Source organism: Adlercreutzia muris, from assembly GCF_041223505.1.
GTDB classification, from domain to species: Bacteria; Actinomycetota; Coriobacteriia; order Coriobacteriales; family Eggerthellaceae; genus Adlercreutzia; species Adlercreutzia muris.
This window is the reverse complement of sequence record NZ_JBCLQK010000001.1, coordinates 230687-288357: the sequence shown is the minus strand read 5'-3', so window position 1 is coordinate 288357 and position 57671 is coordinate 230687. Positions and strand designations below refer to the sequence as shown.

Sequence of the window (57671 nt, the reverse complement as noted above, 5' to 3'; positions counted from 1 at the left end):
GCCCCGCCTTCAGCGAGAAGTCGATGTCGAGCGGGGTGAACACGCGCAGGGGTATCTCGTAGCCGTCGTCGGCGGTGGCAGTGATCTCATCGATGCGGCAGCGCGGATCGGCGATGGTGAGCTTGCCGGCGGCGTCTTCCACCTTGCGCTGGGCATCCCACGAGGAGGCCACGTCGGGCTGCACGAGCGTGATGGCCTTTATCACGGCCTGGACCACGGGGTTCATGGGCATGGCTGCTCCTTTACTCGTTGACGGTGCGTAAATGATGAGGCCCATGCTAAGCGATAAGGTCTTCCGACGGCTACCGCCGGAAGGCCTTGGCATCAAACGGTTAACGGAGCGACACACGGCCAGTCTTTCGAGTTCACGATGCGTGAATGCGCAGGGCCCGGTATGCGCTGGTGGGGGCCGGCAGAAGACCCTGCGGCCCTCTGCCGGCAAGCCGATGGGCGCAGGTGGGAAAACGGGAGTCTGTGAACATCTTGTGGAGGTCGGTGTGCTGCAGCGATGCGGAGCACGAAAGTGCCGCTAGCATAGCCTCCCCACCTTGACGTCGGTGTTTCTCACGCCTCCGACCTCTCAGGTTTCCCGAACGGGGCCGCCGCGGCCGAGCCGTTCGCATGAGACGAAACCTTGGAAGAGGAAGGAGCGGGATGTGACAGCGCCCACTACGCCCCTGCGGGCCAACGACCATCACCAGGCAAACGATATCGAAGAGGCGGAGCGTGCTCATCTTACGGCGGTGCTCGGACAGGTGCGCGTCGCCGTGGCGCGGTCCGGGGCCTTGGCCGCGCGCACCGAGGAGAGCCATCGGGAGGCTGGCGCGCAGCTGGCCGCCTCGCGCGGGGAACTTGCTCCGGAGGAGGCGCACCTGTCGGCCTTCGAGCTGAACCGCCTGGACGCCCAGGCCGCCGTGGCCGCCCGTTCGCACCGGCGCTTGGAGAAGCTGCTGGCCTCCCCCTACTTCGCGCGGGTGGATTTCCTCGATGGGGATGACGCGGCCGCGCGGGGAGCCGGCGCGGACCCCGATGCATCGGCCGGCCCCGACGCGGACCCCGATGCATCGCCTGGCCCCGACGCGGGCGGCACGGTGCCCGGTGGCGGCGCCCCCGAGGTGACCTATATCGGGCGATTCGCCTTCACCTGGGAGAACAAGGCCGTCGTATCCGATTGGCGCAGCCCGGTGGCGGCGCTGTTCTACGATTTCGAGCCGGGCCCCGCGGCCTTCCAGGCGCCGGCGGGCGAGCGACGCGGAACCCTGGTGCGCAAGCGGCAGGTCGCCGTGGAGGAGGGGCGGCTCGTCTACGCCGTCGATTCCTCGTCGAGCGTGCGCGACGAGGTGCTGGCCCAGGCGCTTTCCCGCTCGTCGGATGCGAAGATGCACGACATCGTGGCCTCCATCCAGCGCGAGCAGAACGCCGTCATCCGCGACGAGGCGCCGGGCACGCTCGTCATCCAGGGGGTGGCGGGCTCCGGCAAGACCTCCATCGCCCTGCACCGAGTGGCCTATCTGCTCTACCGCCAGAAGGAGCGGCTCTCCTCGCAGTCGGTGGCCATCCTGTCGCCGAGCCGGGTGTTCTCCGACTACATCTCGGGCGTGCTCCCGGAGCTCGGCGAGGAGCCGGTGCGTTCGTGGAGCCTGCACGAGCTGGCGAGCCTGCTTCTGGAGGGCATCGCGAAGGTGGCGCCCGCCCGCTCGTTCGCCGACGAGGCCGACGCCGTTCGCGCCGAGCGTGCCCAGGTGAAGGGCACCGAAAAGTTCGCGCAATCGCTCGCTGCGTGGCTCGACGGACAGCTGGCTGCGGGCGGGGTGCTGTTCGAGCCGCACGACCTGCCCCTCGGCGGGGATGTGGCCGAGGCCGCCTGGCTTGCCGAGCGCTTCTCGGCCTACGCGCCCGTGCCCTTCGAGGAGCGGCTCGACCTCATCGCGGGCGACGCCCTGGAGCTTGCCCACGGCAAGACCTTCGGCCGCTACGCCCACGCGATGCCGACTCGCCGCGAGCTGAGGTCGCGCCTGCTGCGCATGATGCGCGCGAAGAACCCGCTTGCCCTGTACCGGCGCTTTCTGGCTGACACGGGCCGAAGCGCGCTTCTCAAGATGGCGGCGAAGGGCACGGTGGAATGGGAGGACTCCTTCCCGCTCGTGCTGTGCGCCTGGGCCTTCCGGGGCGCCGACGGCTTTGCCGCCGCCGCGCCAGTGCGCCACCTGGTGATCGACGAGATGCAGGATCTGTCGCCGGCGGCCCACGAGGCTGTCTCGCGGCTCTTCCGCTGCGACAAGACGCTGCTGGGCGACGCGAACCAGCTCGTGGACGGTCGTATTGCCGCCCCTCCCGAGACGGTGGCGGCCCATTACCCCGGAGCCCGCGTGGTGCGCCTCATGACGAGCTACCGCTCCACCTTCGAGATTACCGAGCTGGCGCGGCGCGTGCTGCCCGTGGGCGGTCTGGTGGCGGTCGAGCGCCACGGCGAGGATCCCCGCTTCGTGCGCTGCGGGGACACCGCGGGCGTGCTGGCGGCGGTAGGTGCGGCGGTGGGGCGGTGGCGCGCGGCCCGGCGGCGCACGCTGGGTATCATCGCGAAGTCCGACTTTCTCGCCGCCCGCTACGCCGAGCTCATCGGCCGCGTCCACGAGGTTGCCCTGATCACCGACGAGACCGACACGTACCCGGGCGGCATCGTGGTCACCTCGGTGCGCCTGGCCAAGGGCCTGGAGTTCGACGAGGCGGTGCTGCTGGACGCCGACGGCCGCCAGTACGCCACCGAGGCCGACCGCCATCTGCTGTACGTGGCCCTCACCCGCGCCATGCACGGGCTGACCATCCTCTACCGCGACGAGCCGAGCCCGTTTCTCGGGGATGTCCCGAGGGGGTAGCGCCGGCCTGCGCCTTGGGCGAGCGCAGCGGCCCTATTCCCCGCGCTTCTCGCGGTAGCGGGCCAGGGCGGCGTCGAAGCTGCCGACGGTGCGGCGGTAGTGCAGGGTGTAGCCGGCGGTGATGGCGCCCAGGGTGACCAGGTAGATGGCGGCGAAGGTGATCCAGGCTCCCAGATTGTCAACGGGAAACCAGCCGCCCGCGGCCGCGCAGAGGGCGAGCACGGGCAGGGCCGTGATGCCGAAGCCCGCGATGCGCGCCGGGTAGCTCGGGCGGGTGAGCAGGGCCTCGGTGAACCAGAGCACCTGGAGCAGAGTGAGGGCGGCGCAGGCGGCGAGCAACGACAGCGTGATGACGATGCCTTCGACCGGGCCGGCGAAGGCAAGGCCGGCGACGCACCACAGGGCCATGGCGACGGTGAAGATCACGCAGGTGCGCGTGAAGGCGCTCTTTGCAAGGGAGTTCATGGGGTTTCCTTTCTCGAGGTCGCGCCGAGGACGCGGCGGGGAGGGGTAACGTGAAGTGGGCCGACGGGTTCGGGTCGCGCCGCCCGTCACAGTCCGATCTTCTTCTTGATGGCCGGAGCGTATTGGCGCGAGGCGATGACCGATTCGCCGTTGGACAGCACCAGCTCCAGTCGGGCGTTCAGATAGGGGCGCAGGGCCCGCACGTGATCGAAGTTCACGAGCAGCGATTTCGATGCCCGCACGAACTCGGTGCCGGCGAGCTGGTCTTCCAGCCCGTAGAGTCGCAGGGGGCTCTCCAGCACCCGGTTGCGCCCGTAGAGGAAGGTGCGCCCGTCCACGGTTTCGGCGTAGAGCACCTCGGCGGCCTCTACGATGAAAGTGCTGCCATCGGCGGTGCCGACCAACCGACGATCGTCGGCGTTGGCGGCGGCCACAATGGCCCGCACGCGCCTGTCGATGACCGGGCAGCGGATATCCACCTCCACTTCAGCCAGGTCGCGCCTCTCTTCCAAAGTGAGTTTCACTGATCCTCCTTTCCGTTCGCTCAGCGGTGCCAGTGTGCTCCCGCGAGGCGTTTCGCGCAAGGATGCCGGAAGCCACTTGCACGAGCGGGGTCGTGTCTTGCAACGAAGGGCAGATGAGGGTGCTGCGAGCGCAAGGGGGCGCGCTGGCCGCAAGAAGGGGGAGTGACGAAAAAGGCGGCCGGCCCAGGTTCCGCGTGGGAGCGGGAACCTGGGCCGGCCTTGGGGGGTGCGTGCGGGTCGCGCGGTGGCGGGCCGGGGCGGCCTTGAAGTGCCCCGGCGCCTTGACTCAGTGGTCGTTCATGTTGAAGGCGTTCTTCATGGCCACGGTGCGCTGGTCGAGCACGGTGCCCAGCAGGGAGCGGGTCTGGGCCTGCACCGAGTCTGCGAGGGCTTGGTTGGCGGCGGCCAGTTCCGCCTGCACCGCTGCGTCGTCCATGGCGTCCAGGCTCACCGTGCCCTCTTTGGCCAGCGCCATAAGCTTCGCGTCGGTCTCATGCAGCATCTGGTAGCCCTGGGCCATGGTGTTCAGACGGTAGCCCTGGATGGGCTCGTAGCTCTCGAAGAACTGCGGGTCGGCGAGGCCGGCCACGAGGCGGTTGTTCCAATAGAGGCTGTCGGTCGTGACCGCGGTGGGCGTGTCCAGGTACGCCGGCATGGCCGTCACGTTCGCGTACATCGCCACGGCGGTGTTGAAGGGGCCGGATGCCGGTGCGAACCAGTGCACGCCGCGCAGGGCCACGGGCACGTTCGGGCGGATGCAGAGCACCGAGCACTCAGAGGTGCGGTCGATGCCTACGTAGCGGTACTGGTGGCGCGTCTCGGGCGTGCCCTTGGTGCCATAGGGGTCGTACTCGGTGCCATCGTAGGTGGTGGCGAGCAGGTCCTTCACGTCGGAGGCGGACAGCTTCTTATCGGGGCGCAGGGCCCAGGGAATGTCCAGGCTCTCGGGGCCGAACTCAGGCGCCGGGCCCTGGAAGCGGGGGTCGGAGGGGGTCAGGCGACGGCAGATATACCACTTGCGCGGGGCGTTGTAGAGCTGGTCGAGCCAGGTATACGTGGAAAACGCGATGCGGGCGTTGAAGTAGCGCGGCAGCCCCTGTACGGTCTCGCCTGTGTCTCCCTCGTGGGCCGGCATGTCCATCAGCAGGTCGTGATCGCGGATCCACTGGGCCAAGTCGGCGCTGCACATGTAGTCGTGCTGCTCGCCCAGGGCATCGGCCAGGTCGAAGTGATCGATGCCCTGGCGGTTCGGCTGCACCACGTAGCAGTCGTCGGGCACGCGGCGGGCGATCCAATGGTGGCCGCCGAGGTTCTCCCAGTACCACACGTCGTTGGCATCGCCGAAGGCCACGCCGTTGGTCTCGTAGGTACCGTACTTTTCCACCAGCATGCCCAGTCGCTGCACGCCCTCCCGGGCGCTCGTGATGTAGGGCAGGGTGATGGTGGGCAGGTTCTCCTCGCCGATGCCGCCGGGCACTTCGGGCTTGTAGTCGGCGTCACCCGGCTTGCCTTGGGCCGGCTGGTACACCACGAGCGGATCGGCACCGAGCACCCGGGCGTTGGCGGAGATGGTCTCGGTGGCCGACATGGACACATTCGCCGCATTGATGCCGGTCTCGGCCCACACGCCGTTCGAGGGATCGGCGTGGGGCGTGCAGGTGTAGCGCAGGGGGTTGTCGGGCAGCTCGATGGTGAGGTGGTTGGCCACGCCGGTGTAGGTGCGCGGCTGGTCCTCGGGGTTCACGACGACGAGCTTCTTCGGGTCGAACGAGAAATCCTCGCCGTCCTCGTTGCGGGCGACGATGGTGGAGCCGTCATTGGTGGCGAGGCGGCCGACGAGCAGGGTGGTGCATGCCATGGTATCTCCTCGGTTGTGGGCTTTTGTTGCTGTCCCCCATGGTGTGCCCGCCGCGACCGGGCCCGGCGGCTCGCGGCAAACTTGTTCGGAGACCGTTGCCAGATGGCTGCGCCGCCGATAGGGAAGGGAAAGAGGGCCGGGGCCGCTGGAGCGCGGCCCCGGGATGCGAGGGGAACTTGAAAGCGCCGCGTTCTAGGCGCGCTCGGCCTCGGGGGCGAAGGGAATCGGATCGGGATGGGCCTTCTCCTCATCGAGGTGCTTCAGGCTGTGGGTGTTGAGGGCCCACAAGGTGATGAGCATCCAGCAGCCGGCCAGACCAAGGGCGGCTGCTGACACGCCCAGGCTCTCTACCACGAGCGAGGTGGCGAACACGGCCACGGGAGCAGCGGCCAGGGTAAGGGAGTTCTGGGTTCCCAGGGTGCTTCCGCGGTTCTCGGCCGGAATGCGGTCGAAGATGAAGAAGCCGAGCAGGGCCGAGATGGGGCCGGCGGACAGACCCAAGACGAGGGCGCTGGCGATGAGCAGCGGGAACGAGGGCAGAAGGCCCAGGCCCAGGATTCCCGAGGCCATGCCGGCGAGCGATAGGACGTACCAGGTGCGACGGCGCAGCTTGTGGGCCATGGCCGCGTAGCCCAGCGAGCTGGCGAGCATACCGGCGGACATGGCCGACAGCACGTAGCCGAGCAGTTCCGGTGTCTGGGCGGCGGTGAAGTGCACAGGCAGTACGAGGCCCTGGAGCGATCCCATCACCATGACCACGCCGAAGCTGATGAACATCGAGGAGCGCAGCAAGGTGTCGCTGGCGAACAGCACGCACACTCCGTCGCGCAGGGCGTGCCACGCGCCGGATACCAGGCCGCGCGGCGGCTGGCTGCTGGCGGAGGCGGTCGCGGGGGCATCGGCGACCGCCCCGTGCACGGCGCCGAGGGAGCGGGGTAGGGTGAGGGTAACGAGGGCTGCGGCCAGCGACATGGCGGCGGTGAACCACAGGGCGTTCACGCTGCCCACGAACCCCATGAGGAAGGCGGCCAGGGCCGGCCCCACGATGACCACGAGGGAATCGAGGGATTGGGTCAGTCCCATGAACTTTTGCAGGCTGCGATTATCGCGCTCGCACACGGCCGGCACGAGGGAGTCGCGGGCGGTCATGCCGGGGATGTCGCCGATGGCGCCCAGAAGGCCGAGGGCGACGAACCAGCCGAAGGATAATCCCCAAATCATATCGACGATGGGCAGGAGGGCCACACTGGCCGCCGATAGGATGTCGGAGACGATGGACACATTGCGGCGGTTGAAGCGGTCGGTGAGCGCCCCGCCGATGAGGCCGATGAGGAACTGGGGCACGGCGCAGATGAGCGCCAGCGTGCCGGCGGCCAGGGCATCGCCGGTGGTGGCGAGCAGCACGAGCGGCAGGATGACGCCGGCCACGGAGTTGCCGAGCAGCGAGTACGCGCAGGACAGCAGGTAGCGCGGAGCGACCTTGGGGGGACGATGAGGCGGTCGGGCCGTGCGGGCCACGGGAGCGGCGAGGGACATGAGGGGGCCTTTCTCGAAGGGGCAGGTGCGTTCGAGAAAGAAGTAAAAACTATGACGCAACGTCGGGGTCAACAGCCCCCACGGCTCCCATGAAGGAGTTGTGAAGAGAGCGGGGCGGGGAGGGGTATGCCCCGCTCTCTTTCCCGTTCCTACGCAGTGATGCCCAGCGCCTCCTGCACGGCCAGGCGGCCGAAGACGAGGCACTCGGACAGGTTGCAGGATCCCTGGTAGTAGTGGGCCCACAGGCTTCCGAACTCGCCGGCCGAGTACAGTCCACCGATGGGCTCGCCCCGCGTGTCGAGGATCTGGGCCCGGGCATTGCGCCGCGGACCACCGTCGGTGTTCAGCAGCTCGCAGCAGCATTTCATAGCATAGAACGGCGCCGTTGCGATGGGGTTCAGCGTGGAGGGCGGTCGGTGGAAGGCGGTGTCCTTCCCGTTGGCGCAGAACTCGTTCCAGATCGCCACGGTCTCCTCTAACTCGTCCGCGGGCACTCCCATGAGCGCGGCGAGTTCGCCGATGGTACTGGCCGTGACGGCGAAGCCGTCGGTCACGGCGTCTTTCGAGCCGTCGGTGTAGGCGTCCTCCGCGTGATCCTGGTCGTAGACGAACCACATGGTGGCCGGCAGGGGGAGCAGGGGCCATTCGCCGCCGAATTGCTGGTGTCCATGACGGCAGCCCACGTTGGCCTCCAGCGGGCCCAGCTCATCGGAACCCGGCCAGCCCGATACGGCCATGTCGTAGTCCATATAGAAGCGCCGGCCGTTGATGCCGACCGTGATGCCGTTGTACTTGTTGATCTTGCGGTAGGCGCAGAAGGTCTCCCCGTCCAGGGAAACGGCGTTGGTCCAGAAGCCGGCGGCCGAGTGCATGTGCCACATATCGGCCCCGTGGCGCGCGCAGATGCGGTGGCCGTCGCCGGTGTTGTGGATGCCCGCGACGGGATGCGCGTGGGGCGCCGACAGGTAGTCTTGGCGCATGACGGGATCGTTCTCGAAGCCGCCGCAGCACATGACGACGCCCTTGCGCGCCCGCGCCCGCAGCTCCTTCCCGCCGCATTCGTAGACGACGCCGGTCACGGCTCCCGCGCTGTCGCGCACCAGGTCGGTCACCGGTGCCTCGGTTTTCTCGGTGATGACGTCGCTGTGGGCCTCGACGACCGAGAGGGCGAACTGGGAGATGTGCTTGAAGCTCTGGGAGTTCTTCTTGTCGAAGCTCATGTAGCGATAGGTGTTGGAATCATCGAGCTCGCCGAACTCGCCCTTCTTGGCCCCGTCTGTGTTGGTGAACTTCATGTCGGCTTCGGCGGCACCCAGACCGAGAACCCAGTCGCGCAGGCCGGCGCTGCGCTCGGCGAAGACTTCCAGAATGTCATCGGGTGTCCCGTCGTAATCGCCCCGAAGTGACTTCAGGTAGCGCGCGAAGGCCGCGGCATCGTCGGTGTAGGTGACGCTGCCCGAGGAGAACTGACTGTTGCCGCCGCCAGCGGCTTGGCTGCTCTTCTCCAAAAGCAGACAGGTGGCCCCGTTGCCCTCGGTTCCCACGGTGATGGCGGCTGCCAGCCCGGCCAGGCCGGCTCCCACCACGACGATATCGTATTCCTCATCCCAGGATTGCTCCCCTGTGTCTCCGAGGGGCTCTTCTTGCGGGGTGCCGGTGGGGCTGCAGGCCGTCATGGCCAGGGCCGTTCCTCCCGCGATGCCGAGCATGCCTGCGGCTGCCGTCCTCATAAAATCGCGCCGTGTTGTCATCTCGCTCATCCTTGCCTCCTTCATGATAGATGCCGTTTCTGACGAGGCGAGCATAGGCCGTCCTGTCAGGTGCGGAAAACCCTCAGAGGGGGCGAAAATAAGAGTCCGTGCGCTCGGTTCCCGTCAAAGCGGGGCTAGTCCTTTCGGGGTGAGGGCAGTTTCGATGGGAGTGGGGCTGATTTTCGGGAAAACCGCGGTTATTTGCCCGCTTGCAGCCTTGTTCTCGCGGGGGCCAATGCCTACAATGAAGGTCTTGTCAGGGGATAATCCAGCCTAGAGGGAAGGGGTGGTACGGGGTGTCCATTCGAGACGGGATCTCCTCCTATTTCGCGTCGGTCAACGCCCAGGCGCCCTTCCTCGGGTACCTCGGTGTGGCATTCTGGTCGGCCTGGATCCTTGCGACGAGCAGCTTGCAGGACTGGCTTTCGCCTATGGCGGGCGGCTCGTCCATCTTCTCGGAGGCCTACGGCCAAACGCGCCTCGTGCTCATCGTCACTCTGATGGCCGTGGCATTGGGCGGCCGGCGCGTCTCTCAGTGGTTCGCTCGGCCCCGGTTCCTCTTTTCGGTGGGGGTTCTCTCGCTGGCCGGGAACGCGGCCCTGGCCCTGAGCTGGTCGCTGCCCGCCCTTCCTCCAGTGCTCTTCCACGGGGGCGCGGCCCTCTCGGGCTTCGCTGCCGGCATCCTGCTCGTGCGGGCGGGCATCGCCTACAGCGCCCTTTCGCCTTGGCGGGCCATGCTGCTGTTCATGACCTCCCAGCTGATGGCTGCCTGCCTCTATCTCATCGTGACCGCGGCGCCCCCGGCGGTCGCTCTCGGCCTGTTCTGCCTTCTCATTCCCTGCGGCTTCGCGGGTTTCGCGCTCATTGGGCCGGCCGACGGCGCGCGGGCCGCCGCGCCGCTAGACGGCGCCTTCGCCCTGAGCTTCGCCCGCCTGGTCGCGATGATATTCGTCTTCCGCTTCTGCTCCAACTACGTGAAGACGCTGCTCGCCTTATCACAGACGGCCGAGATGGTGGAGCTGGGCGTTACGGGGAACATCCTGCTCAAAATGTTCGTGGCCATCGTGCTGATTGGCTACGCTTTCAACGCTAACAAGAAAGTGGACTACGGCCGCCTGTGTTACTTCCTCTTCGTGGGCACTACGGTCGTGCTGGCTGTTCTGCCTCTATTCGAGGATCAGGTGCCGCTCTTCTACGCGCTCAATGGTGTTCTGAGTGGATTGGCGGGCAATATCGCCTTCCTGATCTTCGCTTATGTCTGCTTCCAGGCTAATGCATCGCCCTTGCGGGTGTACGGCTGGGGCTACGGGGCGGTGCTGCTCGGCTCTCTGGTGGGCTACGGGGCGGGAACCCACCTGGCACCCCCGCTCGGGGAGGGCCTGGCCGTAGCGCCCTTCCTGGCGGCCGCCTATGGGCTTATCCTGCTGGCGCTGCTCGTGTTCCCTCCCAAGCAGTTCGATCGGCTAATGGCACCGACGGCGACCGAGGATGCCATCGATCGGGCGCGCATGCGGGCCGAGGGGGAAGAGGGCGCCGGCGGTGTGCGTGCGCGCTACGATCGGGTGGCCGAGGCCCATGGGCTGACGGAACGGGAGCGCGAGGTCATGGCGCTGCTCGCCTCGGGCCACGGGCGCCGGTACGTGGCGGATCGCCTGTCGTTGTCGATGAACACCATTCGGTCCCATACGCGCAACATTTACGGCAAGCTGGATGTGCACTCTCACAGCGAGCTGATGGCCGTTCTGGAGGATCGCTGCGATGCGGCTGGCAATCAGTGAGGGCCATCTGCTGGATAACGACTTGCTGGGGAAGGGGCGGCGGATCATGGGCGGCGAGGTCAGGCAGTCGTGGCGCTGCCGGGTCATTCGGAGGTCAAGTGGTGTGGGGTGGCGGCCAAGGGTTGGGTAGCGCGACGCGCGGCCTTTACGTGCTGCGGGGTGAGGCGGCGCTGTCGGCTTCAGTGGTGCCGCCGGCTCGCTCTGCGCGCACGCGCTCGGCCATGATGGTCTCGATGCGCCGCTCGATGCGGTCGCAGACATCCTGCTGGGCCGGGTTGTTCCCCTCGAATGCGATCTCGTCCAAGAACCGCTCCCGGTCGGTGGAGGGGCGCAGCCAGTTGGCCGTGTCGAAGCAGGCGATGACGGGGGCCAGCGCCTCGAGGGACTCTTCGACCAGGGCGGCCCGCTCCGTCTCGGGGGCATCGGGCGCGAGGGCGCCTAAGCGCTCGTCGAGCTGTTCCAGGGCCTGTACCAGGTTCTCGCTGGCAATGCACTCGATGACACGCTCCAATTCGCCGAGCTCATCGTCGTCGTAGAGGTGGCCGGCCACGATGAGGGCGGTGCGGTCGGCGGGGCTCGCGTCGGCAAGCGTGTCCACACCCGGCAGCATGCGCAGAACGCGGGAGAAGCGCACGGGCAGATCGGGATCGAGGTTCTCGGCGCGCAACGCGGCAATGGTGCGGCGCTGCTCCTGCAGGCGCTCAATTTCAAGGGCCAGCTCGCAATCGAGCTCTTCCAGGGCGCTCATCGGCGACGGCGCGGTGCCGGTCGTGGTGCTCCCGGTGTTCGGATCCGCCTTCGGCGCGTCCATCTCCTCGAGGACGGCGCCGATGCGGGCCAGGGGAAAACCCAGCGAGGCGAGGCGCTTGATGCGCAGGACCCGGGCCACGTCGGCGGCGGTGTAGTCGCGGTATCCGTTGTCCGATCGCGGGGGCTCGGGCAACAGCCCCAGGCTGTGGTAGTGCCGCAGCGTGCGCACCGATACTCCGGCCAGCTTCGCCACTTCGTTGCTGCGCATGCATCCTCCCTTCCGCCAGGCCCCTTATCTTAGCGCGGTTTCCCTATTCTGGGAAATCGGTTGCGGGCCGTTTCGTTCTATAATTTTCATCGACGAACAGAAAAGGAGGCCATGATGGAAGAGGGCGAGCGCTTGGCGTGGTTTGAGGCGATGGCGTCGTTCTCCGAGCCCGTGCGCACGTGGTTCGCTGACACGTTCGGCGCGCCCACGGCGGTGCAGGCGCGTGCCTGGAACGCCATCGCCCGGGGCGAGAACACGCTCGTGATCGCGCCGACGGGTTCGGGCAAGACGCTCGCGGCGTTTCTGTGGGCCATCGACGGGCTCATGGGCCAGAAGGCGGCCGCGGCGGCGCGGGGGGAGAAGTGGCCCCGGGGCGTGCGCGTGCTGTACGTATCGCCGCTGAAGGCCCTCGGTGCCGATGTGGATCGCAACTTGCAGGGCCCCCTGACGGCCATCTCCGCGCTCGTGGCTGCCGAGGCGGCGCGCGACGGGGCGAAAGCTCCCGAAGTGCGCACAGCCATGCGCACGGGCGACACCACAGCCGAAGAGCGCCGCAAGATCGCGCGCAATCCGCCCGACATTCTCATCACGACGCCCGAATCGCTCTATCTCATGCTCACGTCCCAGGCCTGCGAGGTGCTGCGCACGGTGGAAACGGTCATCGTGGACGAGGTACACGCCCTGGCCGGCGACAAACGGGGTGCCCACCTGTCCCTGTCCCTAGAGCGGCTGGATGATATCCTGGAGCGGCCGGCCCAGCGCATCGGCCTGTCGGCCACGGTGCGGCCGCGCGACGAGATAGCCCGGTTCCTGGGCGGGGCGCACCCGGTCACGGTGGTGGCCACCGAGGCACCGCCGAGCCTGGATCTGTCGGTGCGGGTGCCGGTGCGCGACATGACGGCGGTGCCCACCTACGACGGGTTCAAGGGCGCCGGCGACGGCCCCGTTCACATCGGAAGCGCTCCGCGACGGGCGGCCATCGAGACCGCCTGGAAGTCCGACCGGGCCCTGCGAGCGGCCATGGCCGAAGGGCCCGCCCCTGCGGCTCACCCCGATAGCCGCGTGGGTATGGCCTCTATCTGGCCGCATATCGAGGCGGCCATCCTCGACGAGGTGCTGGCCCATACCTCTACCATCGTGTTCGTGAACTCCCGCGGCCTGTGCGAGCGGCTGACGGCGCGCTTGAACGAGCTGTACGCCAAACGCCTGGGGCTGGACGGCCCCCGCTCCGAGGTGGTCGGCTACTGGTCGGCTACTGGCAGCGCCGGTGCCGAAGGGGAGGGTTCGGCACCCGCGCCGTCGGTGCGCGGTATCCCCACGGGCGTCGACGCCATGGTCACGGCCCCGGGGTCGGGCTTCCGCTCGGATATCGGCTCCACCACGGCCCTCGTCACCACGCCCTCGGTGGTTATCGCCAAGGCCCATCACGGCTCGGTGTCCAAGGAGAAGCGCCTTCAGGTGGAACAGGGGCTGAAGGCCGGCGAGCTGCCCTGTGTGGTGGCCACCTCCAGTCTGGAGCTCGGCATCGACATGGGTTCCATCGATCTGGTGCTGCAGGTGGCCGCGCCGCCCTCGGTGGCCAGCGGGCTTCAGCGGGTGGGCCGTGCGAACCACCAGGTCGGTGGTCGGTCCCTCGGCATCATCTACCCCCGTACCCGGGTGGAGGTGCTCGACGCGGCGGTGATGGCCGCCGGCATGGAGGCCGGTGCCATCGAGAGCACCTTCATGGTGCGCAACGCCTTAGACGTGCTGGCCCAGCAGACCGTGGCCGCCGTGGCCATGGCCCCCGACGGGCTGTCGGCCGACGCGTGGCTCGCCACGGTGCGGCGCTCGGCCTGCTACACCGATCTGGGCCGCCGCTCCTTCGAGGGCGTCCTCGATATGCTGGCCGGCCGCTACGGGTCCGGGGAAATCGCCGAGTTCGCTCCGCGCATCCTGTGGGATCGGGAGACGGGGCTCTTGAAGCCGCGCCCCGGTTCGCAACGGCTGGCGGTAACCTCGGCGGGCACTATTCCCGATCGGGGCATGTTCTCGGTGGTGCTGCCCGAGGGCGACGGGCGGCAGGGGCGCCGGCGCGTGGGGGAGCTCGACGAGGAGATGGTGATGGAATCGCGGGTGGGTGACATCATCGCGCTTGGCACCAGTACCTGGCGCATCCAGGAGATCAGCGCCGACCGTGTGATCGTGGAGGCGGCGCCGGGACGGGCGGCGCGGCTGCCCTTCTGGCACGGTGAGGCCATCGGGCGCCCCTACGAGACGGGTCGCGCCCGCGGTGCTCTGGTGCGGGCCGCCGAGGGCGCTCTCGTCCGAACGGGGGAGGCCCCGGAGGGGGCGTCGTCTTCCGGCGGGAGCGTGCTCGGTGCCTCGGTAGATGCAGAGGCCCTCAAGGCTGTCGTGTCGGCGGCTCTGGACGAGGATGCCCGGCGCAACCTGGGGGCGCTCGTCGCGGCCCAGCGGGAATGCACGGGCGCCGTTCCCACGGATCGGCGGCTCGTGGTGGAGCAGTGCACCGACGAGACGGGGGACTGGCGGGTCATCCTGCATTCCCCCTTCGGGCGCCGGGTGCACGAGCCCTGGGCTCTGGCCGTGGCCCATCGCATCACCACCACTCTGGGATTCGATCCCCAGGCCTCGGCGGCCGACGACGGCATCTTGCTGCGCGTGCCCCTGAGCGAGGAGGGCCTGCCCGGGCCGGAGCTGTTCCTCTTCGACCCTGACGAGCTGGAGGCCATCGTGCGGGAGCGGGTGGGGTTCACGGCCCTGTTCGCCGCCCGCTTCCGCGAGTGCGCCGCCCGGGCCCTGCTCGTGGCTCCCACGGCCCCGGGCAAGCGGGCGCCGCTGTGGCAGCAGCGCCTAAAGGGCGGCCAGCTGCTGGAGGCGGCCCGCCAGGAAGAGGACTTCCCCATTATCCTGGAGGCCATGCGCGAGTGCCTGCAGGATGTGTTCGACCTGCCGGCCCTGCGGGAGGTCATGGGCGGCTTGCAGGCGGGAACCATCAAGATCAGCGAGGCCCGCACCACGGTGCCGTCGCCCTTTGCGGCGCCTCTCGTGTTCGGGTATTTGGGCGAGCATCTCTACGAGGGCGACCTGCCCCACGCCGAGCGCCAGGCGTCGCTTCTGGCCGTGGACCCGGCCCTGCTCAGCGAGCTTCTGGGTGGCGGCACGGTGGAAGAGGTGCTGGATGAGGCCGTGGTGGCCCAGGTGGGGGCCGAGTTGCAGCGCACGGCTCCGGGCTGGCGGGTGCGCGGCGCCGAAGGGGTGGCCGACCTGCTGCGCGAGCTGGGACCGCTCACGGTGGAGGAGGTCGCCTTGCGTGCGGTGCCGGTGGGCACGGCGAAAGCCAAGGCGACGCTCGACGATGTCGGTGGCGAGTTGTCGGCGGGGAATGCCGCGGCGCCCCCGTTGGCAGACGTTCTTGTCGAGGGAGACGAGACGGTCTGCGGCGATGTTCCCGTGGCACCTGCTGCAGACCCGGCAGCCGTCAGGGCGCTTTTGGAACAGCTGGAGACCGAGCGCCGGGCGTTCCCGGCGCTGATCGGCGGTGAAGAGCGTTGGGTCGCGGCCGATGATGGAGCGCGATTGCGGGCGGTGCTGGGCTTGGCGGTGCCCTCTTGGGCTGCGCCGTTGCCGGCAACCGAGGGCGGGGCTTCCCCGTCGGCCTCGGCGGCCGCATCGGCAACCGCTTCCGGGGCAGCTTCCTCGGGTGTCGTGGCCGCAAAGCCCCTCGACGGGCTGGTGGCGCGCTTCGCCCGCACCCATACGCTGTTCGACGGCGAGGCCGTAGCTACAGGGCTGGGGCTCGGGGCCGCGCTGCTGACCGAGTCGCTGGAGCGACTGACGGCCGCCGGTCGTCTCGTGCGCCTCGGCCACGACCGCTGGGCCGATGCCGGGGTGCTGCGGCGGCTGCGCTCCCGCTCCCTTGCCCGGGCGCGGGAGGCCGTGCGCCCCGTTGGCTCCGATGCCTACCTGCGCTTCCTCTTGCAGCGCCAGGCCGTCGCCGCCTCTGGCGAGGCGCCGTTGGCGGGCATCGACGGCGTGGCCCAGGTGATCGCCCAGTTTGAGGGCGCCTACCTGCCCATGGCCCTGTGGGAGTCCACGGTTCTGCCCCTGCGCGTGCCCGATTACCGTCCGGCCATGCTCGATGAGCTCATCGCCAGCGGCGAGGTGCTCTGGGCCGCCTCCACGGTGGGAGAGGAACATCTCGTGGCGTTCTTCCCGACCGATTCACCCTTGGCGCCCCTGCCCATCGACGAGGCGTCGGGCGTGGCTGCCTCCCTCGTGCCCGAGCCGGGGGAAGAGTCGCGGGGCGGGAAAGTGCCGACGGGAGAGGGTCGGGCTAACCATGCGGCTCGCGAGGCGGGGCCGATGGCGGTAACGGGAGGGGAAGGCTCGCAGGACTGCGCGGACCTTGCACCGGTTGCCGCTGTGGTGCGCCAGGTGCTCGTGGCCCAAGGGCCGGTAACCTTTTGCGCTCTCGTGGACGAGACGGTCCGTCGGATGGAGCCGGCGGTGCCGGCCCAGGGCGAGGTGGCCGAAGCGCTGCAGCGGCTCGTCTGGGCCGGGGCGGCTACCAACGACGGCCTGGGCTTTCCCCGGGCCGGCGGTCTCGCAGTGCCGTCTGCGGCCGCACCCTCCGTCGGTCAGCAGCCGCCCTCTTCCCGACGGCGGGCGAGCAGCCGACGCGGGCGCTCCCTGCGTTCCGAGATGCGGGCCCAGGCCCGGGCCACGGTGGTGGCCCGTCAAGGGGCGGCCCTGGCCTTCGATGCCGCTCTGGCCGGGCGCTGGTCGGCCCTGGCGCCGACGGCCCAAAGCTCCACGGTGCAGGCCGTGGCCCTGGTGGAATCGCTGCTCGATCGCTATGGAGTGGTAACTCGCGATATAGCCCTGGCCGCCGGGGTGCCTGGCGGCCTCTCGTCGCTCTATCCCGTGCTGCGGGCCATGGAAGATGCCGGCGAGCTCATCCGCGGCATGTTCGTGGAGGGCATGGGGCCGGCTCAGTTCGCCGCGCGGGAGACTGTGGAGGTGCTGCGGGGCTTCGCCGATGCTGCGACGGCTTCCGAGGGCGGCGGGGCGGCGGGGCGGCCCTTGTCCCTGGCGGTGCTGCCGGCCGATGACCCGGTTTGCCTCCTGGGCGCGGGCATTCCCTGGCCCGAGGTGATGTGGACGGCGGCCGGGTCGGCCCCGGCTGTGGAGGCGGCCCTGGTGGCAGCCAAGCCGAGCCGCCGCGAGGGCGCCCTCGTGGTGCTGGCCGACGGCGCCCCCGTGCTCTGGGCGGCCCCGCGCCTGAAGTCGCTGCTGGCGTTCACCGCCGACGAGGCGGTTCTCGCTGCGGCTACGGAGGCCCTGGTGGCTTTCGTGGCCGCATCACTCAAGCGGGATGGTTCGGCGGCCATGCGGCGCAAGATCATCGTGACCTACTTCAACGGGCGCGATGTGCTCGATACTCCGGCGGCTCTGTGGCTCCAGCGGGCGGGGCTCGTGCGCCTGCCCGATGGCCTGCGCCTGTACGCGAGCCCCTTCTAGGTTAGCGGGCGGACAGAAAAAGCCTCCCGCGTCTCTCTCGGGACGCGGGAGGCTTCGTTGGGAGGCCGCGCGATCCCCTGAAACGCGCGGCCTGTGGAGTATGCGGAAAGGAAGCGGGCGGCGGCCAGAAAGGAGAGCCGCCGCCCTCGGGCACCCGCGAGTTGCCCCGACGGGTGCCCGCAAAGCCCTTGGTGGAGGCGGAGCGGCCGCGGCCTCAATGGCCCCAAAAAGGCCGTACCGTTTGAAGTCCGCCTCCAAGAGGAACAGCATCCACTATAGGGGGCCGGCGGTCAGAGCGCCATCGCCGCTCTTAGGTATATCCATCGCACTTTTTGAGTATTGGCTGTTGTCAGGTCAATCACGGCAGCGCCGCGGTCGAAGGGGCGCACCGGGGCTCTGCTAGAATCGAGCTCAGATCATGGCGTGCATCAGAAAAGGAGGGAGGCCGATATGGGCGCGTTGAATGAGCAGGGGGCGAGCGGCGCCGCGCGGCCGGGTGGGCCTTGCGGCTTGCGGCCGCGGGATGGGGCCTTGGCGGCCTTTGTCGCCACGCTGTTTCCCGTCACGCCCGTTCTGGCCTCGTTCGACCAGACGGCTCAGTTCCCTGTTCTGGCCGACCCCTTTCTCATAGCCGCGCTCTGCGCCGTCCTCGGTTCGGCTCTGGCGCTGGTGATCCGATCTCTCGTGCGGGCTACGGTGGCGCGCCCGCGATCGCGGGCGACGGTGACGGTGGCGGCTGTGGCGTACCTGCTGGCCCTTCTTGCGCTGCCCGTGCTCTTCTGCGCGCCCGAGCCCCATCGGTGGGCCGCCATGGCTGCCGGCATTGCAGCCGGGGCGGCAACGCCGTGGCTTGTGGCCCAATGGGCCGCCGTCGCGGCGGCGCCCATGCGCGCCTCGCTCGCCCGCTGCGCCGTGGTGGCGGCCGGAGCCTCCCTGGCCGCATGGGTGCTCACCCTTCTTCCCAAGGGGGCGCTCGTGCCCGCCTTCGACGGCCTCGTGCTTGTCGGTGCCGTGCCGCTCGCGTTTCTTTCGGCGCGCGACGAGGGCCCGCGTGAAGATGCCGGTCCGGGTACGAACCAGCTGGGGCGCTTGCTGTCGGTTACCTGGCTGCCCCTGCTCGGTCTGGGCGCCTATGCCTTTGCCACCAATGTCGTCGCCCACGGAGCCCACACGGTGGTGCAGACGGCCTTCTTGGGGGGAGGCGTGGCGGCCCTTGTGGCCCTCGGGGTTTCCGTGCGCTGGGGTCGTGCTCCGCTTTTGCCGTGGTCGTACCGCGTGCTCGTACCCGTCATGGCGGCGCTCTTCGTCGTTTTGGGCGCATGCCCGGCCGGCACCTTCCCCCCAGGCCTCTCCCTGGCGGCGCTGTACGGGTTCTACCTGGTGCTCGCCCTCATCGGCTGCGCCCTGTTCCTCGCGGCAGTTCACAGCCGCGAGCTTGCGGCCGATACGGTCGTCGGGGTGCCCGTAGCCGTGGCCGCCGCCGCGGCCCTCGCCGGCCAGCTGCTCTCCGCCGTACCGGGGCTCGATCTGGCCCCGTGGCTCACGGTGCTGGCGGCCCTGTTCGTGGCGGTTCTGCTCGTGTTTCTGGGGCGCACGGCATGGAATGAGCTCGTGACGCCTCGGGAGACGGCCGCCGAGGGCGAGAGGGAAGCCGCCGCTTCGCTCAACGGCGCGACCGCAGCACCGACGACTGCTTCCGCACCAGATTCTTCGCCAATCGCAGCCGAGTCGGAGGCAATCGCCGCAGAGCCCACGCGCCGCGATGCCCTGGAGGCTCGGTGCGTGGCGGTGGCGGCCGAGGCTGGCCTGTCCCCGCGCGAGGCCGAGGTGCTTGTCTACCTGGCCCGCGGCTTCACGCCGGCCTATATCGCGAAGACCCTCGTGCTGTCCATCAGCACCGTGCGCACCCACGTGCGCAACATCTACCGCAAACTCGGCGTGGGCAAGCGCGAAGAGCTCATCCACCTCATCGACGGCGAATAGGCCCCTTCGCCCATCGTGTTTCCCGGCCCCTAGGCTTCCTCGATGATCTCGCCGTAGAGGCGGTGCAGATCGGGGAAGGTGCGCTTGAGGCTCACGGGTCTGAACGTGTCGCGCTCCACGACGCAGAGGGTCACGAGTCCGTCCACGAGCGGGGTGGCGCCCTCGCGCAGGAGCGGCTCGCCGGCCTCGTCGGTGCCCGCGGCGTCGTCGGCGCGGAAGACCTGCTGGCGGTACACGGTGCGCATGGGCAGGCTCTGGGCCACCGAGGTGCGCACGAAGGCGGCCTCGCCGTAGCGCAGGGGGCTGCGATACTGCACCTGCAGCCCGTAGATGGGGCTCATGTAGCCGGCCTGCTCGATGTACTCGTCGTAGGGGTAGCCCACGGCGTCCAGGAAATCGATGCGGGCGTCCTCGAAGTACAGCAGGTAGTTCGCGTGGTACACCACGCCCATCATGTCCGTCTCGCCGTACCGTACCTTGATGGGGGTGTGCACGTGCATGGTCTCGCTCGCTTTCTCGCCTCGAAAATCGCCAGATATTCTCTCCGATTATAGCGAACGGGGGTCGGTCGGGCCGCTAGAGCCGTGGCGATCGGGCCAATAGGCTGCGCCACGGCGGCCGAGCCGGGCTGCCGGGTCGGCGAGGGGCCTGCGCGCCGGGGCGCTCAGGGGACCTCTGTATCGTGGCTGGCCTGGAAGAAGACCGCGACGCCGATGATGCGCACGCAGCGCTTGTCCAGGATGAGATCGGGGGAGGGTGCGTCGTAGGACCACGACGAGAGCACCACGGTGCTGTTGCCAGCGGTGTAGCGCCGTACGACGATGGTGGCGTTGTCGATGAGCGCCACCACGGTGCAGCCGTTGTAGGGGCGCGCCCGCTGATCAATGAGAAGGAGGCTGCCGACCGGGTACAGGCGCGTCATCTCGCGGTAGTTCATGCGCACGAACACGCTGGCCGGATGCCGGCGGGCCACATCGGGCGGGGCGTAGGCGCAGCCGGCATGGCGCAGGGTAGTGCCGTTGCCCGAGCGGTCGACCTTGTACACGGGCAGCAGCAGGGCGCGCAGGCTGGTGACGGCCTCGGGTGCGGGGTCGCATGCAGCCGCCGCGCCCCAGTCGCGCGACTGGGGCGCGGGCGCGGCCCCCAGGCCCTGCCCTTCGCTCAGGATATCGTCGACCTCCACGTTGAATCGCGCGACCATGCCCTCGATATGGCTGCGTCGCGGGAAAGTCCGATTGCTCTCCCAGCGGCCCACGGTTTCCTTGGTGACGCCCAACTGGGCACCGAAGGCCGCTTGGGAAAGCCCCTCGCGCCGGCGCAGCCGCCGTATGTTCTCCCCGATGCCCACGGCACCCTACAGGCTTTCCCGCTCTAAGGGAAGGCACAGGCTGTTGGGGCCGCCGAACCCGGCGGTCATCTCCTGGATGGAGACGGGATGCAGCGTCATGCCGGCATTCGAGAGGGCCTCGTTGGCCGTGAGGTTCTCGGCGCACACGCAGAGGTTCCCCGGTGCCAGGGACAGGATGCCCGCTGCCCCGTTGCCGTATTCGAACTCCATGCGATCCGTGCCGCCCTTTCCGAAATCCAGAAGTCGGACCGGGCCGCCTCCCACGGCATCGCTCAGAATGCGGGAGAGCGGCTCGGTGCGCTCCTGGATGCGCACGCTTCCCCGTTTGCGCCCCCGCCGCCCGTGGTACACGCGGGCACCGTGGGTCAGGGCGGGGTCGACGACGAAGGTGTCGTGATCGATGGGGGAGAGATAGGCGTCCAGATGCAGGCGATTGCCGCTCTGGGGCACTTCGAACACGTAGATATCGGTGACGGTGGAGCGGGGATCGCCCCACAGGAGGTTCTGGCAGAGCCGGTCCAGGGCAAGGCTCTCCGTGCGGCTCGACAGCCCCACGGCCAGGACGGTCTCGCCCAGGTTGATCACATCGCCGCCCTCGAGGTGGAAGGAGCTGCCGTGGTCGAACCAGCGCGGCGTGTCAGCGAAGGCGGGGTGGCATTCGATGATGGTCTGCAAGATGTCCACCTCGCGGTTGCGATCGTGCCAGTACATGCGGTTCAGGCTCACGCCCGCGCCGATGGCGCTGAGGGGATCGCGCATGAAGAAGGCGGTGTTGAGCGGCCCGGAGAGGAAGGTGTCGGGATCGAAGGCGCTGTGGGTGAGGGCGGCCAGGGGGTAGCGGGTCGTCTCAGCCAGGGCCGTGTCACCGTAGCGGATGCCTTCGAAGAGCCGGGCGATGAACTGGTCGTCATCGGGTGCTCCTTCCAGGTACTGGGTGGCGGCCTCGGCAAGCTCAGTGCCCTCGATGCGGCAGTTGGCCAGAAATCGGTCGATGAGCTCGCGCCGGACGTACGGGCTTTCGGCCAGGGTCTCGCCGAGCAGGTCGCGCAGCTCGATGACGGTGGCGCCGGATTCCCTGAGCGCAGTGGTCAGGGCGTCGTGCTCGGCTTGGGCCTGCTCCAAGTTAAAGCCGCTGCTGGTGGGCCGCAGGGGGAAGGCCAGGGCGAACTCGCCGTGGGGGAACCGCTGCGTCTCGGGGCCCGGGCGGTGCACGAGCACCCGCTTGATCTGGCCTATCTCGTTATTTACCTGGACGATGTTCATGGCAGCTCCGCTTCGCTCACGGTTATCTCCATCTCAGCATAGGCAATCGCGCCCCCTTGGGAAAGGGAGGTAGCGAAAAAGTGACCTTTAATGTCATCCTTTGCCGCCGTGGGGACGGGAAAGGTCGCCGGACGCCCCGTTGCCGGAACGCTCAAAGCCCGCTTGCGGCGCAGAGGCCGACCCCGGGGCCTGCCGTGGCGATGATGGCGCTGCGGACAAACCGATAAAACCGATCGAGAGAGGAGAGGTGCGATGAGGGAAAAGACAAAGCCCAAGTTCGCGGTGCCGCATACCTATACGATCATCTTTCTGCTGATGATCGTCGTCGCGGTTATGACGTGGATCGTCCCATCGGGCTCGTTCGCCACGACGGAGATAGACGGTCGCGAGGTGACGGTGGCGGGTACCTACGAGCAGATGGACAAGACCTTCGTCGATGGGGAAACGGGCAAGGAGGTGGACCTGCGCCAAGGTCCCGATGCCGTGCTCGAGGCGCCCATCGCGGGCATTATGGCTGCGGCCGAAGTGGTGGCCTTCGTGTTCATCGTCGGCGGAGCGTTCCAGATCATCACGGCCACCGGGGCCATCGATGCCGGCATGCGCCGGGTGGTGAGGCGCTTCAAGAGCAAGGACATCCTGGTCATTCCTATTGCCATGCTGCTGTTCGCCCTGGGCGGCTCCACCTTCGGCATGGCCGAGGAGACCCTGCCGTTCTTCGCCATATTCCTGCCCATCATGATAGCCATGGGGTTCGACTCGCTCACTGCGTTCATGATCGTGTTCATCGGCGCGAAGGCGGGCTACATCGCCTCTACGGTGAACCCCTTCAGCGTGCTCATCGCCCAGGGAGTGATCGGCATCACGGGCAACCCCCAGCTGTGGCTGCGCGCCATCATGTTCGTGGTGATCGTGGGCCTGTCCATCGGGTGGGTGGTGCTCTATGCGAGGAAAGTGCGCCGCAACCCCGAGCTGTCCCTGACCTACCATGACGACAAGCGCAAGCGCCTGGAAATGGGTGCTGTGGACGACGACACGCCGTTCACAGCCGCGCAGAAATGGATCCTCGTGGTGTTTCTGGCCGGCATGGGGCTCATCGTGTGGGGCCTGGTGACCCAGGGCTGGTACATGAGCGAGCTCTCGGCGGTCTTTTTGGCCATGGGCCTTATCGCCGGCATCGTGGCGCGATTCTCCCAGCAGAAGATCGCCCAGGAGTTCGTGGCGGGCTTGAAGGACTTCGCCTTCTCGGCCATCGTCATCGGCCTGGCCCGTGGTGTGCTCGTCATCGCCGACAACGGCATGATCATCGATACCATTCTGAACGCCATGGCCCTGGGGCTGGCCGATGTGGCGCCGGCGGTGTACACCACCATCCTGTACGTGGTGGAGAACCTGCTGACTATCCTGGTGCCCAGCTCGTCCAGCTTGGCGGCCCTCACCATGCCCATCTTCGGTCCCCTGACCGAGCTGGTGGGGCTGAACCCCGAGGGCGCGGTGACGGCCCTGTGCCTGGCCGAGCCGATGATGACCATCATCGCCCCCACGAGCGCCATCCTCGTCGCCGGCCTTGCGGTGTGCAAGATCAGCCTCGAGCAGTGGTGGAAGACCTGCTGGAAGTGGTGGCTGCTCATGAGCGTGGTGTGCATGGGCTTCACGGCCGTCTCGGCCATGCTGCCCGTGGCCTAAGCGCCCGAGGCACCCATTCCGTCGTTTCGCCGTATTATGAGAACAGACATGAGAGGAGAAGTCATGGCGAACAAGCCCATTCACGTGACCAGCGAGATCGGCGCCCTGCAACGCGTGGTGCTGCACCGCCCCGGTCGCGAGCTGGCCAACATGAAGGCCGATGAGTTCGAGAAGTGCTGGATCCACGACGCGTTCTACCTGGAGTACGCCCAGGAGGAGCACGATGCCTTCGCGAACATCCTGCGCGAGAGCGGGGCCGAGGTGCTCTATATGGAGGAGCTTCTGGCCGAGGCCATGGATACGCACCCGGCGGCCCGGGCGGCCTTCTTGGACGAGTACATGGCCCAGGCGCCCATTCCCGACCCGCAGCTTGTTCCCCTCGTGCGCGCGAAGCTGGACGCCATCGAGGATAATCGGGATCTGGTGGACAAGGCCCTGGCGGGCATGCGCCTGCACGAGCTCGATTTGGCCCGCGGGCCGCGCACCCTGGCGCGCCTGGAGGGCGACGGCCTTGCCCCCGACGACTTCGTCGTGTACTCCATGCCGTCGAGCTACTTCTCCCGCGATCCCATCGCCTCCATCGGCACGGGCGTGGCCCTGCACCGCATGTACTACAACCAGCGCAACCGCGAGGTGCCCTTCTACAAGACCTTCCTCACCTACCACCCCGATTTCGCCGGCACGCCGTTTTGGTACGACAATCACAGCGCGGCCCACATCGAGGGCGGCGACGTGCTGAACATCAACGAGACCACCCTGGCCGTGGGCATCTCCGAGCGCACCGAGGCGGCGGCCATCGACACGCTGGCCCGCAACCTGTTCTGGGGCGAGCAGCCTTCGGCCATCGACACGGTGTACGCCATCAAGATTCCCTTTGGCTACGAGACCATGCACCTGGACACCGTGTGCACTCAGATCGACTACGACAAGTTCACGGTGTACCCGGGCATGTACGACGCGCTGCACGCCTATCGCCTGCGCAAGGGCGACAACCCCGGCGAGGTGGCCGTGGACGAGCTGGACGGCTCGCTCAAGGAGATTTTGCAGATGGCCACGGGTGTCGACGACGTGATGCTCATCGAGTGCGGCGGGGGAGACCCGGTGGAGGCGTCCCGCGAGCAGTGGAACGACGGCTCCAACACCCTGGCCATCGCCCCGGGCAAGGTGTGCGTCTACGAGCGCAACGTGGTGACCAACGCGGTGCTCGACCGCGCGGGCGTCGAGCTGTGCATCGTGCCTTCCGAAGAGCTCTCCCGCGGCCGGGGCGGCCCGCGCTGCATGTCCATGCCCTTCGCCCGCGCCGATATCTAGGCGCCTCTTCGAGGGAGGGGCGCGGCCCCGGTCGGCCTTTGTGCCGGCGCCGGCCGGGGCTGCGGTCGCCCTCCTTTCCCCGTTGTTCCCCCCGTCTTCAAGAAAAGGTGATTTCCATGCCGCTCAATCTTTCTGGAAAGCATTTCCTCACCCTGCTCGACTTCACGCCCGAGCAGATCCACTACCTGCTGGATCTGTCCCGCGACTTCAAGGCCATGAAGCGCGCCGGCATTCCGCACCGCTACCTGGAGGGCAAGAACATCGTTCTGCTGTTTGAGAAGACCTCCACGCGCACCCGCTGCGCCTTCGAGGTGGGCGCTATGGATTTGGGCATGGGCGTGACCTATCTGGATCCTGGCTCCTCCCAGATGGGCAAGAAGGAGTCCATCGAGGACACCGCCCGCGTGCTCGGCCGTATGTATGACGGCATCGAGTACCGCGGCTTCGAGCAGGCCGTGGTGGAGGATCTGGCCGCCAACGCCGGCGTGCCGGTGTGGAACGGACTCACGGCCCAGTTCCATCCCACCCAGGCCCTTGCCGACATCCTCACCATGCAGGAGGAGTTCGGCCCCGATCTGCGCGGGCGCAAGCTGGCGTTCTTCGGCCAGGTGGGCAATACCGCCTCCTCGCTGCTGGTCATCTGCGCCAAACTCGGCATCGATTTCGTGCAGGTGGGGCCCCAGGCCGATGTTCCCGGCAATCGCACCTACCGCCCCGAGCTGTGGGAGGCCTGTCAGAAGTTGGCCGCCGCAAGCGGGGCGACGCTCTCGGTGACCGATGACATCGACGAGGGCATCGCCGGCGTGGATGCCGTGTACACCGACGTGTGGGTGGGCATGGGCCAGCCGGCCGAGCTGTGGCGCGACCGCATCGCGCTCTTGGAGCCCTATCGCGTGACTCGGGAAGTGATGGCGAAGGCCAAGCCCGAGGCCATCTTCCTGCACTGCCTGCCCTCGTTCCACGACACGAATACCACCATCGGGGCCGAGATCGCCGAGCAGTTCGGCGTGACCGAGATGGAGGTGGAGGACGCCGTGTTCGAATCGGACGCCTCCCGCGTGTTCCAGGAGGCCGAGAACCGCATGCATACCATCAAGGCGGTCATGTACGCCACCCTGCGTTAGGAGAGCCCCTGCCATGGCCCAGGGCCCGCACCGGTGCGATGGTGCGGGCCCTGGGCCTTTTCAGCGGGGTGTTCTTCCCCATTCTGGTGGCTCTGCAATCGGAGGCCCGGACTGGGAGGCGCGGGCCTCCATCTGGCCCGGGCCGACTAATCCAGGTGGAACAGCACGGGCAGGTCAACCGAGACGGGAGAGTTGTCCTCGTTGGTCTCCATGATGTCGGCCATGAAGTCCCACCATTTGCGGTTGATGGCCGTGTCGGCCCCGGCGGCCCACCGCTCAGGATCGTCGATCTCGATGTAGCCGAACAGCGTGAGCGTGTCCGGGTCCAGCGCGATAGTGTAGTTGCGGCCCCCGTGGGCGTGGATCATATCCACCATCTCGGGCCGCAGCTCGTTGTGGCGGCGCTCGTATTCCTCTTCCATGCCGGGGTAGAGCTTCATCTTGAACGTCTTGATCATGGGTGCTCCTTCTGCGCTCCTTCGCGATTGCCGGATACACCCAGTATAGGAAGCGGCCCGCCCTCCGAAGGGGAGGACGGGCCGTTGATGCGACGCTGTAGGATTTCTCGGGCTTGCGAGCATCAGAGCCGCAGGCTGGGAAGCCGGGGAGACGAAAGGAACGCCCCCTAGTTCTTCAGCGAGTTCAAGGGTGCGGGCATGCGTCCGCCGCGGTGGGCGAACACGGTGCCGGCATAAGGGTTCACGGGCATGACCGGGGCATAGCCCAGAAGACCGCCGAAGTCCAGCCGGTCGCCCACCTGCTTGCCGATGGCGGGAATGAGGCGCACGGCCGTGGTCTTGTTGTTGATCATGCCGATGGCGCACTCGTCTGCGATGATGCCGAAGATGGCCTCTTGGGTGGTGTCTCCCGGCACGGCGATCATGTCCAGGCCCACGGAGCACACACACGTCATGGCCTCCAGCTTCTCGATGGAAAGCGCCCCGTCCTCGGCGGCGCGGATCATGCCGGCGTCCTCGGACACGGGGATGAAGGCGCCCGACAGGCCGCCCACGGAAGACGACGCCATGACGCCACCCTTCTTCACGGCGTCGTTGAGCATGGCGAGCGCTGCGGTAGTGCCCGGGCCGCCGCACTGTCCCACGCCGATGGCCTCCAAGATTTCGGCCACGGAGTCGCCCTCGGCGGGCGTGGGCGCGAGCGACAGGTCCAGAATGCCCTGCTGCACGCCGAGGCGGCGGCTCGCCTCGCGGGCCATGAGCTCGCCGGCGCGGGTGATCTTGAAGGCCGTGGCCTTGATGGCCTCGGCCACGGTGGTAAGGTCGGCCTCCTTCGGCAGGTCGGCCAGCACCGCGCGCACCACGCCGGGGCCCGACACGCCCACGTTCACCACTTCGTCGGCCTCGCCGGATCCGTGGAAGGCGCCGGCCATGAAGGGGTTGTCCTCCACGGCGTTGCAGAACACTACGAGCTTGCCGGCGCCGATGCACTGCCGATCGGCGGTCAGCTCGGCGGCCCGCTTCACGATGCCGGCCATCAGATAAGCGGCGTCCATGTTGATGCCGGCCCGGGTGCTGCCCACGTTCACGCTGGCGCACACGCGGTCGGTGGTGGCCAGCGCTTCGGGAATGGAGTTCATGAGCTTGTGGTCGGCCCGGGTGGCGCCCTTGTGCACGAGGGCCGAGAAGCCGCCGACGAAATCGACGCCCACCTCGGCCCCGGCGCGGTCCATGGCCACGGCGATGGGGGAAAGATCGTCGGCGGTCACGGCGGCGCAGATCTCGGCGATGGGCGTGACTGAGATGCGCTTGTTCACGATGGGAATGCCGAACTCACGCTCGAGCTGCTCGGCCGTGGGCACCAAATGCTCGGCGGCGGTGGTCATGCGGTCGTACACCTTGCGGGCCAGCGCGTCCACATCGGCGTCCACGCAGCCGCGCAGGTTGATGCCCAGTGTGATGGTGCGGATGTCCAGGTTCTGCTTGGACACCATGGCCAGTGTCTCGGCAACTTCAGCAGGGGTGATCTGCATAGTGGCTCCTCGTGTTCCTCGCCCGCGATTGCGGCCTGCGTTCGGGCCGCCGCGCCTGTGTTCCACGGCGCTCCTCGCGCCGTAGCCTTTCCGTATTCGCACAGTGTAGCAAACGGGAAAGCGTCTCGGGCGCCCGAGCACGCAGACGGTGCCCGCCGACTGATGGGAAGAGTGGCCTTTCGCCTGCGGGATGCGTATCAACCTAAAGTTGCGCCATAGTTGCTGGTGCTTTGCGGGGACGATGCTAGGATGGCTTGTGTATCGAAGTTGGCGACGCGAGAAGGGTGACGTATGAAAATTGCAGGGATTTCCAAATGGGAGAAGGGCGCGAGCGACCCCTCTACCCACAATCTGCTCGCTCTAGCAAAGCTCTACGGCGTGGACGCCGCCGACTTGTTGCACTCGGTAGCAGCGTAGCCCCCGCTTTTCAACGTGCGTTGAAATCCTAGGATCTTGCCATGAAATTTCAACGTACGTTTATACCGAGCAATTATCACGATCGCAATAATTCATGTACATCGTGGTCAAATTATTCCGTTCGCGATAATTTCAAGAGGAAATTCTGGTATTATCCCGTTCGCAATAATTTCTGACGATGGGATGCGCTATGGCTATCCGCAATGCAAAAGAGTTCGGGCAAGCGATACGGGATCGCAGGAAGAAGCTCGGGTACACTCAAACCGAGCTGGCGGAGGTCTGCGATGTGGGCATCATGTTCGTCTCGCAGCTTGAGGGCGGCAAGCCGACGGCACAGTTGGAAAAGGCTATTCGCGTCGCCAACCGCGTGGGCCTCGACCTCAATTTCCGGGAACGGGGGTAGCCCATGCGTATGGCGGTATTCGGGGAAATCGAGGGGGGGCGCCGCCGCGTCGGCACCCTTGAAACGGTTCCCGGACGCGAGGAGCAGTTCTCCTACGACTCTGCATTTTCCGAACGGTATCTTGCGGCGCCGCTGTCAGTGGCGCTTCCGTTCCAAGAGGAGCCTTATCCTGCACGGAAGGTGCGTCCATTTTTTAGGAACCTTCTGCCCGAAGGTGCTGCTTTGGCGGCGGTGGCGAAGAAGCTGGAAGTGAAAAGCTCGTCGTACCTCAAGGTGCTCGCCGCGCTGGGTAGAGAGTGTATCGGCGCCGTGGTGCTGGAGCGAGAGGACGGCAAAGAATCGGAGGCGGATTACGGCTACGAGCCGCTCTCGCGCGAAACCGTAGGAACTGCCTTTCGCGAAGGAGCTGAGGGAGTGGCTCAGCTGCAAGAGGAGGCAAAGCTGTCTCTTGCTGGCGCCCAGTCGAAGATGGGCCTGTATCTTGAGCGGGAAAACGGCGTAGCCCGCTATGCGCTGCCCCGCGGGAGCGCTCCTTCGACGCATATCGTAAAGGCGTCGAGTCGGCGTTTCGAGCAATTGAGTGAGAACGAGCATTTCTGCCTGCGCGTGGCTGAATCGGTCGGGCTCGACGTCCCTGATTCGTTCATTGACGTTATCGAGGGGCAGCCGCTTTTCGTTATCGAGCGATTCGATCGAAAGGTGCTGTCCGGGGGCGATAAGCGCGCTGACGCCGATTTTCATCCCGTGGTGCGGATGCATCAGGAGGATTTCTGCCAGATACTGGGGCTCTTGCCCGAGCGCAAATACGAAACGGGGAGCGTTCGCTACGCCAAGCGCGTAAGCGACGAGATAGCCGCGCGTTCGACTGACCCCGTGAGGGATCTGCAAGCGTTCGCGAAGTTGCTCGTGTTCAACGCCGTCGTAGGCAACTGCGATGGGCATCTCAAGAACATCACTGCGCTGCGGGGCGCCGATTGGCGTGCGTTTGAGCTCGCGCCTGTCTATGACGTGGCTTCCACGGTAGTCTATCAGGGCCTCGACCGTTCCATGGCGATGCGCGTTGGGCGTACGAACAAGATCGACGAAGTGGAACGTGATGATTTTCTCATGCTTGGCGAGGAGCTGGCGCTTTCCAAGAAGGTCATGGTGCGCCTGATCGACGAGGTGTGCGAGGGTGCATTGCAGTCGATGCCCGGCATCGTTGCCGACATGGAGAATGGCCTGAACCGTCCGCTTTCCAAATTGGCGGACATAGAGCGCTTCGCTCGCGACCAGATCGACCGGCTGGGCGCGTAACATGGCGCGGTTCCAAAAGGCGGTCGGGCGAAAGACGGGCCGGGAGATAGCGCTGGTCACCGCCGATGAGATAAGCGGCGCCAATCCCGCCGCCATTGAGCGAGAGGGGGGTTGTGGCCTATTGCGCCGATCGGGATATTCGCCTGGCGGCCACACGGCAAAGCACGACAGCCGAAGCGGGAGGGTTCTTCCCCGAAAGCAATCGGGGCCCGCGCGGGGCCCCGATGGGGAGGACGGTAAGTGGGCTTCCCCAGGCTTTTACGACAGCGCGGCCGCCTCGCCGGCCAGGTAGCCGTGGGTGGCGGCCAGGCCGTTGGAGCCGCCGTGGAGCAGCGATTCGTAGCTGGCGCCGAAGCGATAGCCCACGGTGTTGCCGCCAGCGTACAGGCCGGGGATGGGGTCGTGGTTGGCATCGAGCACCTGCAGCTTGTCGTTGCAGCGTACGCCGGAGAGGGTGCAATAGAACAGGTACTGCATCTTCCACGCCTGGAAGGGGCCGTCGTCGATGGGGTCCAGATAGCGGGCCGCCTTCATATAGTCGGTATCGGCACCCGCGCTGCACAGCTCGTTGTAGCGCTCGACGGTGGCGGTGAGCGTGTCGGGGTCGAGCCCGATCATCTCGGCCAGCTCGGCGATGGAATCTGCCTCGTAGTGCTCGTTTTCCTCGATCTTGAACATCTCGGCGGCCATCGCGCGGTCGTAGCCGAAAGACGAGGGCATCTCGAAGTCGTTGGTGGGGATGATCTGCCATATGACGCCGTCGTGGCCCGGCTGGTCGGCGACGATGTGGGCTGAAGTGAGGAGCGAGGTGCACTCGTTCATGAAGCGCTCGCCTTTGGAGTTTACCAACAGGTAGGGGAACGAGCGCCAGCCGGTGGTCTGCCAGGAGGCCCAGGAGCAGATCTCTTCCATCTCGGCGCCGGCCCAGCACAGCATGCGATGGCCCAGTCCGTCATCCATCTCGGTATCGGTCACCGGATCCTCCCCCATGTAGGCCTCATAGGCGTTGTTGGCCAGCGCCCACTCGGCGAAGTTCTTCGGGTAGAACCGGCGCATCATGGCCTCGTTGCCACCGAAGGAACCAGTGCACATGATGACACCCTTGGCGGCCTTGAAATAGACGGGCTCGCCGTTCTCGTTAGTGGCCACAACGCCGGTGACGCGACCAGACTCATCCTGCACGAGCACTTCGGCTTTGGTGCGGTAGTAGGTTTCCACGCCTTTGTCTTCCAGGAACTGATGGATGTTGTGGGTGAAATCGGTGAGGATATCCGTTTCCGAGAAGGCTACGCCGGTGCTGATGTAGGACGTAATCTCCTGACTGGGATCGGGGAAGATGCCCTCGAGGCTGATGGGCGCGTAGTACTGCTGATAGGGCTCTAGGAAGTCGGTCCGCAGATTGTCCAGCACCTCGCCGGAGCGCTCGCACCACAAGGCATTCAGGCGCATGTCGGAACGGTACTGAGTGAGGTTGAACATGGCGTTTGCCGTCTCCACGGGATCGTACTTCGGCAGGCCCGCCTCCAGCTGGGTTTGCGCATTGAGGAAGGAAATGGTCATGCCGCCGATGTGGGGCGATGCGTTGCGCTCGATGACCGTGACGGCGGCTCCGTTGCGCATTGCTCCATAGGCGGCCATGGAGCCGGCCAGCGCCGACCCCACGACGAGCACCTCGCACTCGATGGTTTGGGTGCAATCGTCGGGCGAGAGGGCCGGAGCGGTTCCGAGCCAGTCGTCGGTGCCGGTGGCCGGCAATTCGCTGGAAGGCGCGGGGGCGCTCGGGGCGCAGCCGGCTAGCCCGGCCAGGCCGGCCGCGGCGGTTCCGGCGGCACCGAGCTTCAAGAAGTTTCGACGAGAGATACTCATGGTCCTCCTCCGTAGGCTATGAGGCGCTCGGTGCGTGGGGCTCCGAGTCGTCTGCGGTTTACTGGTGGCGCTATTGTGGCGTGGAAACGAGGAATTCGGGAATCAGCGAATTGTTGCCCTCTTTCAACAAGGTGCGTACTTGCGTGGCTGCGGTCCGAGGGACTATGCTTGAATGGTCTGCAATGAAGGGGCGGGGGCTGTATGGATACGAGGGTGTTCGCCTATGTGGCGAAACTTGCCGATACGGGTAGTTATGCGCGTGCGGCTCGAGAGCTATTCATCACCAAGCAGGGGCTCGCAAGCGCTATCGAACGCTTGGAGCGCTCGCTTAACGTGCCCCTGTTCGAAGCGGATCACAAGGGGGTGCGGCTAACAGAGTACGGGGAGGTCTTCTGCGCCTTCAGCCGTGCGTTTCTCGATCGTCAGAAAGCCATGAGCGAGGAGATCGAGTTGTTACGCCGCCGCGAGGAGCGTTCGGTGACGCTCGCTGCTTCGACGGGACTATTCAACGTGATCACGCGGGAGGATATCTGCGCCTTCGATGAAGAGAACGCCTTCGGGGCCTCGGTGGAGATATTGCGGGCGGTGCTCGATGGCGATTGCGAGGCTATGCTTTTAGAGAAGGCGTGTGACTTCGCGCTGTTGAATGACCCTATCCAAAATGAGCGCATTGCCAGTGTTCCTCTGCATCGAGACTCGATGTTCTTCTGGGTCGACGCCGCGCACGCCTTGGCTCAGCGAAAGACGGCGCGCCTGGCCGATGCGGCAGGGTGCGAGGTGGCCTGCCTCTCTCCCGATGAGTATGTGTCTCTTGCGCCCGTTGTGGAGCGTCTTCGCACCGAGGCGCCGGATTGCCGCATCTTTTATGCCGATCAGATGATCGAGGTCCTTGAGCGAGCTCTTGAGCGCAGGGCGCTCGCTATAACCGTGCGTTCCCATGTGGGCTCCTTTCCTCACGAGGGTTTTGTGGGCGTGCCCATTGAAGACGCTTCCTGGGGATTTTCCATTGCCTACCGGTGCGATCGCTCGTTGAGCCTGTGGGACGAGGCGTTTCTGGCGCATCTGTCCAGTCTGGCCGTCTTCTGCTGACGGGCCGCCTTATCGCGTCGGAGCTTCGGCTTTTGGAAGCGCGCGAGGGGCGCGTCGGCGGCAAGCGAGTCGGCTGTCTTCTCGGCCCGCTGGTAGATGCATTCTTTTCTGCAGCGCCCTTTCGGGCCATGATGGAATGCGACAAGAAGACCCAGCAGCAAAAGAGGAACGGCAATGAATGAGAACGAGGAAGCAATGATGGCGGACGAGCGTGAGGCGATGACGGCCATGGCCTATACGGCCGACGACTACGATGTCGATGCCCATGTGGGAGCGCATGAGGCGTTGCGACGGCTGCGGGACGGCAACCGCATCTACGTGGCGGCCCTCGACCACGAGCGCGATCTGTCGCCTGAGCGCATCCAGGACCTGTTCGAGAACGGGCAGCGTCCCTTCGCCTGCATCATCACCTGCGCCGACTCGCGCGTGGTGCCCGAGCACATCTTCATGACGGGCTTAGGCGAGTTGTTCGTCATCCGCGTGGCCGGCAACGTGGTGGGGCCGGTGGAGCTGGCCAGCGCCGTGTACGCCTGCGAGCATTTGCACACGCGGCTGCTGCTGGTGCTAGGGCACACCCACTGCGGCGCCATCAAGGCGGCCCTCGACGGCGAGCGCGGCTACGTTGCGGCCATCACCGAGCGCATCTCCGAGGCCTTGGGCGACGTGCGCGACCCTTATGCGGCCAGCGTGGTGAACGCCCGGGCGGCTGTGGCCGAGCTGGAGGCGAGACCCGAGCTTGCCCGCCTGGCCGCCGAGGAGGGCCTGGAAATCCGCTGCGCCGTCTACCACACCCACTGCGGTGTCGTGGACTTCCTGGAAGGCGCGGCCGGCTAGGGCTCAGCCGCCCTCGGCATCGCCGCAACTTCCAAGACGGTCGCGGGGCGTGCCGATGCGCGAAGCGGGGAAGGCGCCCTGTGCCCGTCATAGGCGCCCGCCGGCTTCGCATGCTGGGTGCAGGCCCTCTCGTTTGGGAAGAGGATTATCGTAATGGCTTGCGATAAAGTGATAGAGGGGATACACTGGCGGCAATGACATTCGCGTCCATGCGCAGAGCGCGGGAAGGCGGGGGAGAGGGTTGTTCAGCGAGCTTGCCGTGGCCTACCTGTTCTTCGGCGGAGCGGGTGCGGGCGCGTGTGTGGTCTTGGGCGTTCTGGAATGCGCCAACATCGGCCGCTACGGCGCACTGCCGAGCGGGCGCGCCTCAGGAGTGATGCGGGCGTGCTCGTCCCGCTGGGCGCGGCGCCTGCGGGTTCCCCATGAGCTCCTGTCGCGCGGCTGGGTGCTGTGCCTGATTCTGCTGGGCGCCGGCTCGCTCTGCCTGCTGGCCGACGCCGGCCGTCCCGAGCGCGTGGCGGCCTTGTGGCTCGCGCCGCGCTTCTCGGTGGTCACGGTGGGCGCCTGGGCCCTGCTGGCATCGAGCGTCGCGGCTGCGTTCTTCGCGGCGGCGTCGAACGGGCTGGGGGCGCGCCTGCGCCCGGCCCCGGTGCTCGCGGCCGCGATCTTCGCCGTTGCGACCGGGTTTGTCACGGCGGCGTACACGGGCGTGCTCTTGGGCTCGCTTCCCTCGGTGCTCGCCTACCGCACGGGGGTCTTGCCGATCCTGTTCCTGCTGTCGAGTCTCTCGTGCGGTGCGGCCGTGGTGTTCGTCGCGGCGTCCCTCGTCGACTCGCGCCTGCCCTTCGGCTCGGCGCTGCGAAGGCTGGGGTGCGCCGATCGCGTCATCATCCTCGCCGAGGCGGCGCTGCTGGCGCTGTTCGTCGGGGGTCAGCTGGCCGACGGGGCGATGAGGGCCGGCGCCTCGGCCCTTATCGCCGGCGACGGAGCTGTGCTGTTCTGGGTGGTGCTGGTTCTCGGCGGCCTGGCCGCTCCTTTCGTCTTGGAATGGGGCTATCCGATGGGCGATGGCCGCGTGAAGGGCCTTTGGATCGCCTTCTGCATCCTGATGGGCGCTGCGGCGCTGCGCGCGGGCGTGGTCGGGCTGGCTGCCTTCGATATTTCCCAAACGCCCGAGCTCGCATTCCAGCTGGCTGCCGCTATGCCGGGTTGAGCTGCAGGGGGGGAGTACGCAATTTCGGAACGGATTGAGAGGAAGGGATAGACGATGTTCGGCAGTACGAGAAGCAAGAGGACCATGCGCACCGAGCGGGAGGCTGCCTGCGGTCCTTGGAGCGACAACGAGGCCGAGATGCTTGCCGCCACGTCCTATGTGCCGCGCAAATCGTCGCGCAACGGGGCGCTCGTGTTCAGCGTCGCGGTATTTCTGGCTGCCGGTGCGGCGGTGCTCGCCTGCGGCATTGCCTTGGAGGCGCGCGTTTCCCTCGCATGTATTCTAGGTGCGCTGGCCGCGGCGCTCGTGGCGGCCTCGTCTTTGCACATCGCCCTGGGATGGGAGAAGGTAGTGGTGCTGCGCCTCGGCAAGCTGCACCGCGTGGTGGGGCCCGGCTTCTACGGCACTATCCCCATTCTGGAGTACGGCACCATTCGCGTGGATCAGCGCACCATCGCCACCCCCTTCCGCGCCGAGCGCACGCTCACGGCCGACCTCGTGCCCGTGAACATCGACGCGGTGCTGTTCTGGGTGGTGTGGGATGCCGAGAAGGCCTGCGTGGAGGTGGAAGACTACTACGCGGCCATCTCGTACCTCGCCCAGACGTCCCTGCGCGAGGCCGTGGGCCGCTCCACTGTGGCCGAGGTGGCCTTGCGCCGCGATCAGCTGGACACCGAGATCAAGGCCGACATCGAGAAGGAAGCGGCCAGCTGGGGCGTGGACATCATCTCGGTAAAAGTGCGCGACATCGTCATTCCTCCCGATCTGCAGAACGTCATGTCCCTAGAGGCCCAAGCCGACCGCGAGCGCAACGCTCGCATGACCGTAGCCAGTGCCGAAGCCGACCTGGCTGAGATGCTCACCGAGGCGGCCCAGGTCTATGGTGATCCGGAAGCGGCCCTGAAGCTGCGCACTATGCTCATGCAGTACGAGACCGTGAAGGAATCGGGCAGTGCGGTGGTGACCGTGCCCACGGCCGTGAGCGATGGTTTTGCGGAAGGGGTTTGCCGCGAGAGTGCCAGAGTCTGATAGGATACTGCCGTACCTCCCAATGAAAGAGAAACCATGAGCGCCCTCGAAACCTTTGCCCTCGACCATACGTCCGGCCTGCCCGTCTGGATCCAGATCAAGAACCGCATCGCCTACCTCATCGGCTCCGGTGCCTACGGGCCCGGCGACCGCCTGCCCACGGTGCGGGCGCTGGCGGTGGATCTGGACATCAGCTACAACACGGTGAACCGGGCCTACATGGACTTGGAGCGCGAGGGCTACATCTCCACCCGCAAGGGCCGGGGCACGTTTGTGGCCGAGCGCCACGACCTGGGGGCGCGCACCGCATCGGATTCTCCCATCGAGCTCGTGATCGACGACATGATCCGCGTCTGCGCGAACGCCGGCCTTGCCGATGATGACATCGTGGCCATGGTAGAGGCCCGCCTGGCCCACCGCGACCTTATGCGCTAGGTCGGCCACGCTCGGTGGCTGACTTGCGAAGAAGAGGGGAGCGTCGGCCGCGTTCGCGGTGGCCTGCGGCGCCAATCCCCCGTTTTTGGCAGGCATAGAAAGTTGGTGGCCGACCCGCTCCTGCCCGCCACCGGCACCAAACCCCCCGTTTTTGGCAGGCGTAGAAAGTTTCCCGTCAAAAACGGGCCGTTTGGTGTCATTTTCCCTACCGAAAAACGTGGGTTTGGCATTTGTGTTCGACAAAATCCCAGGTCGCAACTAAGCCAAGCGAAGTTCCACGACACCAAACACACTGTTTTTGGCAGAAACGAGAGAGCCTGTGTCAAAAATAGCGAATTTGGTGCTTTCAATCGACGTGGAAGGGGAGAATTCCACTCTCTTCTGCCCCGCTCTACTCCACGTGGAGCCGTCCGCCCGTCTCTCCCCCGCGCCGCTCCGCTCCGCCTCCCCCCGCTCTGCCTTGCCTGGGCCCATTCCGCCCCTTGCCATGCTTTGGGGCGCGTTCTCTTTCCAGCAACTCTCACCGTCGCGCCTCATCGCCGAGCCTCTCTTCCTCGCAGGCGCCGTTCTCTGCGCCCATGCTGCTCTCTCGGCTCCACCGTCGTTCGTTTTCACTCATTGTCACAAAAAATTGCGACAATGTCTTTATTATCGCAATACATTGTGATAATATGGCGCCATGGGAATTTGGCCAATTCTTATGGAGAAGGAACTGGGCGTGTCAGGCTCGGTTCCGGGAGAAGGGGCCGGGCGTGTCAGGTCCGGTTCCGCAGGAAGGGGAGTCTGCTCCTGGCGGCGCCAAGGAGATGGCGGCACGGGAAGCACGTCCCCGAATTACATGAGGAGGAAAGATGACAGAGGCATATCGTGCTGCCAGCGGGCTCACGCGCCGAAGCTTTCTCAAATCAACCGGTGCTGTGGCAGCGGCCGCCGCTGCCGGGAGCGCGGGGCTGTTTGCGACGAGCGGTGTGGCCCAGGCGGTGGCCTACGAGGCGGGGCAGACTGAGGGCGACGGCGAGCAGATTTTCTGCGGCGTGTGCCGCGGTAACTGCTCCGGCACTTGCAAGCTGAACTTGCATGTCGTCGACGGTAAGATCGTCAAGACATCCAAGCGCTCCTTCAACTCGTTCCCCGACGGCCGCGTCGATCGTATCTGCCTGCGGGGTCTGAGCCAGGTCTACAACGTGTACGGGCCCAACCGCATCCAGTATCCCATGCGCCGCGTAGGCGAGCGCGGCTCCGGCGAGTGGGAGCGCATTACCTGGGAAGAGGCCATCAAGGAAATCACCGACGAATGGAAGCGCATCCAAGCGGAATACGGCGAGCAGGCCATCGCCTACACGCGCGGTTCGGGCAACTTGGGCGCTATCAGCGGCGTGGCCTCGCCCATGTACAACGTCTTCTTCAACAAGATCAACGCGAGCATGATCAAGATTGCTCGCGACCAAGCCAACACCCGCGGCATCAACCGCGTGGTGGGCAATCTGGGCGATTGGGTGCTCAACGACCCTTCCGACTTCAAGAACGCGAAGACGCTGTTCGTGTGGGGCGCCAACATCACTGACGCCCAGATTCACGACTGGCATTTTGTGGCCGATGCCCAGGATGCCGGCACCAAGCTGGTGGTCATCGATCCCATCATGACCCAACTGGCCGCTCGCGCCGACATGTGGGTTCCAGTGAAGCCCGCCACCGATGCCGCCCTGGCACTGTCCATGATGCACGTCATGGTAACCGAGGACGCGGTGAACAAGCCCTTCCTGCGCGACTCCACCTGCGCGCCGTTCCTCGTGCGCAGCGATACCGGCAAGTTCCTGCGCATGAGCGATTTGGGCGTGGAGCCTGAGGTGATCGAGGTGGAGGCAGGTGCCGTGTCGGCCGCTTCCAGCGAGAACAAGGGCGCCCAGGTGGGAAAGGCGAAGACCGTTCAGAAAATCATCGATCACCCGGCGGTGCTCGATGCCGATGGCGCGGTGAAGAGCCTGTCGGAGGCCGTCGACCCGCAGCTGAACGGTACCTACGACTTCAACGGCGTTTCCTGCCGCACGGCCTACGACCTGCTCGTAGAGGACATCATGGAGTACGCGCCGGAGAAGGCCCAGGACATCTGCGACGTTCCCGCCGAGACCATCGTGGAGCTGGCCCATCTGGCCCTGGACGGCCCCTGCACCCATCGTTTGGGCTGGGGCTCCAATTCCTACACCAACGGCGTGCATGCGGCCCATGCCAACATCACCATGGCGGCGCTCACGGGTCAGATCGGCTATCCGGGCGCCGGCACCGGCGTCGGTGACTTCAAGGCCTGCTGGGGCATCAATGCCGTGGTGAAGGGCATGACGGCAGCGAAGTATCCCATGATTTCGGCGCTCGCGCTGCCGGAGATCATGCGCACCGACAAGTGGAAGGGCGAGGATTACCCCATCCGCTCTCTGTACGTGTATGCTGGCAATCCCGTGTCCAACCAGGTGAACACCAACGAGTACATCAACGACGTCATCGGCAACATGGATCTGTACGTGGTAGCCGACTACACCTTCACCGATACGGTGAAGTACGCCGACATCGTGCTGCCGGCCTCCCATTGGTTCGAGCAGCAGGAGCTGGTGCCCATCTCCGCCACCCAGTGCTTCCTCCACAGCGAGAAGGCCATCGACCCGCTCTACGAATCCAAGAGCGACTTCGAGATCCTGAAGCTTCTGGCGGCGGGCATGGGGTACCCGGACCTCATCGATCTGACCGAGGACGAGTACATGTCCCAGGTGGTGGATACGCCGGCCCTGGGTGCTCTCGGCATCACCTACGATGCCATCAAGGAGAACGAGGACATGTACTGGTATGCGGAAAAGCCCTGGATTCCCTGGAAGAACGCCGAGTTCCGCACCGAGTCGGGCCGCATGGAGTTTTACGTGGAGAACCCCACCGTGCAGTTCGACGTGGGCCAGGAGTTCGACGAAGACCGCGAGCACCTGCCCCGCTACTTCAATCCCACCGAGGCTTACGAGGGCAGCCCCACCTGGGACAAGTACAAGCTCATCCTGCTGTCCGAGCGCCCGCGCTTCCGCGTGCATTCTATGTGGTCGGACAACGGCTACCTGCGCGAGCTGGATCCAGAGCCCACGATCAAGATGAACCCGGCCGATGCCGAGGCCCGCGGCATCGCCGACGGCGATTACGTCGAGGTGTACAACGATCGCGGCCATTGCGTGGCCCGGGCGGTGTTCAACGAGGGCATTCGCCCGGGGTGCATGGTGTACCCCAAGAGCTGGCAGCAGCACCAGCACAAGGCGGGTTGCTGGTCCGAGCTTCTGACGAGCGAGTACGATCCCGTCGGTGTAAACGAGAGCTATTTCGACAACCTCGTCGAAGTGCGTGTCTGGAATGAGGAATAGCCATGGCTGAGAGCAAACTGGTTATGCTGGTGGACACCAAGCGGTGCATCGCCTGCAACTCCTGTGCCGTCGCCTGTAAGGTGGAGAACAATCTGCCCAAGGATGTGTGGTGGAACCGCGTGATGACGGTCGGCGGCCCGCATCTGGATGCCCCGAGCGGCACCTATCCCAATCTGGAAATGTACAACGTAACCGTGGCCTGCCAGCACTGCGAGAACCCGGCCTGCGTGAAGGTGTGTCCCGTGGGCGCCACCTACAAGGATCCCGAGACCGGCGTGGTGCGCCAGGATTATGACAAGTGCATCGGCTGCCGCATGTGCATGTCAGCCTGCCCCTATAACGGCGTGCGCTCCTTCAATTGGGAGGAGCCGGCCTACCATCTCGACTTCCCCGTGGGCGATCAGGATGTGGCGCCCCACCAGAAGCACGTGGTGGAGAAGTGCACCTTCTGCTGGCACCGGCTGGCGAAGGGCCTGGCGCCGGCGTGCGTCGAGGCGTGCTCGGCCCGGGCCCGCATCTTCGGCGACGCGAGCGACCCCGACTCCGAGGTGTCGCGCAAACTGAGGGAGCGGTCGGCCATGCGTCTTTTGGAGGATCGCGAGACGGAACCGTCCGTGTACTTCCTCCAGTAATGGGAAAGGAGTTGAACTATGTCTGAGTATACACAGGGCGGTGCCCTCGCCAACGACGACCTCGATTTCTCGGCGCCCCGTGGGCGGGATCATGCTGCCGAGCGCTCGACGGCTGCGGTGAAGAGCCCGGCGTTGAACGTGGCCATCGGCGTGAGCGCCGTGGCGGTGCTGGCCGGGCTGGCGCTGTGGTTTATGCAGCTGACCGGCGGCATGGTGCAGACCGCCATGCGCAACCTCGACAGCTGGGGCCTCTACATCACGGGATTCATGTTCTTCGTGGGCCTGTCGGCAGGCGGCCTCATCATCTCGTCGGTGCCCAAGGCCCTCGGCATCCGCGGCTTTGGCGGCATCTCGAAGGTGGCCGTGTTCTCGTCCATCGCCTGCACGGTGGTCGCCATCGGTCTTGTGGTAGTGGATATGGGCCAGCCCTTCCGCGTGTGGGAGCTGTTCGTGTACTCCAATCTGGGCAGCCCGCTCATGTGGGACATCATCGTTTTGGCCACCTACCTCATCCTGTCGTGCGTGTACCTGTGGGCGCAGATCCAGGCCGAGCGCGGCAAGGTCAGCGCCGTGGCGCTGCGCATCGTCTCGGTGATCGCGCTCGTCACTGCCGTGCTCGTGCACTCGGTGACCGCCTGGATCTTCGGCCTGCAGCAGGGGCATGAGATGTGGCACACCGCCCTTCTGGCTCCCTGGTTCGTGTCCTCGGCCCTGGTGTGCGGCACAGCGCTCGTGATGGCTGTGGTCATCGGGTTGCGCCGTGCGGGCTACCTGGAGGTGGAGCAGGGCAACGTGGTGCGCTTGGCCAAGCTCCTCGGCGCCTTCGTGCTGGTGGACCTGTACTTCTTCGGCTGCGATCTGCTCACCGAGGGTTTCCCGGGCGGTGCCGGCGCTGAAGTGGTGGCCCTGCTGACCCAAGGCCCCCTGGCTCCCTACTTCTGGTTCGAGATCGTCGGGTGCGCCGCGTGCGCCGTCATCTGCCTGACCCCGGCCCTGCGCCGCAACGGGCTTTTGGTGGCGGCCTCCTTGCTGGCCATCGCGGGCATCTTCTGCAAGCGCGTGCAGCTGCTGGTGGGCGGCTTCCAGATCACCAACCTCGATCTGCCCTTCGCGATGAACTCCATGAGCGTCACCTATGCCGACGGCACGCTCGCGGATGCCTACGCGAACCTCGTCTATTGGCCCACGCCGCTGGAGTTCGGCGTGACGCTGGGGGTGGTGGCCCTCGGGTTCCTCATCTTCTTCCTGGGCCTGAAGTTCCTTCCCCTGCGACCCGCCGAGAAGTAACTCCTTCTCGGATACGGACCAGATTCACCCGATTCGGCCCGTATCTCCGGTATGCGGGCCGTCTGCCGTGGGGCGGGCGGCCCTTTTCTTTCGAGGGAGGAAGGAGCCCTATGAGGAAGATCGTTGCGACGGTGGCGGTGTTTCTGCTGGCAGGCGCATGCGTTATCGGCGCAGTGGCTCTCGCGAGGCCCGATGCGCTGAGCGTGCGGCCCGTCACAGCCGAGTCGCCCTGTCCCGTGGCAGGGTGCGCCTCGGGGGCGTGCCACGGCTTCGACGATGTGCCCGAGCCCGACGGCGTGCACGAGATGACCTGTCCGGAGGCCTCGTGCGCATCGGTGGAATGCCATGGCTGGGAGTCGCTCTCGTCGCGCTATCACCAGGCATCGGATGCGAGTCTGAACCTGTGGATTCTCATGCCGGTGGCCCTTGTGGTGGCGCTTATCGGCATCGTGGGAAAGGTGGGCAGGTCATGAGAATGCTCATTGTGGATGCCCTGGCGCTGGCCCTGTACCTCGTGGTGTCGTTGCCGGCGCTGACGGGGATCGGGCTGCACGAGTGGCTGGGGCTCGGCGTGGGGCTCGCCCTGCTCGTCCACAGCGCCCAGCACATCGATTTCGTCGGGCGCCTCCTGTCCGGCCGCCGATCCCTGCGCGCCATGGGTCGCGTCCTGCTGGATGCAGCGCTCGTGGTCGCTGTGGTGGTTGCGGTGCTCTCGGGCCTCATGGAGTCGGGCGCGGTGCTGCCGGCGCTCGGCCTGTATGCCGAGGGGTACTATTTCTGGGGGCCGCTGCACGCCGCCTCCGCTAAGGTGCTCCTCGCCCTTCTGGTGGTGCACGGGGCGCTCAACATCGGCACGCTGCGCCGCCTTGTCCAGCGCGCCCGCGCAGGGGAGGGGGAATAGGGGGCTGGCTCCCCCTCGGTGGGGCAGGTGCGGAGCAAAGCGCCCCGGGCGGTTCGCGGAGAGCCGTCCGGGGCGCTTGGGCTTTCGGGCAGTGGGGCGTCCAGCGGCCGACGACGCTACTCGGCGGCCTTCACATCGTCGGTGGTCAGGGCGCCTTCGAGCAGCCCCTCGTAGTCCTGGGGGCTGCGGGCGTTGGTGGCAGCGCCCAGTTCGGTGTCGCTGGCCTGGGGCTCGGGGATCTCAATATCGGTCTCGGCCGGATCGAGGCCCGCGTCCACGCGGCGCATCATGTCCTGCCACTCCTTGTACTGGGTGCCTACATAGCTGATGCCGTCCTGGTTCAGGGTGTAGCTGGGGCAGGCCGCCGAGTACATGGTCATGCCCTTGTCCTTGAAGGTGAGGGCCAGATTCACCAGGTCGCTCACGGAGTAGTCGGTGGTCACGCACCGGGCGAGGGATTCCACCATGCCGGGAATCTCGGTGGGGGAGGCGTCGAGCACCTTCTTCACGATGGCCTCGATGATCATGCGCTGGGCCTGGGCGCGGGAGAAGTCGCCGCCGGAGACCGCATGGCGCTCGCGGGCGAAGGCCAGGGCCTCGTCGCCGTTCAGGGTCTGTTCGCCGGCCTCTATGGTCAGCCCGCTCGTGTCGGAATAGAAGCCCTCGGGCACGTTCACCTCGATGCCACCCAGCTCGTTCACCACATCCTTCAGCTCCTCGAAGTGCACCTCCACGTAGTGGGTAATGGGCACACCGGCGAAGGTGGACAGCGTTTTCACCGCCTCGGAGGGGCCCCCGAAGGCGTAGGCGGCGTTGATTTTCTGGGTGCCGTGGCCCTCGATCTCGATCATGGTGTCGCGGGGCACCGACACGAGGTCCACCACGCCCGTGTTCGGATCGATGCGGGCGAGCATGGTCACGTCCGAGCGGCTGGCGGTCTCGCCCTTGCGCGCATCGCTGCCGAAAATGCCCACATAGTAAGAGCCGTCCGTGGCCTTCGGGGCTGCCAGCTGCTCCTTCAACTCCATCTTCTCGGTCTCGTCCATGGATTGGATAGTGCTGTTGATGCCGTTCAGGTAGAGGGCCGCCGCGGTGCCGGCACCGATGAGCACCACGGCCAGGGCTCCCACGATGCCCAGGGCGATTTTCTTACCGCGGCTCTTCTTGCGGGCCGCCTTGGCCCGGGCCAGGCTGTCTCTGGCCGCGAAGCTGCGGGAATGGCTTTCGGGGGCCACGGGGCTCGGGGTGGCGGAAAAGCCGGTGCCGTCGAAGGCTGATCGGGTCCGACTGCGGCCGGCGCTGCTCCCATAGCCGCTGGAAGAGGAGCGGCTGTAGGCGGAGAGGTCGGCGGAATGGGCCCCACGCCGGCGGTTGCCGGAGGGCAGCGGGGCGGAGTGTTTTCCAGGTCTATGTGCCATAGGGTTCGGCGCCGCGCGCCTGCCTCCTTACTGGGCCGTAAAGGTTGAGTGCGATACTTCAAGATACCAGGAAAGCGGCCTTCGCGGGCTCTTTTTGACGGAATCCCTATCTTGCTGAACGAAACGCAAGGGCGCCGCAGAGGGAAAACAGGGTTCCTTTGCGGGTGTTTAGACGTTGCGTCAAGGCGCTTCAGTCGGTACAATGCCCGTTAATGGACACACTGTTCATTATTGTTCATCCTGTTGAAATGAGGGAACGTGGGTACTGCCGCACTGGAAATGCTGCCCGCCGAATCGCTGGCTCCGCCCGCTCCGGGCGAGGATCGGCGCATCACCCGCTCGAAGCGGGCCCTGCGCGGGGCGCTTATCGCGCTCATCGAGGAGCGGGGACTAGACGCCATCACGGTGAACGACCTGTGCGAGCGGGCCGATCTGAACCGGGGTACCTTCTACAACCATTTCCACGATAAGGAAAACCTGCTGACCGCGCTGGAGAACGAAGTGCTGGCCGAAGTTGCCCTGCTGCAGGCCCGGATGCAGAGCGTCACCCTCGGCGACATGCTGGCCTTCCGGGTGGCCGGTCGCCCGGTGCCGGTGCTCGTGGACCTGTTCGAGTACCTGCGCGGGGAAAGCGATTTTTTGCGGGCGGTGCTCGGCTCCGGGGGCGATGTGCGCTTCGGGCCGCGGCTGCGTGAGGCGGTGTGCGAGAACCTCGTGCAGAACATCTTGCACGAGAAGTACCGCACGAACCCCACCCCCTTCGTGTGCTACTACGTGGCCTTCTACGCCTCGGCCTACTTGGGAATCATCGCCCGATGGGTCGAGAACGGCTGCCCTGAGACTCCCGAGGAAATGGCCCGCATCGCCATGCGCCTTCTGTTCATCACGCCCGGCGAGCCTATCGAGCTGTAGGCCCCAGAAGCGAGGAAACTTCCATGAAAAAGAGCAAGTACACCGAGATCATCACCGAGGCCTCCACGTCCGAGAAGGCGCCCGCCGGCGCCGCCGCAGAGCCCGCGCCGGGCTGCGCCTCCTGCGCCCCGCGCGTGACGACGGCAGAAGAGGCCCGGGCCAATGCCGCCGAGGCCAGCGCCGCCGCCCGCGCCGCGGCCGAGGCGTGCCCCTACCATATCGGCATCGACGTGGGCTCCACCACGGTGAAGCTCGCGGTGCTGGACAACGACCACAACATCCTCTGGGCGGTGTACCGCCGCCACCACGCCGATGTGCGCGCCACTATCATTGAGGTGCTGCGCGAGGCGGCCGAGGCGTACCCTGCCGAGGCCATGACCATCGCCATCACCGGCTCGGGCGGCCTGCTGTTGTCCCAATGGCTGGGCGTCGCCTTCGTCCAGGAGGTCATCGCGTCCAAGACGGCCGTGGAGACCTTCATCCCCGCCACGGACGTGGCCATCGAGCTGGGCGGCGAGGACGCGAAGATCATCTACTTCGACCACGGCATCGAGCAGCGCATGAACGGCACCTGCGCCGGCGGCACCGGGGCCTTCATCGACCAGATGGCGGCGCTCCTGAACACCGACGCCGGCGGCCTCAACGAGCTGGCGGCCGACCACAGCACCATCTACCCCATCGCCAGCCGCTGCGGCGTGTTCGCCAAGACCGACGTGCAGCCGCTGCTGAACGAGGGGGCCCGGCGCGAGGACATCGCCGCCTCCATCTTCCAGTCGGTGGTCACCCAGACCATCTCGGGCCTCGCCTGCGGGCGGCCCATCCGCGGCAACGTGGCCTTCCTGGGCGGCCCTTTGCAGTACCTGCCCGAGCTGCGCAAGCGCTTCTACGAGACGCTGGAGCTGACCGATGAGGCCATCATCGTGCCCGAGAACGCCCACCTGTTCGTGGCCGCGGGCTGCGCCATCGCCGGGGTGGGCGAGGGGGCCGCCCCCGAGAAGCTCGCGGATGTGCTCGTGCGCCTGGAAGGGCTCGGCGACATGCAGGGCTCCGAAGTGGTGCGCCTGGCCCCGCTGTTCGCCAACGACGAGGAGCTGGCGGAGTTTCGCGCCCGCCACGACGGCGAGCGCGTGCGCCGCGCGTCGCTTGCGGACTACCGCGGCGTGGCCTTCCTCGGCATCGATGCCGGCTCCACCACCTTCAAGGCGGCGCTCATCGGCGAGGACGGGGCGCTGCTCTGGTCCACCTACGCCTCTAACAAGGGCGACGTGCTCGGGTGCGCCAAGGCCGCCGTGGCCGAGCTGTACCAGGCGCTGCCCAGCGATCCTGCCACGGGTGCGCCGCTCGTTACCATCGGCCACGCCACGGTGACCGGCTACGGCGAGGGGCTTCTGCTGGAGGCCCTGCGGGTGGATTCCGGCGAGATCGAGACCGTGGCCCATCTGCGCGGCGCCCAGGAGATGCTGCCTGGGGTGGAGTTCATCCTGGACATCGGCGGCCAGGATATGAAGTGCCTGCGCGTGAAGGACGGCGTCATCGACCACATCATGCTGAACGAGGCCTGCTCCTCGGGCTGCGGCAGCTTCATCGAGTCCTTCGCGAGCGGCCTGAACCTGGACGTGGCCGAGTTCGCCGCCACGGCCATTTCCGCCGAGAACCCCGTGGATCTGGGCAGCCGCTGCACCGTGTTCATGAACTCCCGCGTGAAGCAGGCCCAGAAGGAGGGGGCCACCGTGGGCGACATCGCCGCGGGCCTGGCCATCTCCGTCATCAAGAACGCCCTGTTCAAGGTCATCAAGATTCGCGATCCGCACGATGTGGGCACCCAGGTCATCGTCCAGGGCGGCACCTTCTTGAACGACGCGGTGCTGCGGGCCTTCGAGCAGCTCTCGGAGGTGAACGCCGTGCGCCCCGACATCGCCGGCAACATGGGCGCCTTCGGCGCGGCGCTTCTGGCCCGCGACCGCTACGAGGATGTGCGCCGCCATACCGAGGGCGTGCCCCTGTCGCCGGATGTGGGCCCGAAGGTGTTCACGAGCGGGCTGTTGTCCCTTGCCGAGATCGAGGCCCTGGCCCCCACCCATAAGACCGTGCGCTGCAAGGGCTGCTCCAACGCCTGCCTGCTCACGGTGAACGACTTCGGCCGCGATCCGGCCACGGGCGTCCGCCGGCGCTTCATCACCGGCAACCGCTGCGAGAAGGGCGAGAGCCTGGGCACCGGCACCGAGAAGTCCGACGTGCCGAATCTCTTCGAGTGGAAGTCCCGGCGGCTCTTCGACGCCTACGAGCCCATCCCCGCAGAAGACGCCTGCGGCACCGTGGGCATCCCGCGGGCCCTCAACCTGTACGAGAACTACCCCTTCTGGTTCACGTTCTTCACGAAGCTCGGCTACCGGGTGGTGCTGTCCGACCCCTCCACGAAGAAGACCTACGAGGCTGGCATCGAGTCTATGCCGTCGGAGTCGGTGTGCTATCCGGCGAAGCTCTCCCACGGCCATATCATGAACCTGCTGGCCAAGGAAGGCGACGACGCCGTGGACTTCATCTGGATGCCCTGCTCCAAGTGGGAGCGCCAGGAGGACGAGACGGCGGGCAACCATTTCAACTGCCCCATCGTGGCCAGCTACCCCGAGGCGCTGCGCCTGAACATCGACGAGCTGCAGGACGCGCCTGCGGCCTTCGTCGCCCCCTGGCTGCCCTACCACGACAAGGACAAGCTGAAAGAGCGCTTGTACGCCGAGCTGACCGGCACCTTCCGCGATGAGGTGGGGGCCCACGAGTTCCCCATCACCCAGAAGCAGATCGACGACGCCGTGGACGCTGCCTGGGCCGAGGATGAGGCCTTCAAACGCGACATCCGGCGCAAGGGCGTGGAAACCCTGGCCTGGATGGAGGAGACCGGTACCCGCGGCATCGTGCTGGCGGGTCGCCCCTACCACCAGGATCCGGAGATCAACCACGCTATCCCCGAGCTGCTCACGAGCTTCGGCCTGGCCGTGCTCACGGAAGATTCCGTGGCGCATCTGGGCCAGCTGGAGCGTCCCATCCGCGTGGTGGACCAGTGGATGTACCACACGCGCCTCTATGCGGCGGCCAAGGTGGTCACCCAGCGCAAGGATCTGGACCTCATCCAGCTGAACTCCTTCGGCTGCGGCCTGGACGCCCTTACCACCGACCAGGTGCAGGAGGTGCTGGAGGCGGCCGGCAAGGTGTACACGGTGCTGAAGATCGACGAGGTGTCGAACTTGGGCGCCGCCCGCATCCGCGTGCGCAGCCTGCTCGCAGCTTTGAAGGACCAGGCCGACCGCGAGGCCGAGGCCGCGGCCGACGCGGCCGCCGAGAAGCGGGGCTGCCCCGCGGCCTGTATCGATTTGAACAACCTCGACAAGCTCGTGCCGGCGTCGTTCACCGAGAAGGCCGACGGCGTGGTGGCCGCCGCCGAGGTGGAGCAGCGCGAGGGCGCCTCCACCGAGTTTGAGCGCGTGCAGTTCACCGAGGAAATGCGCGACGCGGGCTACACCATCTTAGCGCCCCAAATGGCCCCCTACCATTTCGAGCTTCTGGTGCCCATCTTCAAGCGCGCCGGCTACAACGCGGTGCTGCTGCCCTCAGTGGACCACGGTGCGGTGGACGCGGGCCTGAAGTACGTGAACAACGACATCTGCTACCCGTCCATCCTGGTCACGGGCCAGATCATGGAAGCGGTGCTGTCGGGCAAGTACGACACCGACAAGCTGGCCGTGCTCATCACCCAGACCGGCGGCGGCTGTCGCGCCACCAACTACATCTCGCTCATCCGCAAGGCGCTGAAATCGGTGGGCCTCGGGCACATCCCCGTCATCGCCATCTCGTTCAAGGACTTAGGCGAGGAGAACCCCGGTTTCAAGATCACGCCGAAGATGCTCTATCAGGCCATCTACGCGCTGCAGTACGGCGACTTGCTCATGATGTGCCTGTACCGCACGCGCCCCTACGAGGTGGAGCCCGGCAGCGCCAACCGCCTGTTCGACTACTGGATGGACGCCTGCAAGCACCAGCTTCAGCGCGGCGTGCGCCAGTCGGAGTTCCGCCGCACGGTGCGCCGCATCGTGGAGGACTTCGACACCCTGCCGCTGGCCGGCGAGGGCACTAAGCCCCGCGTGGGCGTGGTGGGGGAGATCCTCGTGAAGTTCCATCCCACGGCCAACAACCAGATCGTGGACGTCATCGAGCGCGAGGGCTGCGAGGCCGTGGTGCCCGGGCTCATCGAGTTCTTCCTGTTCGGCATTGCCGGCGGCATCTTCCAGCAGCCCATCGGCAAGTCGAAGAAGAGCGCGCTGGGCAGCCGCATCGGCCTGGCCGCGGTGAAGAAGCTGCGCAAGCCGGTGAACGATGCCCTGGAGAAGAGCGCCCGCTTCCATCCGCCGGCGGACATCTACGAGCTGGCCGAGTATGCCGAGGAGATTCTGTCTCTGTGCAACTCCATGGGCGAGGGGTGGCTGCTCACCGCCGAGATGGTGGAGCTCATCCGCAGCGGCTGCCCGAACGTGGTGTGCACCCAGCCCTTCGCGTGCCTGCCGAACCACGTGGTGGGCAAGGCCACCATCAAGGAACTGCGCCGCCGCTATCCCGAGAGCAACATCGTGGCCGTGGACTACGACCCCGGCGCAAGTGAGGTGAACCAGCTCAACCGCATCAAGCTCATGATCGCCGTGGCCAAGGCGAACCTGGCCGAGAAGGAGGCCGAGGCCCGCGCCGTGCGCAATGCCGCCCGCGACGGCGCGCCTGAGGCCCCCGAGGCCGTGGCCGAGGCCGTGGAGGTGGAGACCACCGAGGTGGCCGAGTAACCTGCCGTCCGCACCTGATTCAGTCGCCCAGCCGCCCGGAGGAGCCCTGGCTCCTCCGGGCGGCTTTTTCGTTGGAGCAATTCGGCGCCGATGTGCCGACACAGGCGCGGAAATTTCGCCGCCCGGTGTGGCCGCGTCTGGTCGCCCGGTGCAGTCTCACCCGCCTGTCCGGCGCAGCTGCCCGTGTCCGCTCGACGCGCCATAGTTTTTTCCGTTAGCGCCGGCGGGTGGCCTGAAAACCACTCATATGCGGGTGGAACTTCTACTATTTGAAATCGCGAACGTTCCGCATCGCCAAAGTCCATGGCTTTTTCCCTTGTCGTGCGTCCCTTCCGATGGTTTCATGCGTTGCCGTTGCAAGAAAGCATGAACTAAGAGAGAGGCACTGACATGTTCGCAAGAAAACTCGCCGCCACCGTCACGACGGCGGTACTCGCCCTGACCATCGGGGCGCTCGGCGGCTGCTCGTTGTCCGACGGGGACCTGGCCGCCACCGGCGGAGATTCCCGTTCCTTCGGCCTGGGCTATTTGAACTCCACCGCCCACGTCCTCGCCTTCGTGGCCGAGGAGGAGGGCTACTTTGCCGACGAGGGGCTCGATGTGACTCTGACCCAGTTCTCCAGCGGAACCGAGCTTGTGAGCGCGCTGGAGGCCGAGAAGCTCAACGCGGCCTTCGTCGGGTCGGTTCCGGCCATCGTGAGCCAGTCGAGCGGCCATGACGTCTCCATTTTCGGGGGTGCCATGAGCAACGGCCACGGCTACGTCATCGATTCAAGCTACACCGAGGGCCTTGACTCGTGGGATGTGACCATCCTCAAGGGCAAGACGGTGGCTGTGCCGCGCACGACGGTCCAGGAGCTCGAACTGCTTCAGATTCTCGACCATTACGGCCTCACCTATGCGGAAGACGATTCCGCCGACGTGAAGCTCGTCTACTTCGAGAGCCAGAAGGACGCCTACGCCGCCCTTGCCAACGCGGAGATCGACGCGGCATCGTGCTACTCGCCCTATACGGCCATCGCCGTGGATGCGGGTTACTCCATCGTGTACCGTTGCGCTGACGAGGAGATTTTCCAGAACCAGCCGTGCTGCCGCCAGGTGGCGCTCACGACGGCGCTTCAGTCCGATCCCGATCTCTACGAGGCGTTCGAACGCGCTTTGATCCGCGCCTACGACACCTACAAGAACGATCCGGAGGCAACCATTGCCGCTGTGAAGAAGTACATCGACATTCCGACCGACCAGATAGAGTTCGAACTCTACGAGGGCTACGCCGATTCCAATCCCGACCCCGATCGCATTGCGACCACCCAGCTGAAAGAGGATGCCGTGGCCTTCGGCTACACCGACGACTACGACATCGACGCGCTCTACAACACGGCCATCTACGAGCAGGCTCTGGCCGATGTGATCGCCGCAGATCCGGGCAACGGCACCTACCAGGCCCTCTCCGAGCACTTTGCCCAGGCCGATTGAAGCGAACAGCCGCTGCCGGAAGACTGCTGCGGCTAGAAAGGCACCGTACCCCATGAGCAAGCCCATCGTCATAGACAACCTCACCGTGGCCTACCCGTCGAAGCGAACGAGCTTCACTGCGCTGGAGGAGGTGTCCCTGTCCATCCCCGCCGGCCAGTTCGTCAGCGTCATCGGTGCCTCGGGGTGCGGGAAGTCGACCCTCCTCTCGATGCTGGCCGGCCTGCGCACCCCCACCTCTGGCGCCGTGCTTGTCGGCGGCGAACCGGTGCACGGTCCGGGTCCCGAGCGCTCGGTGGTGTTCCAGCAGTACGCGCTGTTCCCCTGGATGACCGCCGAGGCCAACGTGGCCTTCGCCGTTGCCCAGGCCCGCGCCGATGTGCCGCGCGCACGGCGTCGGGAGGTGGCCGCATCGTATTTGGAGCAGGTGGGGCTTTCCGGCTTCGGCCGCCGCTATCCCAAGGAGCTCTCGGGCGGCCAGCAGCAGCGCGTGGCCATCGCCCGTGCTCTCGCCGAGGACGGTGACGTGCTGCTCATGGACGAGCCCTTCGGCGCTATCGACGCCCGCAACCGCGCGATTCTGCAGGACCTGCTCATCGAGCTGTGGGAGGGGGAGCAGGCCGATCCCGCCGGCCGCAAGACCGTCGTGTTCGTGACCCACGATCTCGACGAGGCCATTCTGCTCTCCGATCGCATCGTCATGATGGGCGCCGATGCGGCAGCGGGGGTGCCGGGACATGTGGTGCTCGACGTCGAGGTGCCCCTGCCGCGTCCGCGTCATCGCCTCGAAATGATAAGAACCGCCGATTACCAGGCATTTCGGGCGCAGATCAGCGAGGTGTTCTTCGCGGATGCCCTGGATGGGTCGGCTGCGGCCCATCCCGCTGCGGTCGGCCCGGCCGACGTTCGCGCCGGTTCCGCCGAATCGGGAAAGGAGTTTGCATGAAATCCGTATCGCCCGCCCGCACCGCTCTTGACGTGGCCTTCCTCTTCGTGCTCCTCGTGGTGTCGTGGTGGCTTGCCACCGACGTGTTCTCATTGCTGCCCGAGCGCCTGTTTCCCACGCCCCAGGCTGTCGCGCTGCAGATCGTGGAAGACGGGGAGAAGATCGTCCAGGGCATTGGGTCGTCGCTCGCCATCGTGGCCGAGGGCTTTCTTCTCGGGGGCGGCGCGGCCATTGTTCTCGGGCTTGTGCTCGGAACAGGCGCGCGCAGCCATGCCGCGGCCGAGAAAGTGGTGTCGTTTTTCGCCGCTATCCCGCCCATCGTCTATATTCCCTACGGCATTGCGCTTCTGCCGACGTTTCGAGCCTCTTCGGTGCTCGTGATCTTTCTCGCCACCTTCTGGCCGACGCTCACCGGCACGCTCGCCGGCATCTCCTCGGTCGACCGGCGCCTCGTCGATTCGGCGCGCGTGCTCAACGTGGGCCGCGCCACCATGCTTTTTCGCGTGCTTTTGCCCGACTCGTTGCCGCTAGTGTTCAACGGGCTGAACATCGGGCTATGCCTATCGTTCATCCTGCTCACCTCGGCGGAGATGATCGGCGGGTCGTCGGGCATGGGCTATTACGTGAAGTACTACTCCGACTTCAGCGACTATACGCGCATTCTCGCTGGCATCATCGTCATCGGCGTGGTCATCACGGTGGTGAGCACCTTGTTCACCGCGCTGCAGCGGCGTTGTCTGCGCTGGCGCTGAGGCGAGGGCTGCGGAACCGATGCCCGCGGCTTTTCGCGGGTTCGGGCTCGGCCGTAACGCGGGCTCGGCTGCGCCCGGGCCCTGGGTGTTGTCGGCGGATGACGGCCGCGGTGGCCGCGGCCGATGACGCCCCCTTCTGGGGGACGCTGGCGGAATACAGTGTGGCGGCAGGTGCTTCCGTAGTAAAATGGCGACCATGGACAATTGCTCGGCGCATCATGGAAAACTCATCATCGTGCCTACCCCCATTGGGAACTTGGGGGACATGACGCTGCGCTCGCTTGAAGCACTGCGCGCCGCCGACGTGGTGTGCGCGGAAGATACCCGGGTGACGGGGAAGCTGCTCGCGCACTTCGATATCCGCAAGCCGTTGGAGCGGCTCGACGAGGCCATGATCGGTGCGAAGGCGGCGGGGCTTATGGAGCGTGTGGCCGCGGGCGCGGTAGTGGCCTACTGCTCGGATGCCGGCATGCCCGGGGTGTCCGACCCGGGGCTGCGCCTGGTGGCAGCGGCCCGGGATGCCGGCGTGCCCGTGGAGGTGCTGCCCGGGGCCTCGGCGGCCGCGTGCGCCTACGTGGCGAGTGGCACCGTGTGTCCCCGCTTCTGCTTCGGCGGCTTCTTTCCGCGCAAGGCGGCCGAGCAGCGGGCGGCGCTGGAATCGCTGCGCGCGCTGGATGCGGCGCTCGTGTTCTATGAGAGCCCGAACCGCCTGGTGGCGGCACTTGCCGCCATTGCCGAAGTGCTGCCTCTGCGTAAGGTGGCTGTCTGCCGCGAGCTCACGAAGCTGCACGAGGAAGTGGCCCGTGGCACGGCGGCCGAGTTGGCCGAGCGCTTTGCTGCCCGCGCTGGTCAGCCCGGCGGCATTCGCGGCGAGATCGCGCTTGTGATCGATGCGCCGAATGAGGCCGAGGGCGAGGCGGCTGCCGAGGATGCCGCGACATCGGCTAAGGCCCGTGCCGCCGAGCTGATTGCAGAGGGCTTGCGCACCAAGGAGGTTGCAAAGCGCCTTTCCGCCGAGTTCGGCATTCCCCGCAACGATGCCTACGACATCGCCATGGAGGCTGCCCGTGGCCGGTCGTAACCGTGCTGTGCGCCCAGCTGAGCTGGTGTTCATCGACGGGCTGGAGGTCTGGCTCACGCGCAAGGCCATCAAGAACATGCACCTGCGGGTGAAGCCTCCCGACGGGTGCATCGAGGTGTCGGCACCGCTGCGGCTGCCGCTTTCCACCATCAAGGGATTCGTGCGCGAGAAGCGCGCCTGGATCGAGCGCCAGCAGCAGGCCATCGCCGCATCGCCCCGGGCCGAGGCCGCGGCGGCCACACCCGAGGAGGTGGCCGCTTGGAAGGCGGTCGTCGCGGCTTGCGTGCCGCCGCTCATCGCGGCGTGGGAGCCCATCATGGGCGTGAAGGCAGGCACGATCGCCTACCGCAACATGAAGAGCCGCTGGGGGAGCTGCCAGCCGGCCACCGGCCGCATCTGCATCAATGTGCGCCTGGCCCTGTACCCGCCCGAATGCCTGGAATACGTGGTGGTCCACGAGCTGTGCCACCTGCTGGAGCGCGGGCACGGTCCCCGCTTTCACGCTCTCATGGACCACTTCATGCCCGATTGGAAGGCCCGCCGCGCCAAGCTGCGGTAGGGTTGCCCGCTCTGGGCCATTATGCGTGCCGGAATACCCGCTGGCGTTCGTCGCGGGTTGCGACGACCATGGGGCTGCGCGATCGCGGAGGGCAGAAAGAAAGCGGCGAGCCCGGTATCGCTCCGGGCTCGCCGCAGGGACGAGGGACTTCTCAGTTCAGGGCCGAAGGAGGCTCTGGTTTTGTGACGGAGGTGTCCCTACCTTGCGCGGCGGGTGCGGCGGCTGGCCAGCAGGCCGGCGCCGGCGGCCAGGGCGGCGGCCAGGGGCAGCAGCGCGGCCGCGGCCAGGGCATCGCCGGTCTGGGCGAGCTTGTGGCGGATGGTGGTGTTCCGCTTGCCGCCTTCGTCGCCGTCCAGCACGCCGCCCGAGGCGCCGACACCGGGCGGATAGGCGGGGTCGGAGACGGCCTTGCCGCGGCCCTGCTCCCAGGCGTCCCAGCCGCCGTCGGGGGAGAAGGGGGCGCCTGGCTCGGGATGGGTGCCGTCGGGGTCCCAGTCCGAGGGCAGCGTCCCGTAGCCGACGGCCACGTTGCCGATGTCGGCGTCCAGGGCATCCCCGGTCACCAGCGCGTCGAAGGAGAGGACGATCTCCTGCCCGCCGTAGAGCTGGCCGCAGGCGACCGCGAGGATGCGCGTCGCGGGGTCGTAGGCCCGATCGTCCACGGCCGCTGCGCTCCCGTCGGGCAGGGCGAGGCGGATGGTCTCGCTCACGGGCTCGATGCCGACGGGCACGTCGTCGCGGATGACGGCGTCCATCCAGCCGGTGGCCGGCCCCCCGTTGCGCAGGGTTATGCGGTAGCGCACTACGTCGCCCACGCGGGTGGCGCCGTCGTCGCGGGAGAGGTTCTCGGCCTCCTTCTCTATGGACACGTCGCCCTCGGCCGGGTCGTCGGGGACGACCGGCGCGGGCTCGGCCGGCGGGGTGGACGCGACGGGCTCGCCCGCGGGCGGCTCGGCCGGCTCGCCGGGCTTAGGGCCCTGGGGCCGCGCGTCCGGGTTCTCGGAGGGCACCTTTCCGTGGAGGTGGGCGACGTTGGCGACGTCCTGCCCCAGGGCCTCCTCGCCGACCACGGCGTCGAAGGTGAGCACGGCCTTGTGCCCTCCCCATAAATCGCCGCAGGCCACGGCGACGGTGCGGCTGGCCGTATCGTAGGCGGTGTCGGGGACCTCGACGGGCTCGCCGCCGTCCACGGCCAGGCGCAGGGTGCCGGGCACCGGCTCGATGCCCGCCGGCAGCGGGTCGCTCGCGACGGCGCCCATGAGGCAGCTGCTGGGGGCGCCGGCGTTGCGCAGCTCCACGGTGTAGCGCAGGCGGTCGCCCAGGCGCGTGACCCCCGCATCGGGGTCGGAGAGGTTCTCCACGGCCTTGGACGCCTCCGGGCGCGGGTCGGCCGGCGCCACGGTGCCGCCCCCGGGAGGCGCGGCCGGGCCGGTGTCGGGCGGGGCCACCGGGCCCACGTCGGGGCCGTCCGGGCCGTCGGGGTCGGGGCGCTTGCCCGTAGCCGAGGCCACGTTCTCCAGATCGGCCGCGCCCGCGCCGGGCGCCGCCGCGTCGTCGCGCACGGTGCACTCGAAGGTGAGCGTGGCGCTCGCGCCCCCGGCCACGTCCCCGACGGGCGCCGCGAGCACGGGCCGCCCGTCCGCGCCGGGGGCCGACAGCGAGAACCTCCCCACGTCGCCCGCGGCCACCGACGGCGCCTTCGAGAGCGCGCGGTCGGCGACGCCGGCGCGCGGGTTGTCGAGCCGCACCGAGCGCTCGTCCAGGGCGAGGCACGCCGGCAGCGGGTCGGTCACCACCACGTCGGTCCACAGCGACCCGGCCGCCGCGTTCGACGCCGTCACCGTGTAGCGGATGCGGTCGCCGGGCTGGGTGGGGCCATTCGGGTGGGTGAGGTTCTCGGCCCTCTTGGCCAGCGCGGGCGCCGGGGCGATCTTCGGCTGGGGCCTCACCGTCACGTCGTAGACCCAGGTGCTGCCGGTGTAGGCCCCGTTGGGCTCCTGCCTGAAGGTGAGCTCGCCGCGCCCGACGGCCGTCGGGTCCAGCACGAGGGTGTAGCTGCCGTCCTCGCCCCGCACCGGGTTGCCGTCCTCGCCGCGCAGGAAGTCCGCCTCGAACACGTTGCCCTTGGCGTCGGTCACGCTGATCGGCCCCGACGAGGGCGTGTCCACCTTCAGCAGCACGCGGCCGGGGTGCGGGTCGGCGTCGCTCGGCTCGCCCCAGGTGGTCACGATGGTGCCGCGGAACACCTTGTCGCCGGGCTTTCCCGGGTCGGCGCCCGGGTCGGCGGGCTTCCCGGGCCCCGTCGACACCTCGGGCTCGGGCGCGTCGGGGTCGGTGCAGTCGGGGTCGGGCTCGGGCGTCACCGCGGGGTTCGGGTCGATGGGCGAGATGGCCACCTCCACCTCGGGGGCGTGGCCGGGGTCGTCGATCGGGCTCGCGCTGGCCAGGTAGTTCGCCGGCGCCGCATCATCGTCGTTCGGGGGCAGGTACTGCACCGAGACGACGTGGCGGCCGTTGGGGGTGGCCACGGGCACGAGGTGGTCCACCTCGACCGGCGAGGCGGTGTAGGTGAAGGTGGTCGTGTCCCCGCCGGCCGTGGCGTTGGCCGGCAGCACCGTCCCGTCGGGGAGCGTCTTGTCGGCGAAGAGGATCTCGATGGGGTCGCCCACCTTCTTCCCGTCCACGAACAGCTGGATGTAGCCCGCCGGCGCGGCGCAGGTGGCCTTGGTGGGGGCGCCGGAGGGGTCGGTGTCGGCCCGCCTCACCGCGCAGGTGAGCGACAGCTTGCGATCCGAGGGGTTCTCCTGCGAGCTGGCCTGGCCGTTCTCCCAGGTGGCGCTCTTGATGGCCACCTGGGATCCGATGGGCCGGATCTCGCAGCGGCC

42 protein-coding genes (2 of these 42 running past the window's edge) are annotated in these 57671 nt (G+C 67.0%); 27 read left to right on the top strand and 15 right to left on the bottom strand.

The features are described 5' to 3' along the window. Positions 1-232, bottom strand: partial view of an alpha/beta hydrolase gene (locus AAK988_RS01100; protein ID WP_369873177.1) — the start only. Its footprint begins 785 nt before the window's first position; only the first 232 of its 1017 coding nucleotides appear in the window; the start codon lies at positions 230-232; its stop codon lies off the left edge, out of view. Positions 233-656: 424 nt separating this feature from the next. Here AAK988_RS01100 and AAK988_RS01095 point away from each other — a divergent pair, with 424 nt between their 5' ends. Beyond that, a complete protein-coding gene (locus AAK988_RS01095) occupies positions 657-2876 on the top strand; it encodes a HelD family protein (RefSeq protein ID WP_369880281.1) in 2220 nt (739 codons plus the stop codon). A gap of 33 nt (positions 2877-2909) precedes the next feature. On the opposite strand, the gene AAK988_RS01090 is transcribed toward AAK988_RS01095, so the two are convergent. From AAK988_RS01090 to AAK988_RS01070, 5 genes are all read right to left on the bottom strand, one after another. Next, the gene (locus tag AAK988_RS01090; RefSeq protein WP_160347206.1) at positions 2910-3341 is read right to left on the bottom strand and encodes a hypothetical protein; all 432 of its coding nucleotides are present in this window, start codon (positions 3339-3341) and stop codon (positions 2910-2912) included. A gap of 86 nt (positions 3342-3427) precedes the next feature. Continuing rightward, a complete protein-coding gene (locus tag AAK988_RS01085) occupies positions 3428-3865 on the bottom strand; it encodes a LytTR family DNA-binding domain-containing protein (RefSeq protein WP_151430895.1) in 438 nt (145 codons plus the stop codon). A gap of 286 nt (positions 3866-4151) precedes the next feature. Then, positions 4152-5723: a C69 family dipeptidase gene (locus AAK988_RS01080; protein ID WP_369873181.1), complete on the bottom strand. Its 1572-nt coding sequence runs from the start codon at positions 5721-5723 to the stop codon at positions 4152-4154. A 192-nt stretch (positions 5724-5915) separates the two neighbouring features. Further along, complete coding sequence (locus AAK988_RS01075; protein WP_369873182.1) at positions 5916-7259, bottom strand: MFS transporter; 1344 nt, start codon at positions 7257-7259, stop codon at positions 5916-5918. 149 nt (positions 7260-7408) lie between these two features. Then, positions 7409-9019, bottom strand: coding sequence for an FAD-dependent oxidoreductase (locus AAK988_RS01070; protein WP_369873183.1), 1611 nt, complete (start codon positions 9017-9019; stop codon positions 7409-7411). Positions 9020-9306: 287 nt separating this feature from the next. On the opposite strand from AAK988_RS01070, the gene AAK988_RS01065 reads away from it, so the two are divergent. Further along, entirely contained in the window at positions 9307-10788 is a 1482-nt protein-coding gene (locus tag AAK988_RS01065; RefSeq protein ID WP_369873184.1) for a helix-turn-helix transcriptional regulator, read from the top strand. Between the two features lie 145 nt (positions 10789-10933). Here AAK988_RS01065 and AAK988_RS01060 read toward each other — a convergent pair whose 3' ends face one another. Beyond that, positions 10934-11806, bottom strand: coding sequence for a MerR family transcriptional regulator (locus AAK988_RS01060; RefSeq protein ID WP_369873185.1), 873 nt, complete (start codon positions 11804-11806; stop codon positions 10934-10936). A 114-nt stretch (positions 11807-11920) separates the two neighbouring features. On the opposite strand from AAK988_RS01060, the gene AAK988_RS01055 reads away from it, so the two are divergent. Next, positions 11921-17329, top strand: a complete 5409-nt coding sequence (locus tag AAK988_RS01055) for a DEAD/DEAH box helicase (RefSeq protein WP_369880279.1) — start codon at positions 11921-11923, stop codon at positions 17327-17329. Between the two features lie 450 nt (positions 17330-17779). Further along, positions 17780-19312, top strand: a complete 1533-nt coding sequence (locus AAK988_RS01050; RefSeq protein ID WP_369873187.1) for a helix-turn-helix transcriptional regulator — start codon at positions 17780-17782, stop codon at positions 19310-19312. A gap of 29 nt (positions 19313-19341) precedes the next feature. Here AAK988_RS01050 and AAK988_RS01045 read toward each other — a convergent pair whose 3' ends face one another. The 3 genes from AAK988_RS01045 to AAK988_RS01035 all read right to left on the bottom strand — a co-directional run bounded on the left by AAK988_RS01045 (position 19342) and on the right by AAK988_RS01035 (position 21923). Beyond that, complete coding sequence (locus AAK988_RS01045; protein WP_369873188.1) at positions 19342-19812, bottom strand: acyl-CoA thioesterase; 471 nt, start codon at positions 19810-19812, stop codon at positions 19342-19344. 164 nt (positions 19813-19976) lie between these two features. Beyond that, a complete protein-coding gene (locus AAK988_RS01040; protein WP_369873189.1) occupies positions 19977-20660 on the bottom strand; it encodes a helix-turn-helix domain-containing protein in 684 nt (227 codons plus the stop codon). 6 nt (positions 20661-20666) lie between these two features. Next, complete coding sequence (locus AAK988_RS01035; RefSeq protein WP_369880278.1) at positions 20667-21923, bottom strand: arginine deiminase; 1257 nt, start codon at positions 21921-21923, stop codon at positions 20667-20669. A gap of 252 nt (positions 21924-22175) precedes the next feature. On the opposite strand from AAK988_RS01035, the gene AAK988_RS01030 reads away from it, so the two are divergent. The 3 genes from AAK988_RS01030 to argF all read left to right on the top strand — a co-directional run bounded on the left by AAK988_RS01030 (position 22176) and on the right by argF (position 26041). Continuing rightward, positions 22176-23606, top strand: a complete 1431-nt coding sequence (locus AAK988_RS01030) for a YfcC family protein (RefSeq protein ID WP_151430913.1) — start codon at positions 22176-22178, stop codon at positions 23604-23606. A gap of 63 nt (positions 23607-23669) precedes the next feature. Beyond that, complete coding sequence (locus tag AAK988_RS01025; RefSeq protein WP_369873191.1) at positions 23670-24917, top strand: arginine deiminase; 1248 nt, start codon at positions 23670-23672, stop codon at positions 24915-24917. A gap of 116 nt (positions 24918-25033) precedes the next feature. Next, complete coding sequence (argF, locus tag AAK988_RS01020) at positions 25034-26041, top strand: ornithine carbamoyltransferase (RefSeq protein WP_135970877.1); 1008 nt, start codon at positions 25034-25036, stop codon at positions 26039-26041. 146 nt (positions 26042-26187) lie between these two features. On the opposite strand, the gene rhaM is transcribed toward argF, so the two are convergent. After that, positions 26188-26499 (bottom strand): L-rhamnose mutarotase, encoded by a 312-nt coding sequence (gene rhaM / locus AAK988_RS01015; RefSeq protein ID WP_369873192.1) that lies wholly within the window; start codon positions 26497-26499, stop codon positions 26188-26190. A gap of 167 nt (positions 26500-26666) precedes the next feature. Continuing rightward, complete coding sequence (locus tag AAK988_RS01010; RefSeq protein ID WP_369880277.1) at positions 26667-28031, bottom strand: PFL family protein; 1365 nt, start codon at positions 28029-28031, stop codon at positions 26667-26669. 291 nt (positions 28032-28322) lie between these two features. On the opposite strand from AAK988_RS01010, the gene AAK988_RS01005 reads away from it, so the two are divergent. The 3 genes from AAK988_RS01005 (at position 28323) to AAK988_RS00995 (ending at position 30147) form a co-directional block, all read left to right on the top strand. Further along, positions 28323-28448, top strand: a complete 126-nt coding sequence (locus tag AAK988_RS01005) for a helix-turn-helix domain-containing protein (RefSeq protein WP_321194147.1) — start codon at positions 28323-28325, stop codon at positions 28446-28448. 190 nt (positions 28449-28638) lie between these two features. Further along, positions 28639-28851 (top strand): helix-turn-helix domain-containing protein, encoded by a 213-nt coding sequence (locus AAK988_RS01000; protein ID WP_369880276.1) that lies wholly within the window; start codon positions 28639-28641, stop codon positions 28849-28851. A 3-nt stretch (positions 28852-28854) separates the two neighbouring features. Further along, entirely contained in the window at positions 28855-30147 is a 1293-nt protein-coding gene (locus tag AAK988_RS00995) for a HipA domain-containing protein (protein WP_369880275.1), read from the top strand. Positions 30148-30405: 258 nt separating this feature from the next. Here the strand turns inward: AAK988_RS00995 and AAK988_RS00990 are convergent, their stop codons facing one another. After that, positions 30406-32013 (bottom strand): FAD-dependent oxidoreductase, encoded by a 1608-nt coding sequence (locus AAK988_RS00990; protein ID WP_369880274.1) that lies wholly within the window; start codon positions 32011-32013, stop codon positions 30406-30408. 213 nt (positions 32014-32226) lie between these two features. Here AAK988_RS00990 and AAK988_RS00985 point away from each other — a divergent pair, with 213 nt between their 5' ends. The 10 genes from AAK988_RS00985 to AAK988_RS00940 all read left to right on the top strand — a co-directional run bounded on the left by AAK988_RS00985 (position 32227) and on the right by AAK988_RS00940 (position 42822). After that, complete coding sequence (locus AAK988_RS00985; RefSeq protein ID WP_160324490.1) at positions 32227-33102, top strand: LysR family transcriptional regulator; 876 nt, start codon at positions 32227-32229, stop codon at positions 33100-33102. A gap of 174 nt (positions 33103-33276) precedes the next feature. Continuing rightward, a complete protein-coding gene (locus tag AAK988_RS00980) occupies positions 33277-33936 on the top strand; it encodes a carbonic anhydrase (RefSeq protein WP_369880273.1) in 660 nt (219 codons plus the stop codon). 241 nt (positions 33937-34177) lie between these two features. Next, positions 34178-35149 (top strand): NrfD/PsrC family molybdoenzyme membrane anchor subunit, encoded by a 972-nt coding sequence (gene nrfD / locus AAK988_RS00975; RefSeq protein WP_160324492.1) that lies wholly within the window; start codon positions 34178-34180, stop codon positions 35147-35149. An 84-nt stretch (positions 35150-35233) separates the two neighbouring features. Then, a complete protein-coding gene (locus AAK988_RS00970) occupies positions 35234-36178 on the top strand; it encodes a slipin family protein (protein WP_160324493.1) in 945 nt (314 codons plus the stop codon). A 36-nt stretch (positions 36179-36214) separates the two neighbouring features. Continuing rightward, positions 36215-36613: a GntR family transcriptional regulator gene (locus AAK988_RS00965; RefSeq protein WP_016310655.1), complete on the top strand. Its 399-nt coding sequence runs from the start codon at positions 36215-36217 to the stop codon at positions 36611-36613. A gap of 851 nt (positions 36614-37464) precedes the next feature. After that, positions 37465-40002 carry a molybdopterin-containing oxidoreductase family protein gene (locus tag AAK988_RS00960; RefSeq protein WP_369880272.1) on the top strand — a complete coding sequence of 846 codons (2538 nt, stop codon included), beginning with the start codon at positions 37465-37467 and terminating at the stop codon, positions 40000-40002. 2 nt (positions 40003-40004) lie between these two features. Next, the gene (locus AAK988_RS00955; protein ID WP_135971434.1) at positions 40005-40634 is read left to right on the top strand and encodes a 4Fe-4S dicluster domain-containing protein; all 630 of its coding nucleotides are present in this window, start codon (positions 40005-40007) and stop codon (positions 40632-40634) included. Between the two features lie 18 nt (positions 40635-40652). Continuing rightward, on the top strand, positions 40653-41921 hold the full coding sequence (gene nrfD, locus AAK988_RS00950) for an NrfD/PsrC family molybdoenzyme membrane anchor subunit (protein WP_369873198.1): 1269 nt from the start codon (positions 40653-40655) through the stop codon (positions 41919-41921). A 110-nt stretch (positions 41922-42031) separates the two neighbouring features. Beyond that, on the top strand, positions 42032-42394 hold the full coding sequence (locus tag AAK988_RS00945; RefSeq protein WP_369873199.1) for a hypothetical protein: 363 nt from the start codon (positions 42032-42034) through the stop codon (positions 42392-42394). After that, entirely contained in the window at positions 42391-42822 is a 432-nt protein-coding gene (locus AAK988_RS00940) for a DUF4405 domain-containing protein (RefSeq protein ID WP_135971435.1), read from the top strand. Before AAK988_RS00945 ends, AAK988_RS00940 begins: the two co-directional genes overlap by 4 nt. Positions 42823-42938: 116 nt before the next feature. Here the strand turns inward: AAK988_RS00940 and AAK988_RS00935 are convergent, their stop codons facing one another. Beyond that, a complete protein-coding gene (locus tag AAK988_RS00935) occupies positions 42939-44240 on the bottom strand; it encodes an LCP family protein (protein WP_369873200.1) in 1302 nt (433 codons plus the stop codon). Positions 44241-44519: 279 nt separating this feature from the next. Between AAK988_RS00935 and AAK988_RS00930 the strand changes: the two genes are divergently transcribed. From AAK988_RS00930 to AAK988_RS00900, 7 genes are all read left to right on the top strand, one after another. Next, on the top strand, positions 44520-45152 hold the full coding sequence (locus tag AAK988_RS00930; protein WP_051190942.1) for a TetR/AcrR family transcriptional regulator: 633 nt from the start codon (positions 44520-44522) through the stop codon (positions 45150-45152). A 23-nt stretch (positions 45153-45175) separates the two neighbouring features. Next, positions 45176-49975 (top strand): acyl-CoA dehydratase activase-related protein, encoded by a 4800-nt coding sequence (locus AAK988_RS00925; protein ID WP_369880271.1) that lies wholly within the window; start codon positions 45176-45178, stop codon positions 49973-49975. A 390-nt stretch (positions 49976-50365) separates the two neighbouring features. Next, positions 50366-51451 carry an ABC transporter substrate-binding protein gene (locus AAK988_RS00920; RefSeq protein WP_369873202.1) on the top strand — a complete coding sequence of 362 codons (1086 nt, stop codon included), beginning with the start codon at positions 50366-50368 and terminating at the stop codon, positions 51449-51451. A gap of 52 nt (positions 51452-51503) precedes the next feature. Further along, positions 51504-52394, top strand: a complete 891-nt coding sequence (locus AAK988_RS00915; protein WP_369873203.1) for an ABC transporter ATP-binding protein — start codon at positions 51504-51506, stop codon at positions 52392-52394. Continuing rightward, positions 52391-53146: an ABC transporter permease gene (locus AAK988_RS00910; RefSeq protein WP_369873204.1), complete on the top strand. Its 756-nt coding sequence runs from the start codon at positions 52391-52393 to the stop codon at positions 53144-53146. Before AAK988_RS00915 ends, AAK988_RS00910 begins: the two co-directional genes overlap by 4 nt. Positions 53147-53342: 196 nt before the next feature. Continuing rightward, positions 53343-54227, top strand: coding sequence for a 16S rRNA (cytidine(1402)-2'-O)-methyltransferase (gene rsmI, locus AAK988_RS00905; protein WP_369880270.1), 885 nt, complete (start codon positions 53343-53345; stop codon positions 54225-54227). Beyond that, the gene (locus AAK988_RS00900; RefSeq protein WP_321194204.1) at positions 54214-54786 is read left to right on the top strand and encodes a M48 family metallopeptidase; all 573 of its coding nucleotides are present in this window, start codon (positions 54214-54216) and stop codon (positions 54784-54786) included. The genes rsmI and AAK988_RS00900 overlap by 14 nt, the downstream gene beginning before the upstream one ends. Before the next feature lie 197 nt (positions 54787-54983). Here the strand turns inward: AAK988_RS00900 and AAK988_RS00895 are convergent, their stop codons facing one another. After that, positions 54984-57671 carry the 3' portion of a hypothetical protein gene (locus AAK988_RS00895; RefSeq protein WP_369880269.1) on the bottom strand. It continues 1839 nt past the right edge of the window, so only the last 2688 of its 4527 coding nucleotides appear in the window; its start codon lies beyond the right edge, outside the window; it ends in the stop codon at positions 54984-54986.

Bases quoted from the DNA above. Each gene is read 5' to 3' on its own strand.
- AAK988_RS01090 (WP_160347206.1), bottom strand. From the start codon at position 3,341: ATGAACTCCCTTGCAAAGAGCGCCTTCACGCGCACCTGCGTGATCTTC.
- AAK988_RS01080 (WP_369873181.1), bottom strand. From the start codon at position 5,723: ATGGCATGCACCACCCTGCTCGTCGGCCGCCTCGCCACCAATGACGGC.
- AAK988_RS01075 (WP_369873182.1), bottom strand. From the start codon at position 7,259: ATGTCCCTCGCCGCTCCCGTGGCCCGCACGGCCCGACCGCCTCATCGT.
- AAK988_RS01070 (WP_369873183.1), bottom strand. From the start codon at position 9,019: ATGAGCGAGATGACAACACGGCGCGATTTTATGAGGACGGCAGCCGCA.
- AAK988_RS01060 (WP_369873185.1), bottom strand. From the start codon at position 11,806: ATGCGCAGCAACGAAGTGGCGAAGCTGGCCGGAGTATCGGTGCGCACG.
- AAK988_RS01055 (WP_369880279.1), top strand. From the start codon at position 11,921: ATGGAAGAGGGCGAGCGCTTGGCGTGGTTTGAGGCGATGGCGTCGTTC.
- AAK988_RS01050 (WP_369873187.1), top strand. From the start codon at position 17,780: ATGGGCGCGTTGAATGAGCAGGGGGCGAGCGGCGCCGCGCGGCCGGGT.
- AAK988_RS01045 (WP_369873188.1), bottom strand. From the start codon at position 19,812: ATGCACGTGCACACCCCCATCAAGGTACGGTACGGCGAGACGGACATG.
- AAK988_RS01035 (WP_369880278.1), bottom strand. From the start codon at position 21,923: ATGAACATCGTCCAGGTAAATAACGAGATAGGCCAGATCAAGCGGGTG.
- AAK988_RS01030 (WP_151430913.1), top strand. From the start codon at position 22,176: ATGAGGGAAAAGACAAAGCCCAAGTTCGCGGTGCCGCATACCTATACG.
- AAK988_RS01025 (WP_369873191.1), top strand. From the start codon at position 23,670: ATGGCGAACAAGCCCATTCACGTGACCAGCGAGATCGGCGCCCTGCAA.
- argF (WP_135970877.1), top strand. From the start codon at position 25,034: ATGCCGCTCAATCTTTCTGGAAAGCATTTCCTCACCCTGCTCGACTTC.
- rhaM (WP_369873192.1), bottom strand. From the start codon at position 26,499: ATGATCAAGACGTTCAAGATGAAGCTCTACCCCGGCATGGAAGAGGAA.
- AAK988_RS01010 (WP_369880277.1), bottom strand. From the start codon at position 28,031: ATGCAGATCACCCCTGCTGAAGTTGCCGAGACACTGGCCATGGTGTCC.
- AAK988_RS01005 (WP_321194147.1), top strand. From the start codon at position 28,323: ATGAAAATTGCAGGGATTTCCAAATGGGAGAAGGGCGCGAGCGACCCC.
- AAK988_RS01000 (WP_369880276.1), top strand. From the start codon at position 28,639: ATGGCTATCCGCAATGCAAAAGAGTTCGGGCAAGCGATACGGGATCGC.
- AAK988_RS00995 (WP_369880275.1), top strand. From the start codon at position 28,855: ATGCGTATGGCGGTATTCGGGGAAATCGAGGGGGGGCGCCGCCGCGTC.
- AAK988_RS00990 (WP_369880274.1), bottom strand. From the start codon at position 32,013: ATGAGTATCTCTCGTCGAAACTTCTTGAAGCTCGGTGCCGCCGGAACC.
- AAK988_RS00980 (WP_369880273.1), top strand. From the start codon at position 33,277: ATGAATGAGAACGAGGAAGCAATGATGGCGGACGAGCGTGAGGCGATG.
- AAK988_RS00970 (WP_160324493.1), top strand. From the start codon at position 35,234: ATGCGCACCGAGCGGGAGGCTGCCTGCGGTCCTTGGAGCGACAACGAG.
- AAK988_RS00965 (WP_016310655.1), top strand. From the start codon at position 36,215: ATGAGCGCCCTCGAAACCTTTGCCCTCGACCATACGTCCGGCCTGCCC.
- AAK988_RS00960 (WP_369880272.1), top strand. From the start codon at position 37,465: ATGACAGAGGCATATCGTGCTGCCAGCGGGCTCACGCGCCGAAGCTTT.
- AAK988_RS00955 (WP_135971434.1), top strand. From the start codon at position 40,005: ATGGCTGAGAGCAAACTGGTTATGCTGGTGGACACCAAGCGGTGCATC.
- nrfD (WP_369873198.1), top strand. From the start codon at position 40,653: ATGTCTGAGTATACACAGGGCGGTGCCCTCGCCAACGACGACCTCGAT.
- AAK988_RS00945 (WP_369873199.1), top strand. From the start codon at position 42,032: ATGAGGAAGATCGTTGCGACGGTGGCGGTGTTTCTGCTGGCAGGCGCA.
- AAK988_RS00940 (WP_135971435.1), top strand. From the start codon at position 42,391: ATGAGAATGCTCATTGTGGATGCCCTGGCGCTGGCCCTGTACCTCGTG.
- AAK988_RS00935 (WP_369873200.1), bottom strand. From the start codon at position 44,240: ATGGCACATAGACCTGGAAAACACTCCGCCCCGCTGCCCTCCGGCAAC.
- AAK988_RS00930 (WP_051190942.1), top strand. From the start codon at position 44,520: ATGCTGCCCGCCGAATCGCTGGCTCCGCCCGCTCCGGGCGAGGATCGG.
- AAK988_RS00925 (WP_369880271.1), top strand. From the start codon at position 45,176: ATGAAAAAGAGCAAGTACACCGAGATCATCACCGAGGCCTCCACGTCC.
- AAK988_RS00920 (WP_369873202.1), top strand. From the start codon at position 50,366: ATGTTCGCAAGAAAACTCGCCGCCACCGTCACGACGGCGGTACTCGCC.
- AAK988_RS00915 (WP_369873203.1), top strand. From the start codon at position 51,504: ATGAGCAAGCCCATCGTCATAGACAACCTCACCGTGGCCTACCCGTCG.
- AAK988_RS00910 (WP_369873204.1), top strand. From the start codon at position 52,391: ATGAAATCCGTATCGCCCGCCCGCACCGCTCTTGACGTGGCCTTCCTC.
- rsmI (WP_369880270.1), top strand. From the start codon at position 53,343: ATGGACAATTGCTCGGCGCATCATGGAAAACTCATCATCGTGCCTACC.